Source organism: Arthrobacter sp. PsM3 (assembly GCF_030433895.1).
Classification (GTDB): domain Bacteria; phylum Actinomycetota; class Actinomycetes; order Actinomycetales; family Micrococcaceae; genus Arthrobacter.
This window is the reverse complement of record NZ_JARUXE010000021.1, coordinates 1-56,522: the sequence shown is the minus strand read 5'-3', so window position 1 is coordinate 56,522 and position 56,522 is coordinate 1. Positions and strand designations below refer to the sequence as shown.

General features: G+C 67.6%; 55 protein-coding genes and 1 pseudogene (1 of these 56 running past the window's edge). 41 read left to right on the top strand and 15 right to left on the bottom strand.

The annotated features are described in order from the left end of the window. The 6 genes from QCD75_RS12565 to QCD75_RS12540 all read left to right on the top strand — a co-directional run. Positions 1-151: the 3' end of an acetyl/propionyl/methylcrotonyl-CoA carboxylase subunit alpha gene (locus QCD75_RS12565; protein ID WP_301229055.1), read on the top strand. Its footprint begins 2,075 nt before the window's first position; the window shows 151 of its 2,226 coding nt (coding positions 2,076-2,226); its start codon lies beyond the left edge, outside the window; the stop codon is at positions 149-151. A gap of 93 nt (positions 152-244) precedes the next feature. After that, a complete protein-coding gene (locus tag QCD75_RS12560) occupies positions 245-1,408 on the top strand; it encodes an acyl-CoA dehydrogenase family protein (protein ID WP_226760642.1) in 1,164 nt (387 codons plus the stop codon). Between the two features lie 39 nt (positions 1,409-1,447). Further along, a complete protein-coding gene (locus QCD75_RS12555) occupies positions 1,448-2,272 on the top strand; it encodes a CoA transferase subunit A (RefSeq protein ID WP_301229052.1) in 825 nt (274 codons plus the stop codon). Between the two features lie 3 nt (positions 2,273-2,275). Next, entirely contained in the window at positions 2,276-3,037 is a 762-nt protein-coding gene (locus QCD75_RS12550) for a CoA transferase subunit B (protein WP_301229050.1), read from the top strand. Then, the gene (locus tag QCD75_RS12545; RefSeq protein ID WP_301229048.1) at positions 3,034-3,630 is read left to right on the top strand and encodes a MaoC family dehydratase; all 597 of its coding nucleotides are present in this window, start codon (positions 3,034-3,036) and stop codon (positions 3,628-3,630) included. The genes QCD75_RS12550 and QCD75_RS12545 overlap by 4 nt, the downstream gene beginning before the upstream one ends. After that, positions 3,627-4,460: an HpcH/HpaI aldolase/citrate lyase family protein gene (locus QCD75_RS12540; RefSeq protein WP_301229046.1), complete on the top strand. Its 834-nt coding sequence runs from the start codon at positions 3,627-3,629 to the stop codon at positions 4,458-4,460. Before QCD75_RS12545 ends, QCD75_RS12540 begins: the two co-directional genes overlap by 4 nt. A 298-nt stretch (positions 4,461-4,758) precedes the next feature. Here QCD75_RS12540 and QCD75_RS12535 read toward each other — a convergent pair whose 3' ends face one another. Together QCD75_RS12535 and QCD75_RS12530 are read right to left on the bottom strand one after the other, a co-directional pair. Beyond that, positions 4,759-5,481, bottom strand: a complete 723-nt coding sequence (locus QCD75_RS12535; protein WP_301229044.1) for a response regulator — start codon at positions 5,479-5,481, stop codon at positions 4,759-4,761. After that, positions 5,478-7,058, bottom strand: coding sequence for an ATP-binding protein (locus tag QCD75_RS12530; RefSeq protein WP_301229042.1), 1,581 nt, complete (start codon positions 7,056-7,058; stop codon positions 5,478-5,480). The genes QCD75_RS12535 and QCD75_RS12530 overlap by 4 nt, the downstream gene beginning before the upstream one ends. 173 nt (positions 7,059-7,231) lie before the next feature. On the opposite strand from QCD75_RS12530, the gene QCD75_RS12525 reads away from it, so the two are divergent. From QCD75_RS12525 to QCD75_RS12515, 3 genes are read left to right on the top strand one after another with little or no spacing between them, the layout of a single operon-like run. After that, entirely contained in the window at positions 7,232-8,263 is a 1,032-nt protein-coding gene (locus tag QCD75_RS12525; protein ID WP_301229040.1) for a Bug family tripartite tricarboxylate transporter substrate binding protein, read from the top strand. Positions 8,264-8,265: 2 nt separating this feature from the next. Continuing rightward, the gene (locus QCD75_RS12520) at positions 8,266-8,787 is read left to right on the top strand and encodes a tripartite tricarboxylate transporter TctB family protein (protein WP_301229038.1); all 522 of its coding nucleotides are present in this window, start codon (positions 8,266-8,268) and stop codon (positions 8,785-8,787) included. Next, entirely contained in the window at positions 8,780-10,312 is a 1,533-nt protein-coding gene (locus QCD75_RS12515) for a tripartite tricarboxylate transporter permease (protein WP_301229036.1), read from the top strand. The genes QCD75_RS12520 and QCD75_RS12515 overlap by 8 nt, the downstream gene beginning before the upstream one ends. A gap of 159 nt (positions 10,313-10,471) precedes the next feature. Here the strand turns inward: QCD75_RS12515 and QCD75_RS12510 are convergent, their stop codons facing one another. Beyond that, positions 10,472-11,971, bottom strand: coding sequence for a lipase maturation factor family protein (locus tag QCD75_RS12510; protein ID WP_301229109.1), 1,500 nt, complete (start codon positions 11,969-11,971; stop codon positions 10,472-10,474). Positions 11,972-12,178: 207 nt separating this feature from the next. Here QCD75_RS12510 and dxr point away from each other — a divergent pair, with 207 nt between their 5' ends. Beyond that, positions 12,179-13,363 (top strand): 1-deoxy-D-xylulose-5-phosphate reductoisomerase, encoded by a 1,185-nt coding sequence (dxr, locus tag QCD75_RS12505; RefSeq protein ID WP_301229034.1) that lies wholly within the window; start codon positions 12,179-12,181, stop codon positions 13,361-13,363. An 18-nt stretch (positions 13,364-13,381) separates the two neighbouring features. Beyond that, entirely contained in the window at positions 13,382-14,713 is a 1,332-nt protein-coding gene (locus tag QCD75_RS12500; protein ID WP_301229033.1) for a M50 family metallopeptidase, read from the top strand. On the opposite strand, the gene QCD75_RS12495 is transcribed toward QCD75_RS12500, so the two are convergent. After that, the gene (locus tag QCD75_RS12495; RefSeq protein ID WP_301229031.1) at positions 14,697-15,173 is read right to left on the bottom strand and encodes a hypothetical protein; all 477 of its coding nucleotides are present in this window, start codon (positions 15,171-15,173) and stop codon (positions 14,697-14,699) included. The two genes, QCD75_RS12500 and QCD75_RS12495, sit on opposite strands and share 17 nt — an antisense overlap. A 638-nt stretch (positions 15,174-15,811) precedes the next feature. On the opposite strand from QCD75_RS12495, the gene QCD75_RS12490 reads away from it, so the two are divergent. The 8 genes from QCD75_RS12490 (at position 15,812) to QCD75_RS12455 (ending at position 24,173) form a co-directional block, all read left to right on the top strand. After that, positions 15,812-16,714 carry a MarR family transcriptional regulator gene (locus QCD75_RS12490; protein ID WP_441005481.1) on the top strand — a complete coding sequence of 301 codons (903 nt, stop codon included), beginning with the start codon at positions 15,812-15,814 and terminating at the stop codon, positions 16,712-16,714. Next, positions 16,711-17,214 (top strand): hypothetical protein, encoded by a 504-nt coding sequence (locus tag QCD75_RS12485; protein WP_301229029.1) that lies wholly within the window; start codon positions 16,711-16,713, stop codon positions 17,212-17,214. Before QCD75_RS12490 ends, QCD75_RS12485 begins: the two co-directional genes overlap by 4 nt. A 58-nt stretch (positions 17,215-17,272) precedes the next feature. Continuing rightward, positions 17,273-17,566, top strand: coding sequence for a YciI family protein (locus QCD75_RS12480; RefSeq protein WP_301229027.1), 294 nt, complete (start codon positions 17,273-17,275; stop codon positions 17,564-17,566). Between the two features lie 39 nt (positions 17,567-17,605). Beyond that, entirely contained in the window at positions 17,606-18,772 is a 1,167-nt protein-coding gene (gene ispG, locus QCD75_RS12475; protein ID WP_301229025.1) for a flavodoxin-dependent (E)-4-hydroxy-3-methylbut-2-enyl-diphosphate synthase, read from the top strand. Next, complete coding sequence (locus QCD75_RS12470; RefSeq protein WP_301229107.1) at positions 18,735-19,634, top strand: GNAT family N-acetyltransferase; 900 nt, start codon at positions 18,735-18,737, stop codon at positions 19,632-19,634. Before ispG ends, QCD75_RS12470 begins: the two co-directional genes overlap by 38 nt. A gap of 380 nt (positions 19,635-20,014) precedes the next feature. Beyond that, positions 20,015-21,826 carry a proline--tRNA ligase gene (locus tag QCD75_RS12465; RefSeq protein ID WP_301229023.1) on the top strand — a complete coding sequence of 604 codons (1,812 nt, stop codon included), beginning with the start codon at positions 20,015-20,017 and terminating at the stop codon, positions 21,824-21,826. A gap of 18 nt (positions 21,827-21,844) precedes the next feature. Beyond that, entirely contained in the window at positions 21,845-22,639 is a 795-nt protein-coding gene (locus QCD75_RS12460; RefSeq protein ID WP_301229021.1) for a sulfite exporter TauE/SafE family protein, read from the top strand. A 79-nt stretch (positions 22,640-22,718) separates the two neighbouring features. Then, positions 22,719-24,173, top strand: coding sequence for a pyridoxal phosphate-dependent decarboxylase family protein (locus QCD75_RS12455; protein ID WP_301229019.1), 1,455 nt, complete (start codon positions 22,719-22,721; stop codon positions 24,171-24,173). A 43-nt stretch (positions 24,174-24,216) separates the two neighbouring features. On the opposite strand, the gene QCD75_RS12450 is transcribed toward QCD75_RS12455, so the two are convergent. From QCD75_RS12450 to QCD75_RS12440, 3 genes are all read right to left on the bottom strand, one after another. Then, a complete protein-coding gene (locus QCD75_RS12450; RefSeq protein ID WP_301229017.1) occupies positions 24,217-25,386 on the bottom strand; it encodes an aminoglycoside phosphotransferase family protein in 1,170 nt (389 codons plus the stop codon). A 23-nt stretch (positions 25,387-25,409) separates the two neighbouring features. Continuing rightward, positions 25,410-26,141 (bottom strand): VIT1/CCC1 transporter family protein, encoded by a 732-nt coding sequence (locus tag QCD75_RS12445; protein WP_226762326.1) that lies wholly within the window; start codon positions 26,139-26,141, stop codon positions 25,410-25,412. A 724-nt stretch (positions 26,142-26,865) separates the two neighbouring features. Next, entirely contained in the window at positions 26,866-28,047 is a 1,182-nt protein-coding gene (locus QCD75_RS12440) for a ferritin-like domain-containing protein (RefSeq protein ID WP_301229014.1), read from the bottom strand. Positions 28,048-28,153: 106 nt separating this feature from the next. Between QCD75_RS12440 and rimP the strand changes: the two genes are divergently transcribed. The 5 genes from rimP to rbfA all read left to right on the top strand — a co-directional run bounded on the left by rimP (position 28,154) and on the right by rbfA (position 34,255). Continuing rightward, on the top strand, positions 28,154-28,771 hold the full coding sequence (gene rimP / locus QCD75_RS12435; protein ID WP_301229012.1) for a ribosome maturation factor RimP: 618 nt from the start codon (positions 28,154-28,156) through the stop codon (positions 28,769-28,771). Then, positions 28,771-29,751 carry a transcription termination factor NusA gene (gene nusA / locus QCD75_RS12430; RefSeq protein WP_226762323.1) on the top strand — a complete coding sequence of 327 codons (981 nt, stop codon included), beginning with the start codon at positions 28,771-28,773 and terminating at the stop codon, positions 29,749-29,751. The genes rimP and nusA overlap by 1 nt, the downstream gene beginning before the upstream one ends. A 300-nt stretch (positions 29,752-30,051) precedes the next feature. Then, a complete protein-coding gene (locus tag QCD75_RS12425) occupies positions 30,052-30,393 on the top strand; it encodes a YlxR family protein (protein ID WP_301229010.1) in 342 nt (113 codons plus the stop codon). A gap of 152 nt (positions 30,394-30,545) precedes the next feature. Further along, positions 30,546-33,452, top strand: coding sequence for a translation initiation factor IF-2 (gene infB / locus QCD75_RS12420; protein WP_301229008.1), 2,907 nt, complete (start codon positions 30,546-30,548; stop codon positions 33,450-33,452). Between the two features lie 293 nt (positions 33,453-33,745). Further along, complete coding sequence (gene rbfA, locus QCD75_RS12415; RefSeq protein WP_301229006.1) at positions 33,746-34,255, top strand: 30S ribosome-binding factor RbfA; 510 nt, start codon at positions 33,746-33,748, stop codon at positions 34,253-34,255. Between the two features lie 81 nt (positions 34,256-34,336). Here the strand turns inward: rbfA and QCD75_RS12410 are convergent, their stop codons facing one another. Next, positions 34,337-35,500, bottom strand: coding sequence for a ScyD/ScyE family protein (locus QCD75_RS12410; protein ID WP_301229004.1), 1,164 nt, complete (start codon positions 35,498-35,500; stop codon positions 34,337-34,339). 189 nt (positions 35,501-35,689) lie between these two features. Between QCD75_RS12410 and QCD75_RS12405 the strand changes: the two genes are divergently transcribed. From QCD75_RS12405 to QCD75_RS12395, 3 genes are all read left to right on the top strand, one after another. Then, positions 35,690-36,175, top strand: a complete 486-nt coding sequence (locus QCD75_RS12405; protein ID WP_301229002.1) for a nucleoside deaminase — start codon at positions 35,690-35,692, stop codon at positions 36,173-36,175. 105 nt (positions 36,176-36,280) lie between these two features. Further along, entirely contained in the window at positions 36,281-36,718 is a 438-nt protein-coding gene (gene trxA, locus QCD75_RS12400) for a thioredoxin (RefSeq protein WP_301229000.1), read from the top strand. Positions 36,719-36,745: 27 nt separating this feature from the next. After that, positions 36,746-37,093 (top strand): CU044_2847 family protein, encoded by a 348-nt coding sequence (locus QCD75_RS12395; RefSeq protein WP_301228998.1) that lies wholly within the window; start codon positions 36,746-36,748, stop codon positions 37,091-37,093. A gap of 16 nt (positions 37,094-37,109) precedes the next feature. Here the strand turns inward: QCD75_RS12395 and QCD75_RS12390 are convergent, their stop codons facing one another. Continuing rightward, positions 37,110-37,319 carry a hypothetical protein gene (locus QCD75_RS12390; protein ID WP_226762315.1) on the bottom strand — a complete coding sequence of 70 codons (210 nt, stop codon included), beginning with the start codon at positions 37,317-37,319 and terminating at the stop codon, positions 37,110-37,112. 134 nt (positions 37,320-37,453) lie between these two features. Then, complete coding sequence (locus QCD75_RS12385) at positions 37,454-38,617, bottom strand: pyridoxal phosphate-dependent aminotransferase (RefSeq protein ID WP_301228995.1); 1,164 nt, start codon at positions 38,615-38,617, stop codon at positions 37,454-37,456. A 93-nt stretch (positions 38,618-38,710) separates the two neighbouring features. Here QCD75_RS12385 and truB point away from each other — a divergent pair, with 93 nt between their 5' ends. From truB to QCD75_RS12370, 3 genes are all read left to right on the top strand, one after another. Continuing rightward, positions 38,711-39,664: a tRNA pseudouridine(55) synthase TruB gene (gene truB / locus QCD75_RS12380; protein ID WP_301228993.1), complete on the top strand. Its 954-nt coding sequence runs from the start codon at positions 38,711-38,713 to the stop codon at positions 39,662-39,664. After that, positions 39,664-40,017 carry a hypothetical protein gene (locus tag QCD75_RS12375; protein WP_301228991.1) on the top strand — a complete coding sequence of 118 codons (354 nt, stop codon included), beginning with the start codon at positions 39,664-39,666 and terminating at the stop codon, positions 40,015-40,017. Before truB ends, QCD75_RS12375 begins: the two co-directional genes overlap by 1 nt. A 70-nt stretch (positions 40,018-40,087) precedes the next feature. After that, on the top strand, positions 40,088-40,504 hold the full coding sequence (locus QCD75_RS12370) for a hypothetical protein (RefSeq protein ID WP_301229105.1): 417 nt from the start codon (positions 40,088-40,090) through the stop codon (positions 40,502-40,504). Between the two features lie 5 nt (positions 40,505-40,509). Here the strand turns inward: QCD75_RS12370 and QCD75_RS12365 are convergent, their stop codons facing one another. Then, positions 40,510-41,136 (bottom strand): NUDIX domain-containing protein, encoded by a 627-nt coding sequence (locus QCD75_RS12365; protein ID WP_441005480.1) that lies wholly within the window; start codon positions 41,134-41,136, stop codon positions 40,510-40,512. 206 nt (positions 41,137-41,342) lie between these two features. On the opposite strand from QCD75_RS12365, the gene QCD75_RS12360 reads away from it, so the two are divergent. Then, a complete protein-coding gene (locus QCD75_RS12360) occupies positions 41,343-42,800 on the top strand; it encodes an FAD-dependent monooxygenase (protein ID WP_301228989.1) in 1,458 nt (485 codons plus the stop codon). A 65-nt stretch (positions 42,801-42,865) separates the two neighbouring features. On the opposite strand, the gene QCD75_RS12355 is transcribed toward QCD75_RS12360, so the two are convergent. Further along, on the bottom strand, positions 42,866-43,741 hold the full coding sequence (locus QCD75_RS12355; protein WP_301228987.1) for a helix-turn-helix transcriptional regulator: 876 nt from the start codon (positions 43,739-43,741) through the stop codon (positions 42,866-42,868). A 236-nt stretch (positions 43,742-43,977) separates the two neighbouring features. On the opposite strand from QCD75_RS12355, the gene QCD75_RS12350 reads away from it, so the two are divergent. The 4 genes and pseudogenes from QCD75_RS12350 to QCD75_RS12335 all read left to right on the top strand — a co-directional run bounded on the left by QCD75_RS12350 (position 43,978) and on the right by QCD75_RS12335 (position 47,739). Then, a complete protein-coding gene (locus QCD75_RS12350; protein WP_301228985.1) occupies positions 43,978-45,180 on the top strand; it encodes an MFS transporter in 1,203 nt (400 codons plus the stop codon). Between the two features lie 253 nt (positions 45,181-45,433). Further along, positions 45,434-45,778: a cyclophilin-like fold protein gene (locus QCD75_RS12345; protein WP_367400654.1), complete on the top strand. Its 345-nt coding sequence runs from the start codon at positions 45,434-45,436 to the stop codon at positions 45,776-45,778. Between the two features lie 279 nt (positions 45,779-46,057). Then, positions 46,058-47,430 (top strand): annotated as a pseudogene (locus QCD75_RS12340) (DUF222 domain-containing protein); the annotation flags it as partial. Continuing rightward, entirely contained in the window at positions 47,404-47,739 is a 336-nt protein-coding gene (locus tag QCD75_RS12335) for an HNH endonuclease signature motif containing protein (RefSeq protein ID WP_367400653.1), read from the top strand. The pseudogene QCD75_RS12340 and the gene QCD75_RS12335, both read left to right, overlap by 27 nt. A 101-nt stretch (positions 47,740-47,840) precedes the next feature. On the opposite strand, the gene QCD75_RS12330 is transcribed toward QCD75_RS12335, so the two are convergent. Beyond that, positions 47,841-48,296, bottom strand: a complete 456-nt coding sequence (locus QCD75_RS12330; RefSeq protein WP_301228979.1) for a hypothetical protein — start codon at positions 48,294-48,296, stop codon at positions 47,841-47,843. A 189-nt stretch (positions 48,297-48,485) separates the two neighbouring features. Here QCD75_RS12330 and QCD75_RS12325 point away from each other — a divergent pair, with 189 nt between their 5' ends. Beyond that, entirely contained in the window at positions 48,486-48,881 is a 396-nt protein-coding gene (locus tag QCD75_RS12325) for a hypothetical protein (protein WP_301228977.1), read from the top strand. A 33-nt stretch (positions 48,882-48,914) separates the two neighbouring features. On the opposite strand, the gene QCD75_RS12320 is transcribed toward QCD75_RS12325, so the two are convergent. Together QCD75_RS12320 and QCD75_RS12315 are read right to left on the bottom strand one after the other, a co-directional pair. Next, the gene (locus tag QCD75_RS12320) at positions 48,915-49,328 is read right to left on the bottom strand and encodes a hypothetical protein (protein ID WP_301228975.1); all 414 of its coding nucleotides are present in this window, start codon (positions 49,326-49,328) and stop codon (positions 48,915-48,917) included. A 129-nt stretch (positions 49,329-49,457) separates the two neighbouring features. Further along, positions 49,458-50,075: a DUF937 domain-containing protein gene (locus QCD75_RS12315; RefSeq protein ID WP_301228973.1), complete on the bottom strand. Its 618-nt coding sequence runs from the start codon at positions 50,073-50,075 to the stop codon at positions 49,458-49,460. A gap of 213 nt (positions 50,076-50,288) precedes the next feature. On the opposite strand from QCD75_RS12315, the gene QCD75_RS12310 reads away from it, so the two are divergent. The 5 genes from QCD75_RS12310 (at position 50,289) to QCD75_RS12290 (ending at position 56,476) form a co-directional block, all read left to right on the top strand. Continuing rightward, entirely contained in the window at positions 50,289-51,323 is a 1,035-nt protein-coding gene (locus QCD75_RS12310) for a bifunctional riboflavin kinase/FAD synthetase (RefSeq protein ID WP_301228971.1), read from the top strand. A 46-nt stretch (positions 51,324-51,369) separates the two neighbouring features. Further along, positions 51,370-52,224 carry a tryptophan 2,3-dioxygenase gene (kynA, locus tag QCD75_RS12305; RefSeq protein WP_301228969.1) on the top strand — a complete coding sequence of 285 codons (855 nt, stop codon included), beginning with the start codon at positions 51,370-51,372 and terminating at the stop codon, positions 52,222-52,224. A gap of 62 nt (positions 52,225-52,286) precedes the next feature. Next, positions 52,287-53,540 carry a kynureninase gene (kynU, locus tag QCD75_RS12300; protein WP_301229099.1) on the top strand — a complete coding sequence of 418 codons (1,254 nt, stop codon included), beginning with the start codon at positions 52,287-52,289 and terminating at the stop codon, positions 53,538-53,540. A 159-nt stretch (positions 53,541-53,699) separates the two neighbouring features. Beyond that, on the top strand, positions 53,700-53,969 hold the full coding sequence (gene rpsO / locus QCD75_RS12295) for a 30S ribosomal protein S15 (protein ID WP_226760651.1): 270 nt from the start codon (positions 53,700-53,702) through the stop codon (positions 53,967-53,969). A 248-nt stretch (positions 53,970-54,217) separates the two neighbouring features. Next, positions 54,218-56,476 carry a polyribonucleotide nucleotidyltransferase gene (locus QCD75_RS12290; protein WP_301228966.1) on the top strand — a complete coding sequence of 753 codons (2,259 nt, stop codon included), beginning with the start codon at positions 54,218-54,220 and terminating at the stop codon, positions 56,474-56,476. Positions 56,477-56,522 lie beyond the last annotated feature (46 nt).

The following is a 56,522-nucleotide window of genomic DNA, read 5'->3' as shown; positions in this document are numbered from 1 at the left end:
GGCGCCGCTATACGGGACCGTGCACATCAGCATCGCGTCCGGAGACCTCGTCAAGGCCGAACAGGTCGTTGCGACCATCCACCCGCCCGCGCCCTCGAAAGCCGAGGACACCATCGAAGAAGCCGTCATCGCCATGGGCGCGGCGGACTAGCCACCCCAGCTTCAGCACGACAGACCACAACCAGTTCTTAGACACAGCAGTACCGACAACAGCCCAGACAGCAGTACCGACAAAGGAGTCCCCATGCCAGATTTTGAACTCAGCGAGGATTACCAGGACCTCAGCGACACCGTCCGCGAATTCGCCGACCAGGTGGTGGCCCCCGTCTCCGCCAAGCACGACGAGGAGCACAGCTTCCCCTACGAGATCGTCTCGCAGATGGCGGACATGGGCCTCTTCGGCCTGCCTTTCCCGGAGGAATTCGGAGGCATGGGCGGCGACTACTTCGCCCTCGCCCTGGCGCTGGAACAGCTCGGCCGCGTGGACCAGTCCGTCGCGATCACCCTGGAAGCCGGCGTCTCCCTCGGCGCCATGCCGATCCACCGTTTCGGCACCGCTGCCCAGAAGGAGGAGTGGCTTCCGCTGCTGGCCTCCGGCAAGGCGCTCGCCGGCTTCGGCCTGACCGAGCCGGAAGCCGGCTCCGACGCCGGGGGCACCAAGACCACCGCGAAGCGCGGCGGCGGGGAATGGGTCATCAACGGCAACAAGGAATTCATCACCAACTCCGGCACGGACATCACCCGCCTGGTCACCGTCACCGCGGTGACCGGCCAGCAGGAACGCCCGGACGGCAGCATCAAGAAGGAAATCTCCACCATCCTGGTGCCCACCGACACCCCCGGCTTCAAAGCCGAAAAGGCCTACAACAAGGTCGGCTGGAACGCCTCGGACACCCACCCGCTGACGCTCAACAACGTCCACGTCCCCGAGGAAAACCTGCTCGGCACCGAGGGGCGCGGCTATGCCAACTTCCTCTCCATCCTCGATGAGGGCCGGATCGCGATCGCGGCCCTGGCCGTCGGCGCCGCCCAGGGCTGCGTGGACCAGTCGGTGAAATACGCCAAGGAACGCAGCGCATTCGGGCAGAACATCGGCAAGTACCAGGCCATCGCGTTCAAGATCGCCCGGATGGAAGCACGCGCCCACACCGCCCGTCTGGCCTACTACGATGCGGCCGCCAGGATGCTCGCCGGCAAGCCGTTCAAGACGCAGGCGGCCATCGCTAAGATGGTCGCAGGCGAGGCAGCCATGGACAACGCGCGGGACGCCACCCAGGTGTTCGGCGGCTATGGCTTCATCAACGAATTCACCGTGGCACGCCACTACCGCGACTCCAAGATCCTTGAAGTCGGCGAGGGCACCACGGAGGTCCAGCTGATGCTGATCGCCCGCGAACTGGGGCTCTGACCGGCCCGCTGGCCGCAACCGTCGAGAGAAGGATCAACGATGATTAACAAAGTTGTTGCCGGCGCCGCCGAAGCCGTCGCGGACATCCACGACGGCGCCTCCCTCGCCGTCGGCGGGTTCGGGCTCTGCGGCATTCCGGTGGCCCTGATCGATGCCCTGCACCAGAGCGGCGCCACAAACCTGGAGACCGTGAGCAACAACTGCGGAGTCGACGACTGGGGGCTCGGGATCCTGCTGAAGGACGGCCGGATCCGGCGCACCATCAGCTCCTACGTGGGGGAGAACAAGGAATTTGCGCGGCAGTACCTCGCCGGTGAACTCGAGGTGGTGCTCACCCCGCAAGGCACGCTGGCCGAGAAACTGCGCGCGGGCGGGGCCGGCATCCCCGCCTTCTACACCCCGGCCGGCGTCGGCACCCAGGTGTCCGACGGCGGCCTGCCGCAGAAGTACGACGCCGGCGGCAACGTCGCGATCGCCTCTGCGGCGAAGGAGGTGCGCAGCTTCAACGGCGCCGACTACGTCCTCGAGGAGTCGCTGACCCCCGACTTCGGGCTCGTGCACGCCTGGAAGGGCGACCGCCACGGCAACCTCGTCTTCCACGCCACCGCGATGAACTTCAACCCGCTCTGCGCCATGGCCGGGAAGATCACCATCGCCGAGGTCGAGGAACTCGTGGAGCCGGGGGAACTGGACCCCGAACACGTCCACATTCCCGGCATCTTCGTCCAGCGTGTGGTGCTCGCGCCCGGCGTCGAGAAACGGATCGAGAAGCGGACGGTGGCACTGGCCGCCGTGCCCGCCGCCGGCACTGCAGCCCCCGCCACAGCAACCTCCACCACTGCAACAGACCAGTCAGGAGCCTAGGACATGGAATCCAACAGCCTGCAGGGTGCCCCGCCCCGCCCCGAAGCGGTCCGCCACGAATACCGGCCGGCCGCCGTCGAGCACCCTGCCGGAGTGGAGAGCAAGGGCTGGACGCGGAACGAACTGGCCGCCCGGGTGGCGCAGGAACTGCGCAACGGACAGTACGTCAACCTCGGCATCGGAATGCCTACCCTGATCCCGAACTACATCCCCGCCGGCGTCGAGGTGGTGCTGCATTCCGAGAACGGCATCCTCGGCGTCGGGCCGTACCCGGGGGAGGACGACGTCGATCCGGACCTGATCAACGCCGGCAAGGAGACCGTGACGGTCAACAAGGGCGCAGCGTTCTTCGACTCCGCCACGTCCTTTGGCATGATCCGCGGCGGGCATGTGGATGTGGCTGTGCTCGGCGCCATGGAAGTGGCCCAGAACGGTGACCTGGCCAACTGGATGATCCCGGGCAAAATGGTCAAAGGCATGGGCGGCGCCATGGACCTGGTGTTCGGCGCGAAAAAGGTGATCGTGATGATGGAGCACGTGGACCGGAACGGCCGGCCCAAGATCGTGCAGCAGTGCACACTGCCCCTGACCGGCAAGGCGTGCGTGGACCGCATCATCACTGACCTCGCGGTCATCGACGTCGTGACCGACGACGGCACCTCCCGGCTGGTCCTGCGGGAGCTCGCCCCCAACGTGACGGTGGAGGACGTGGCCGCGGCCACCGGCGTCGAACTCTTCGAGGAAGACCAGGAACTGACAGTATGACGGCGAACCCCCAGCATGTGACCGAACCCCCTGTCGGCGGACCCCGCGTCATCGAACAGCGCGGAATGTACTTCGACGAGCTCGAGGAGGACGTGGTGTACGCGCACCGGCCCGGCCGGACCGTCACCGAGGCTGACAACGTCCTCTTCACCACCATGACCATGAACACCCAGGCGCTGCACCTTGATGCCGCCTGGAGTGCTGAGCAGCCGTTCGGCCAGCGCCTGGTGAACTCCATGTTCACCCTGGCCACCGTGGTGGGGCAGTCCGTTCCCCAGTTGACCCAGGGCACCATCATCGCGCAGCTGGGGCTCACGGAGGTGTCCTTCCCGCACCCGATGTACCACGGCGACACCTTGTACACGGAGACAGTCGTGACCGGGAAGCGGCTGTCCTCCTCCCGGCCCGGGCAGGGGATTGTGACCATGAAACACACCGGCCGAAACCAAAACGGCGAGGTGGTCGCCCTCGCCACCCGCAGCTGCCTGATGTGGACACGGGAAGCACACACCGCCGCGCAGCAGGAAAACTCTGCGCAGCGGTCAAGAACTGTCCGGCACGAACGGACGCAAAAGGACAGAATAGAGACATGAGCTTCCTGATGGGCCCTGCCCTGCTGTTTTGCCCCGCCGACCGCCCCGAGCGCTACCAGAAGGCGGCCGAGCGCTCCGACGCCGTGATCGTGGACCTCGAGGACGCCGTCGCGCCGGCGGACAAGCAACGCGCCCGCGGTGCGATCCTCGCCCAGCTCGGCGCCACCGGCGACGTCCCCGAACTCGACCCGAGCCGCACCATTGTCCGGATCAACCCGGCCGGCACGGAGGAGCACGAAAAGGACCTGCATTGCCTCAAGCACACCCCGTACCGGCACGTCATGCTGGCCAAGGCGGAAAGCGCCGCCCAGCTCCGGGAGCTTGAGGGCTACAGTGTGATCGCGCTTTGCGAAACGGCGTTGGGGATCGTGAACGCCGCCGAGATCGCGGCCGAACCCAACGTGGTCGGGCTGATGTGGGGCGCCGAGGACCTGCTGGCCTCCCTCGGCGGCACCTCCAGCAGGACCGACGACGGCGCCTACCGTGCGGTGGCGCTGCACGCGCGCTCCACGGTGCTGCTCGCGGCCGGAGCCTTCGGCAAGGAAGCCATCGACTCGGTCTACGTCAACATCCCGGACCTGGACGGGCTGGCCGCTGAGTCGCGCGACGCCGTCGCCTCAGGTTTTGGCTCCAAGGCCTGCATCCACCCGAACCAGGTGGCTGTGGTCCGTGGGGCGTATGCGCCTGCCGATTCGGACGTCGCCGCGGCCAGGGAGCTCCTGGCCGCCGCCGCTGCTGCCGGGTCGGGCGTCTTCCAGTACCAGGGCAAAATGATCGACGGGCCCATCCTCAAGCACGCCGAATCCACGCTGCGCCGCGCGGGGCACTAACCTCTGCAGGTCTGGAACACGTCGGTCCGTCACGAATGGCCGCTTTGGCGGGTCCCATAGCGGCCGTTGGCGTCAGATGGGTGCGCGGTAGCGGCCATTGGCGTCAGATGGGTGCTCCCTAACCTCGGATGGGGACGTCCTGAAGGGATGAACTGCGCCGATTCGTTACGAATGGCCGCTTTGGCGGGTCCCGTAGCGGCCGTTTGCGTCAGATGGGTGCCTCAAGGCGAGCGACCCTCCCGGCGCTCGCCCGCGACGAATGGGCATGCTCCGTGCGCCCCTGAAAAATTGGACATGCTCAACGCTTCCACAGATACCGGTTCTCCGGCCGGCCTGCGGCACCGTAGCGGGGCGTGAGCCTGGCGAAGCCGTGGATGACCAGATACTCGAGGTAGCGCCGGGCGCTGACCCGCGAGAGTCCGAGCTGAAGCGCCATTCCGGCCGCCGAGACGTCTTCAGGGCTTGACTTGAGCGCTTCGATGACGGCATCCAGCGTGGGCCGGGACAGCCCTTTCGGCAGCCTGGCCGGTGGCCCCGCCAGAGACCCAGCCGCGGGATCGGCAACTGCGGCCCGGCGGGACGGCGCCACGAGACGGTCAATGCTGTCCTGGTCCAGCGCTCCGGCCGCCCCGCCCGCGGCGAGTTCGCGGCGAAGCAACAGGTACTCGTCCAGCCGTTCGTTCAGGGCCTGGGACGTAAAGGGCTTGACCAGGTAATGCAGCACTCCGCCTGCCATCGCGCCGCGGACCGTGTCCAGCTCCCTCGACGCCGTGATGACCAGGACGTCAAGGGCCTGCTGGCGGCCGCGGAGCTTCCGGAGCACGTCCAGGCCGGACATGTCCGGAAGGTGGATGTCCAGCAGGACCAGTTCCGGCCGCAGCTCCGCCGCCAGATCGAGGCCCTGCTGCCCGGTGTGGGCCAGGCTGACGACGTCGAAGCCGCCGCGGGCCAGCAGGAACCCGTGGTGGATCCCGGCCACTGCCACGTCATCGTCAATGATGAGGGTGCGTATGGGGTTCATAGTTTTTGAAGTTCCGCCTCTTTTGTCTTCAGAACTACGGTGAAGCAGGCGCCGCCCAGCGCGGAGGGTGAGACTGACGCCCCGCCGCCCCGGCGGCGGGCCACGCGCTGGACCAGCGCCAGCCCGAAGCCGCGGCTATTGATCCCCTTGGCCTGCTTCGTGGTGACGCCGGGTTCGAACACGGCGGCCCGTTGCTGCTCAGGGACACCAGCCCCGTCGTCCTCGACCGTGATGGTGCGCTCGCCGTCGGGAGCCTCATCAAGCCGCACGGCGACGGTGCTGTCATAGCCGGCGGCGTCCACCGCGTTGTCGATCAGGTTCCCGAGGACGGTGATGACGTCTCCGGTGCCATCCGGGGTGCACGCTGAGTCCGGGCTCACCAGGATCTCCACGCCGCGCTCGGCACAGACCGTTGACTTGGCAATCAGCAGCGCCCGGACGTCGTGGTCGGTGATTCCAGCGGCCAGCGGGCGGTTCACAAAGGCGGCGTCAGTGTGGCTTCGGCCCAGGTACTCCACGGCCTTGCCCTGCTCACCCAGCTCCAAGAGACCTGAAATCACGTGCAGCTTGTTCGCGAATTCGTGGGCCTGGGCCCGCAGTGCCTGCGTCACGTCCAAGGCGCCGTCCCGGTCGCGGAGGATCGTGTGGAGCTCGGTACGGTCGCGAAGGATGAGGACCTTGCCCACCTCCCGGCCGTCCACCGTCGCGGCGTTGACCTTGCCCAGCAGGATCCGTTCCCCGGACAGCACCAGCTCCTCTGTGGCGGTACCGGCGGCGAGCATGCGTCGGATCCCGGGTTCCAGGCATTCGCTGGCAGGCTTTCCGGTGATCCCCTCGTCCACGCCCAGCAGCCGGCGGGCTTCGTCGTTGACGAGGGCCACCTTCCCCTCGGCGTCGACGGCGACGAGCCCCTCGCCGAGGCCGTGCAGCATCGCGTCGCGGGTCTCGAGCAGGGCCGCGATATCCTCCGGTTCCAGCTTGTAGATCCGCCGCCAGACGAGCTTCGAGATGTACATCGCCCCCAGTGATCCCAGTACTGCTGCCCCGAGGAGCCAGCCGAACAGCTGCGGCAAGTCCTCGTAGAGGTCCTGGGCCAGGGTGCTTTCCAGCACGCCCACGGAGGCCGAGCCGATCACGGTGCCGGCGCCGTCGAAGATGGGAACCTTGACCCGCCAGGATTCGCCCAGGGTCCCTGTCTGGGTTCCGACGTAAATTTCACCGGAAAGCGGCACCGAGGGATCGGTGGAGACTGGCCGGCCGATTTCCGCCGGGTTCGGGTGGGACTGGCGGACCCCGTGGCGGTCCGTCACCACGACGTAGGTGACATTGGAGGCCTGCCGGATGACTTCGGCGATGGGCTGGATGGTCTGGGCCGGTTGCGGTGTCCCGAAGGCATTGACCACCGACGGCAGCCGGGCCACGCTCTCGGCCACTCCGATCAGCCGTCCCTTGTAGGCCTCCCTGAGCTGCTGCTCCTGCATCCGGATGGTCACGGCCCCCACCGCCGTCAGCACAGCCAGCACAATGCCAAGCTGCAGCGCGACCAGCTGGAAGCGTAAGGGAATCCTGTGAACCATGTCACAAGTTTCCCATCCCGCCTGCCGCCCCGCGGCCCAAACCAGGGCCCGGGGCCGTGACCAATATGACCACTACTACCTCTACGGCCAAATTCTGGTCCCCGTGTCCGGCCGCTCCTAGTCTCTGGGAAGTGATTCCGATGACGTGCGTCACATTCATATAAGGAGCAACCATGACTTCCCCCTCCAACTTCACGCGACCCAGCTACACCCGCAGGGCTGCCCTCGCAGCCGGGGCGGCCGGCGTCGTTCTCGCCTTGTCGGCGTGTGCGGGCGGCGCAAGCGGCGCAGCGGCGGGCCAGAGCGCAGCTGCTGATCCGATCAAGAAGCTGAGCATTATTGTTCCGGCCAACCCGGGAGGCGGCTGGGACCAGACCGGCCGTGCGATGCAGCAGGACCTGCAAACCAACAAGTTCGTCACCTCGGCCCAGGTCAGTAACATCGGCGGCGGCGGCGGCACCAACGGACTGGCCAAGCTGGCCACCGAAAAGGACGCCAACACGCTCATGGTGATGGGTTACGTCATGGTGGGCGCTGTGGAAACCAATGCCGCCAAGACCCGGCTGGAGGACACCACCCCCATTGCGCGCCTGACCGAAGAGCCGCTGGTCCTGGTGGTCCCGGCGTCGTCCAAATACCAGACCGTCCAGGACCTCGTGGATGACATCAAGGCCAACGGCAAGGGCGTCGCGATCACCGGCGGTTCAGCAGGCGGTGCGGACCACATCCTGGCCGGCCAGATCCTGAAATCCCAGGGCGTCGAATCCGACAAACTGAACTACATCGGCTATTCCGGCGGCGGCGAATCGATCGCCGCACTGCTCGGCAACAAGGTCCAGGCCGGCATATCCGGTGTGGGCGAGTACGCCGAACAGGTCAAAGCCGGCAAGGTCCGGGCGCTCGCCGTCTCCGGCAAGTCCGAGGCTCCGGCGCTGCCCGGCGTCAAGCCGCTCAAGGACCAGGGAATCGACGTTGTGCTCACCAACTGGCGCGGCGTCGTGGCGCCGGGTTCCATCGACGACGCGCAGAAGGCGAAGCTGACCGACGTCGTCACCAAGCTGCACGACTCCGAGGCCTGGAAGGCCACCCTGGCCAAGAACAACTGGGACGACGCCTTCCTCTCCGGCGACGGCTTCAAGACCTTCCTGACCGAGGACATCGCCAAGGTCAAGACCACGCTCACTGAGATCGGCCTGGTCAAGTAACAATGTCCGTCCAAGTAAGCACGCCCGCCAAGCGGCCCACGGGGGAGATCCTCTTCGCCCTGGTGTTCGTGAGCGTGGGCGCGGCAGGCCTCCTGGCGGCGGGGTCCATCCCGATCCCGCCGTCGGAGACCGGCATCGGCCCGCGGGCCTTCCCCTACATCGTGTGCAGCATGCTGGTCCTCGTGGGCACCGGCATCGTCGCCCAGGTCTTCCGTGGCAAGGTGGGCCATGCCGAGGAAAGCGAGGACCTCGATGTCACGGCCAAGACCGACTGGCTTGCGCTGGCGAAACTCGTCGGCTTCGTGGTGCTGCACATCTTCCTGATCGAGCCGGCCGGCTGGCCCGTTGCCGCGGCTGTGCTTTTTAGCGGAGCCGCGTGGACCCTCGAGGCCAGGCCGCTCTGGAAGGCGGTCATCATTTCCGTGCTGCTGGCGCTCGTGCTGCAGTACGTCTTCGGCGGGCTGCTGGGCGTGTCCCTGCCCCCGGGTCCCCTGCTTGAGGGGGTGCCGTTCCTCCATGGATAGCTTCACGATGCTCCTCGAAGGCTTCTCGACGGCGCTGCAGCCGGTCTATCTGCTGTACGCCCTGGGCGGGGTTTTCGTCGGTACCGCCGTCGGTGTGCTGCCCGGCATCGGTCCGGCGATGACCGTCGCGCTGCTGATGCCGATCACCTATTCGCTGGATCCCGCGGCCGCCCTGATCGTGTTTGCCGGCATCTATTACGGCGGCATGTACGGCGGTTCCACCACCTCCATCCTGCTCAACACGCCGGGCGAGTCGTCCTCGATCGTCACCGCGCTCGAGGGCAACAAGATGGCCAAAGCGGGCCGGGGCGCGGCCGCACTCGCGACGGCGGCAATCGGCTCGTTCGTCGCCGGCACCATCGCGACGGTGCTGCTGACGTTCCTGGCTCCCGTCGTCGCGGAACTGGCCGTGGGACTGGGACCTGTGGACTACGTGGCCCTCATGGTGGTGGCGTTCCTCACCGTCGGGGCACTGCTGGGCGCCTCCGTGCTGCGCGGCCTCGCCTCGCTGGCACTGGGGCTGTTCATCGGCATGATCGGCATCGACGACAGCACCGCGCAACAGCGTTTCACCTTCGACAACCCCACACTGGTGGACGGCATCGACATGGTGCTCGTGGCCGTCGGCCTCTTCGCCCTCGGTGAGGCCCTGTACGTGGCGTCGAAGCTGCGGCACGGTCCGGTCGAAGTCATCCCGGTCAGCAAGGGCAAGAACGCCTGGCTGTCCAAGGAGGACTGGAAACGGTCCTGGAAGCCGTGGCTGCGGGGCACATTCATCGGATTCCCCATCGGCACGGTGCCGGCGGGCGGCGCGGACGTGTCCACGTTCCTGTCCTACGCCGCGGAGCGGAAACTGGCCAAGGGCCCGAACAAAGCACAGTTCGGCAAGGGCGCCATCGAGGGCGTGGCCGGTCCGGAGGCGGCGAACAACGCCGCGGCGGCCGGTGTCCTGGTCCCGCTGCTGACGCTCGGAATTCCGACGACGGCGACTGCGGCCATGATGCTCACCGCGTTCCAGCGCTACCAGATCCAGCCCGGGCCCCTGCTCTTCGAGAACCAGGGGGCGCTGGTGTGGACCCTGATCGCGTCGCTGTACGTGGGCAACCTGATGCTGCTGGTGCTCAATCTGCCCCTGGTCGGCCTGTGGGTGAAGATCCTGCAGATCCCGCGGCCGTACCTGTACTCAGGCATCCTCGTCTTCGCGGCGCTGGGCGCCTTCTCGGTGAACTTTGCCGCGGCCGACGTCGGCATCCTGCTGGTGGTCGGAATCCTGGGCTACTTCATGCGCCGCTACGGCTATCCCGTGGCGCCGATGGTCGTGGCGATGATCCTTGGGCCGATGTTCGAAGTGCAGCTGCGGCGCTCGCTGCAGCTGTCGCAGAACGATCCCACGGCACTGTTCTCCTCGCCGTTCGCGGTGGTTGTGTACGCCTCAATGGCACTGATCTTCGTGGGCTCCTGGTGGCTTCGCCGCCGCCAGAGCGCGCTGGAGGCCGCGCCCGTGAAGGAGGAGCTGTCCGTCTAGGCCGGACGCCGGACGCGAATGGCCGGAAGGAAAACTCCATTCCGGCCATTCGCGTCAGAGGGGTGCCGGCGCGGCGCCGGGCGGGTTCCTGGGCCAGGGGTGCCGGCGCGGCGCCCGGCGGGTTCCGGGGCCAGGTGCGACGCCGCCGGGCCTGCAGTCTCAGCCCCCAGGCGGCAGGGACAGGGGTGGAATGGACTCGTTCAGCAGCATCCGGATCCAGCGCTGGCCGGTGGCACGGAATTCCTCCCGGGTGGCGAAACGGTACAGGTAGCTGCTGGCCCGCACCCAGCGGGGCCGGGCGCCGTCGAACGGATCATGCCGCAACAGGCGCAGGGTGGTGCGGTCGGCCTCCAGCAGCTTGGCCAGGAAGGCGTAAAACCACTGCTCGTGCACGGTGCGCAGCGGCAGGAACCACATCAGCCAGTCCAGGCGCAGGTGGTAGGGCGCCCACTGGCGCGGAATCCGGCGGACCTCACCGGGCTTGCCGCGGAAGCCGTATTCCCGCCAGTCCGCAGTATCGTCGGGCTCCGCGGCGAGGGTGCCTTCCACCACGATTTCGATCCGCTGCTTGGTGACCGTGCCAAACGCGCCGTAGGTGTTCCCCAGCTGCCAGCGGTTGAAGGCGGCGTTCATCAGCTGGTAGTGGGAGAGCAGGTTCTCGATTGGCCGGTAGCTGAGCACCACCAGCAGCACCGTGGCTAGCAGGACCACCACGAGCCACGCGACCGGCGCCTGGCTCCCGGTTGCCGCACCAGCCGCTGCTCCTGCGGCACCCGCGGCCGCCGCGGGAGCCGCGGCGTGCCAGTCGAGCGGGATCGCCGGGATGAGCGCATGCGCCACCGGATCGCTCACTGCGGCGAAGGCGAGCAGGATGGCCATCCAGTTGAGCCAGGCGAAGTTCCCGCTCGCCACCAGCCACAGCTGCGTGAAGATGATGATTCCCGCGGCCACACTGGCCAGCGGCTGCGGGGCGAAAAGGAAGAACGGCACCACCAGCTGCGCGAAATGGTTGCCCAGCACCTCCATCCGGTGCCACAGCTTGGGCAGCAAATGCGCCTGCCGGCTGAGCGGCCCGGGCATCGGTTGGGTCTCGTGGTGGTAGTACAGGGCTGTCAGGTCACGCCACTCCCGGCCGCCGCGGATCTTGATCATGCCGGCGCCGAACTCCAGGCGGAACACCAGCCACGCCAGCAGGATCAGGATGGTCCGCGGCGGGGGAGTCTGGTCGGAGCCGAGGAAGGCCACAATGAAGCCAGCCTCCAGCAGCAGCATCTCCCAGCCGAAGCCGTAGAACGTCTGCCCCACGTTGACGATCGACATGTACAGCAGCCACAGCGCCAGGAACGCCAGCAGGGGAACCCACGGCGGGCCCAGCTGCGGCAGACCGACAACGATGGTCGCCGAAATCCCCAACCCGCCCCAGCAGACGGCCCGCAGCAGCCGGTCAGAGTAGTGCCAGCTGAACAGGGTGGGCCTGCGCATGCGGCTGGAACGCGCCAGGAAATCCGGCACCGGCAACAGCCCGCGCTCGCCGAGGAGGGCCGGAAACTGGTTCAGCGAGGACAGGAACGCCACGAAGTAGACCGTGGCGACGCCGCGCTGCAGCACCTGCCGGGCGAACTCGTACTCCGGCGCGTCAAACCAGGCCGTCCACTCCACGATCCCCACGTTACGCCCGCGGTTCGTGGCGTCAATGCGTGGCCCCATCCGTAGCCGGTCCGGCGTCCGTCCGGGGCGGCTTTGAGGCGGCAACAATGGCTTTCCGGCCATCCCAAGGCGTGTCCGGGCGCAATGTGCCCCCGGATGGCCGGGACGGGCAGCGTGCGGGGAACCCGAGCACCGAACAGGGTGCGGGATACTTGAAGCATGCAGCCGCGCAAGATCGTCCTCCTCGGGTCCACCGGTTCCATCGGCACACAGGCGATTGACGTCGTCGACGGCGCCCCGCATCTCTTCGAGGTCGTGGCGCTCAGCGCCGGCGGCGGCAACCTCGAACTCCTCGCCCGGCAGGCCGTCCACACCCGGGCCCGGGCCATCGGCGCCGCGACCGGCGACGCGAAAACCCTTCAGGCGCTGATCGACGACGCCGCCGGGGCGGCCGGCGTCACCGGCTACCGTCCCGAAATCATCACCGGGCCCGAGGCCTCCACCCGGATCGCGGAGATCGAGGCCGATGTGGTCCTCAACGGCATCACCGGCTCCATCGGGCTCGCACCCACCCTGGCCGCGCTCAAATCCGGCGCCACCCTGGCCCTGGCCAACAAGGAATCCCTGATTGTCGGCGGCGCCCTGGTCAAGGCTGCGGCCCGGGAAGGCCAGATCGTCCCGGTCGACTCCGAACACTCCGCCATCGCCCAGTGCCTGCGCTCCGGCACCGCGGCCGAGGTGGACCGGCTGATCCTCACGGCGTCCGGCGGCCCCTTCCGCGGCATGACCCGGGACGAGCTGCACCATGTGTCCCCGCAGGACGCCCTGGCCCACCCCACCTGGGACATGGGCCTCATGGTCACCACCAACTCCGCCAGCCTGGTCAACAAGGGCCTGGAAGTGATCGAGGCGCACCTGCTCTTCGACATCCCGCTGGAGAAGATCGACGTCGTGGTCCACCCGCAGTCCGTGGTCCACTCGATGGTCCAGTTCATCGACGGCTCCACGATCGCCCAGGCCTCACCGCCGGACATGCGCCTGCCCATCGCCCTGGGCCTCGGCTGGCCGGACCGCGTCGCGAAGGCGTCCCAGCCGTGCGACTGGACCCAGGCCACCAGCTGGACGTTCGAGCCGCTGGACACGGCGGCGTTCCCCGCCGTCGGGCTGGCGAAGGATGCCGCCCGACAGGGGAGCACCTACCCGGCTGTGTTCAATGCCGCAAACGAGGAGGCCGTAATGGCGTTCCATGCCGGCCGGATCCGGTTTACCGACATCGTCGATACCATCGAAGCAGTCCTCAGCGAACACACAGGATCCTCCGGGCTGACAGTGGAGTCCGTGCTGGATGCTGAACAATGGGCACGCGCCCGCACCCACGAACGTTTAGCCGTCAAAAGCGTCTAGGAAGCAGCAGATCGAAGCATGAGCCCCGTCGTCCTCTTTATCCTCGGTGTCGTCTTTGTGGCGATCGGCATCGCCGTGTCCATTGCCCTCCATGAGGTGGGCCACCTGCTGCCGGCCAAGCTCTTCAAGGTCCGCGTCACCAAGTACATGATCGGCTTCGGGCCCACGGTATGGTCCCGCAAGAAGGGCGAGACCGAATACGGCTTCAAGGCCATCCCGCTGGGCGGCTTCGTCTCCATGATCGGCATGTACCCGCCGAACAAGGAGGACGGCACGGTGCGTCCCTCCAGCACCGGCATGTTCCAGTCCCTCGCCTCGGACGCCCGCTCCCTGGCCCACGAGGAAGTCGGCCCCGAGGACGGGAACCGCGTCTTCTACAAGCTGCCGGTCTGGAAGAAGATCATCATTATGCTCGGCGGCCCGGCCATGAACATGCTCATCGGGCTCGGACTGACGGCCGTGCTGCTGATGGGCTTCGGCATTGCCGCCCAGACCACCACCATCGCCGACGTCTCCAAATGCCAGGTCAAGGCCGGCGAAACGGTGAACCCGGACTCGGCCGACTGCAAGCTGACCCCGGCCGCCGCCGCGGGCCTGCTGCCCAACGACGTCATCACCTCCTTCGACGGCAAAGCCGTGACCAGCTGGGACGAACTCACCGCCTGGATCCGCGCGTCCGCGGGCCGGCAGGTCAGCATCACGGTGGAGCGCGACGGCGCCCCGGTCACCACCACCGTCACACCGGTCCTTTCCTCACGTCCCGTGGTCGGCGACGACGGCCGGCAGGCCAAGAGCGCCGACGGAACCCTCCAGTACCAGGACGTCGGCTTCCTGGGCATCGGCGCGCAGACTGCGCTCGTGCAGCAGCCGGCGTCGACGGTTCTGCCGATGGCGGGCGAGAACATCAAGCAGATCGCCGGCGTCGTCCTGAACCTCCCGGCGCGCGTGGCAGGGGTCGCGAAGGCGGCCTTCAGCGAAGAGCCCCGCGACCCCAACGGACCCATCAGCGTGGTCGGGGTGGGGCGGGTGGCCGGCGAGGTCGCCGCGATGGAGCAGGTTCCGATGCAGTCCCGGGTGGCCACCCTGGTGGGGCTGCTGGCCGGACTCAACTTCGCCCTGGCCGTCTTCAACCTCATCCCGCTGCTGCCGCTCGACGGCGGCCATGTGGCCGGAGCGCTCTACGAAGGTGCCCGCCGCCGGATCGCCAAGCTCTTCGGCCGCCCGGACCCCGGCGCGTTCGACATCGCCAAGCTGCTCCCGGTCACCTACGTGGTGGCGGTGCTGCTGATGGGTATGGGCGCCCTGCTGATCTACGCGGACATCGTCAAGCCGGTCAACCTCTTCGGCTGACCCGGCCGGCCCGGCGGCCTTCTGGCCTGCGGAAGTGTCCCGTGAGGTTCAGGAAGGTATTGACAGAAAATAGGACGAGGAAGACGGCCCACGTGGATCGCTGGAGGTCCCAGAGCGGCCACCACAGGAACATCTGTGCCCAGAAGTACAGGATGACGTAGGGGATCAGCACTCCAGGTTTGGGGGGTGAACGCCATTCCACCCGGCGCCAGAGATCCAGATAGCTGCCAAAGAGCGCCCAGACGCCGAGCAGGAGCGGACCCACAAACAGCCGCCAGGACTGACCTCCGGCGAGGAACCAGAGGCCGAGGGGGAGTCCCAGCCCTGCGACGGCGTAGGCCAGCCAGCCGGAGCGATCCGCGAGCCGGGGACGCCAGCGCCGGGCAGCGAAGAATGCGGCGAGCACGGCCTGGGAACCGAGGCCGAAGGTCATGAACGCTGCTTCCGCTGGTGTCGTCACCCTGTCACCTCCCTGGCGTCCTGGCTGATGTGCCCCAGACTGGACCGGCGCGGTGGGCCTGTCAACCGCGACGTGATTCCCGGATCGACGCGGGGATGAGCTGGCTGTCTGGGCTGGCGTCTCGGGACTGCATTGCCTGCAGCGGGCTTCACCCTGCGGTCAGGGGGCACTTTGGCGCGGTCCGGCGTCGAAATGGACAACGGCGTCCGGCTTTTTGTGTCAAAGTGCCCCCGGGCGGCGCCAGGTGCGCTCCCAGCGCGGGCGGCTGGTTAGCCACCGCGGTCCGGCCTTCCGGGCTGGCTTTGCGCTTCAACCCCGCCGTGCCCTGCGCTCAGGGGGCACTTTGGCGCGGTCCGGCGTCGAAATGGAAGACGGCGCCCGGCTTTTGGTCGCAAAGTGCCCCCGGACGGCGCCAGATGCCCTGCCAGCTAAGTGCGCCCAGAGCCGCCAAGCCGCCAAGCCAGCCAGCCAGCCAGCCAGCCAGCCAGCCAGCGGTGACTCCGGTCCAGCCCGGTGCGGCCCCATCGGGTCGATTAACCGGATTGGACTGTTTGTCTCTTATCAGCCTATTTCGACTTATTTTGAGTAATCAGTTGAAAATGATTGATTCTCAAAGATCAGCCCTTTAGTGTGGGTCTATGTACGTGATGACCATCGACCAGCGCGGCAGCAGCGCCGACGTCGACCGTGTTCCCGGCCTCCTGTCGGAGCTGGCCGGGCTGTCGACCGCCGGGCGCTTCGAACGTTCCGTGGGCGATGAAGTCCAGGGCGTCGTGGAGCGCCCGGACGAAGTTGTGGAGATTGGCCTGCATGCCCTGCGCAGTGGCCGCTGGTACGTGGGCATCGGAGTGGGGGCGGTGGACCTGCCGCTGCCGGCCAGCCCGCGGGAAGGATCCGGGCCGGCGTTCGTGGCGGCCCGCGCGGCTGTCGACAAGGCCAAGGCAGGGTCCGCCCATGTGCCCATCGCCATCGTCTCCGGAGGCCTGCGCCGGGGGGAGGCCGCGCCCTCTCCCGCGGGATCTGCCGGCGCCCGGGCCTGCGCCAACGCCGAGGCGGTGCTGCGGCTGATCGGACGGCTGGTCCAGGACCGGACGGAATCCCAGTGGAAGGTCGTGGATGTGCTGCGCTCGGTGCAGCACGGGCACACCGGCACCCACGGCACGCAAAAAGTCGCCGCCCAAAAACTGGGAATCACCGAACAGTCGGTGAGCCGTGCGCTGCTGCGCTCCGGCTGGCAGGAAGAATGGGCCGCGAGACCGGCGGCCGAAATGCTGCTGGACTTCGCCCACCGGACGATCACCGGCAGTCACGACGCCGGCAGTCACGAGGCCGGCAACCACGACGCCGGCAGTCACGAGGCCGGCAACCACGACGCCGGCAGTCACGACGCCGGCAGTCACGAGGCCGGCAGTCACGACGCCGGCAGTCACGAGGCCGGCAATCACGACGCCGGCGGGCAGTCAAAAGACCGCGCCCAGGATACGGGCCGGCCCCAGCACCCGGATACCCGCATCCCGGACAGCACGGAAGGAGACCGGTGAACGCTCTCTGGATCACCCTGGCACTGCTCATTGCCGGCTTCGTCGGCTGGCCCGTGACGGCCCTGGTCTTCCGGCTCGCCCGGACCATCGACGACCGGCAGGACGCCGTCGCCGCCGACCCGGCCATTGACCCAGCGGCGGATGTCACCGTCGATCCCGCGGCCACGGCTGACCCCGCCCCCGCAGCCGGAACGGACACCGACACCCCGGCCGGCGCCGCCAACACCCCCGCGGGCGCCGCGACCACCCCAGTCAGCAACGTCCGGATCCTGCGCGGCGGCGCGATCATCGGGGTGCTCGAGCGACTGGCGGTCTGCCTCGCGATCCTCGCCGGCCAACCCGTCGCCATCGCCTACGTGGTCGCGATCAAGGGCCTTGGCCGCTTTGCGGAACTCAAGGAGACGCCGGTCGCCGCGGAGCGTTTCATCATCGGCACGCTCACCTCGCTGCTGTGGGCGGCCGGCGTCGCCGCCCTCGCCAAGGTGCTCGTCCTCGGCTGAAGCCACCCGCCACGGCGCCCGGATGGGTAGCTGGCCACCGGGGCGATAGTGTATCTCTATGACTGTTTTTGCTGTTGAGTACGTATACGACGCCGAATCCTCCGATGCCCGCAACGCCAGCCGCCCCGCGCACCGCGAATGGACCGCAGGACTTGCCCAGGAGGGAACGCTGCTCGCCAGCGGCCCCTACGGTGACGGCGCCGGTGCCCTGCTCATTTTCAAGGCCGCCGACGAGCAGGCGCTGAACGAGGTCCTCAAGCAGGACCCCTTCGCCGCGGCCGGTGCCATCTCCGGCACCCGCACGACGGCCTGGGCCCCCCTGACCGGTCTCCTGGCCGGCCACGCGGCCTAACCGTCCCCCGCCAGACCAACTTAGAAACAAGGAGTCCATGTGACCTCGGTCAGCCTGGGAATGCCGTCAGCACCGCCCCCCGTCCTCGCGCCCCGCCGGAAGACCCGCCAGATCAAGGTCGGCTCGGTCGGCGTCGGCTCCGATTTCCCGATCAGCGTGCAGTCGATGACCACGACCCCCACCACGGACATCAACGCCACCCTCCAGCAGATCGCCGAGCTCACGGCTTCCGGCTGTGACATTGTGCGCGTCGCCTGCCCGTCCGCGGACGACGCCGAAGCGCTGCCCATCATCGCCCGGAAGTCCCAGATCCCCGTGATCGCGGACATCCACTTCCAGCCGAAGTACGTTTTCGCCGCGATCGAGGCCGGCTGCGCCGCAGTCCGGGTGAACCCCGGCAACATCCGCAAATTCGATGACCAGGTCAAGGAAATCGCCCGCGCGGCGAAGGACCACGGCACCTCGATCCGGATCGGCATCAACGCCGGATCGCTGGAGCCCGGAATCCTGAAGAAATACGGGAAGGCCACCCCGGAGGCCCTCGTGGAATCCGCCGTGTGGGAAGCCTCGCTGTTCGAGGAACACGGCTTCCACGACTTCAAAATCTCGGTCAAGCACAATGACCCGGTCATCATGGTTGCCGCCTACGAGATGCTCGCGGAGCAGGGCGACTGGCCCCTGCACCTCGGCGTCACCGAGGCCGGCCCGGCGTTCCAGGGCACCATCAAGTCGGCCACGGCCTTCGGTGCCCTGCTGTCCCGCGGCATCGGCGACACCATCCGGGTTTCCCTCTCCGCCCCGCCGGTGGAGGAAATCAAGGTCGGCAACCAGATCCTGCAGTCACTCAACCTGCGCCCGCGCAAGCTCGAGATCGTCTCCTGCCCGTCCTGCGGCCGCGCCCAGGTGGACGTGTACACGCTGGCCGAGCAGGTCACGGCCGGCCTGGAAGGCATGGAGATCCCGTTGCGTGTGGCCGTCATGGGTTGCGTCGTCAACGGACCGGGCGAGGCCCGCGAAGCGGACCTCGGAGTCGCCTCGGGCAACGGCAAGGGCCAGATCTTTGTGCGGGGCGAAGTCATCAAGACTGTCCCCGAGAACCAGATTGTTGAGACACTGATCGAAGAAGCCATGCGTATTGCCGAAGAGATGGGGGAGGCCGATGGCGAAGATGCTGTCAAGGGTAGCCCCGTGGTTAGCGTCTCGTAAGGACGGCGCCGCTCCTGTCGCCGCTCCCGGCGTCGCTGTCCGGACCCTGGGGGGGTCGGACACCGCCCAGCTGGTCGATCTGGCGGGGCAGGACGCCGTCGCCAATGTCTTCATCCTGTCCCATCTGGCAACGTCCGGTTCGGCGGCTCCCACCACCGGCGGCGCCAGCATCCTCGGCGTGTTCGACGGCGGCACGCTCCTGGGGGCCTGCTGGGCCGGCGCAAACCTGGTGCCGGTTCAGCTGGCCCCGGAGCTTGCCGGCGCGGTCGCAGCGTCCGCGCACCGCTCCGGGCGCCGGTACGCCTCGATCTTCGGCCCGGCCGACACGGTCCTGGCCCTGTACGCCGGGCTCGAACAGTTCGGCCAGACGGCCCATGAGATCCGGGCAGACCAGCCGCTGATGACGATTGCCGGGCCGCCCGACGTGCCCCCGAACCAGCAGTTGGGCTTCGGCCAGCTCGCGGACTTCGACCGGATCCTGCCCGCGTGCGCGGCGATGTTCGAAGAGGAAGTGGGCTATTCGCCGTTCCTCGGCGGCCGGGAGTACTACAGCCGCCGGGTCAAGGGCCTGATCCGGGAAGGGCACTCCATGGTCCATCTGGGCCCCGCGGGCGAGGTGGTCTTCAAGGCCGAGCTCGGTGCGGTCACCCCGGAGGTGACGCAGGTCCAGGGGGTGTGGATGAACCCGGAGTACCGCGGGAAGGGCCTCAGCGCCGGATACATGGCCGCCGTCGTCGATCTCGCCCAGACACTCGCCCCGGTCACGAGCCTCTACGTCAACAGTTTCAACACGCGGGCCCGTGCCACCTACGAGCGGGTCGGCTTCCGGCAGGTAGGGACTTTCGCCACTGTTCTTTTTTAACTCCAGCATCCTTCTGCCCCAGCAGTTAACAGGCATAACGGAAAGATATCTGGATGCGAACTCTTGTTTTAGTGTTCTGGGTCACATAGGTTCGAGCTAGCCGTGTCGCATGGGCACGTGTTTTCCCGGGAGCAGCAGCCGGGGATGCAGACGCCCTTGAGGGCAACACAACGGAACTCACGGCCAGTATTTTGGCGGTGCTGGGGCCGCTGAGCCACGCCATGACAGGATGACCAGCCGGAGACGGCCAGGGGCTTCCGTCAGTTATGGCGTGGCTCTTCCGCGTCCGGGCTGACGGTAGATTAGTACCTAGACGCGTGTGCCGGTTTCTCCGGTTTTATAGTTTTGCCCGCACTTTCCCAGAAACGGATAGATAACCAGTGGTCCTTCGACTCTCCAAGCTGTTCCTGCGCACCCTGCGTGAAGACCCCGCCGACGCCGAAGTGGCCAGCCACCGGCTCCTTGTCCGCGCCGGATATATCCGCCGGGCCGCCCCGGGCATCTACACCTGGCTTCCGCTGGGGCTGAGCGTGCTCCGCAAGGTGGAGACGGTCATCCGCGAAGAGATGGCGGCCATCGGCGCCCAGGAAGTGCACTTCCCGGCCCTGCTGCCCAAGGAGCCCTACGAGGTCACCAACCGCTGGACCGAATACGGCGAGGGCATCTTCCGGCTCAAGGACCGCAAGGGCAACGACTACCTGCTGGCGCCCACCCACGAGGAAATGTTCACCCTGCTGGTCAAGGACCTGTACTCCTCGTACAAGGACCTGCCGCTGAGCATCTACCAGATCCAGAACAAGTACCGCGACGAGGCACGTCCCCGGGCAGGCCTGCTGCGCGGGCGCGAATTCATCATGAAGGACTCCTACTCCTTCGACGTCGACGACGCCGGCCTGGACGCCAGCTACGCGGCGCACCGCGGCGCCTACCTGAAGATCTTCGAGCGCCTCGGCCTCGAGGTCATTCCGGTCGCAGCCACGGCCGGCGCCATGGGCGGCTCCAAGAGCGAGGAATTCCTGCACCCCACCGAGATCGGCGAGGACACCTTCGTCCGTTCCGCCGGCGGCTACGCGGCCAACGTCGAGGCCGTCACCACGGTGGTCCCGGCGGACATCGACTTCAGCAACGCCCCCGCCGCTGAAGTCCGGGACACCCCGGACACCCCCACCATCGACACGCTCGTGGACGCCGCCAATGTCCTGGTGCCCCGTGCCGATTCCGACGGCGGCCCCTGGACTGCCGCTGACACCCTCAAGAACGTCGTCCTCGCCGTCACCCTGCCGACCGGCGAACGCCAGATCGTCGTTATCGGCGTTCCGGGGGACCGCGGCGTCGACCTCAAGCGCGTGGAAGCGAACATCGGGTCCTTCCTGCCGATCGCCGGCGAAATCATCCTCGAGGCCGCCAACGAGGAAGACCTCAAGAAGCAGCCCCTCATCGTCAAGGGCTACCTCGGCCCCGGCCTGTCCCTGGTCGCCCCGCTGCTGGGCACCGAGGGCGCCGCCAAGCTCCTCTACCTCGTGGATCCGCGCGTCGTCAGCGGCTCCGCCTGGGTCACCGGCGCCAACGAGGCCGGCAAGCACGTCTTCGGCCTGGTCGCCGGCCGCGACTTCGGCTGGGACGGCGTCATCGAATGCACCGAGGTGCGCGCCGGCGACGAGGCTCCCGACGGCTCCGGCCCGCTGGAAACCGCCCGTGGCATTGAAATGGGCCACATCTTCCAGCTGGGACGCAAGTACGCCGAGGCCCTCGAACTGAAGGTCCTGGACCAGAACGGCAAGCAGGTCGTCGTCACGATGGGCTCCTACGGCGTCGGTGTCACCCGCGCCGTCGCGGCCCTGGCCGAGTCCAACCATGACGACAAAGGCCTCATCTGGCCACGCGCCGTCGCCCCGGCCGATGTCCACGTGGTGGCCGTCGGCCGCGGCGAGGAAATCTTCGCCGCCGCGGAGAAGCTGTCCCTTGAGCTGGAGGCCGCCGGCCTCGACGTGATCTACGACGACCGCCCGAAGGTATCCCCGGGCGTGAAGTTCGGCGACGCCGAACTCGTCGGCGTGCCGACCATCCTCGCCGTCGGGCGCGGGCTGGTGGACGGGGTCGTCGAGATCAAGGACCGCCGCAGCGGCAACGCCGAAAACATCGCCGTTGAGAAGGCTGTCGATTATGTGGTCGACGCCGTCCGCAACAGCTGACGCCGCGCAGTCCTGGTAGTGGTCTCCGGACTCGAGTCGATCCAGCTCGGCACCGTCATCCTGATCGTCGTGGCGGGTCTGGCGGCCGGCTGGGTCGACGCCGTCGTCGGCGGCGGCGGGCTGATCCAGCTGCCGGCGATGCTGCTGGTGCCGGGCATCAGCCCGGTGCAGGCGCTGGCCACCAACAAGATGGGGTCAATCTTCGGCACGACGACCAGTGCCGTTACGTACTACCGCCGGGTGCGGCCCGATCTGCGCACCGCGCTGCCCATGGCGGTGATCGCGATGGCGGGCAGCTACGGCGGTGCGGTGCTCGCGGCGAACCTCCCGGCGAGCGTGTTCAAACCGATCATCGTGGCCGCGCTGGTCGCCGTCGCGCTGTTTACCGCCTTCCGGCCCAGCGTGGGCGAGCTGACCAAGCTGCGCCACGAGGGGCACCGGCACTATGTGGTGGCGTGCCTGATCGGCGGGGTGATCGGCTTCTATGACGGCCTGATCGGCCCCGGCACCGGGTCCTTCCTCATCATCGCGCTCGTCTCGGCGATGGGTTATGCCTTCCTCGAAGCGAGCGCCAAGGCGAAAATCGTGAACATGGCCACCAACGCGGGCGCCTTGTTGTTCTTTGTGCCGCACGGCGCCGTGCTGTGGGGGCTCGGACTGGTCCTGGGCCTGGCAAACATGGCCGGCGGGTACATCGGCGCCCGCACGGCCGTCAAGCAGGGAAACAAGTTCATCCGCGTCGTCTTCCTCGCCGTGGTTGGGGCGCTGATCGTCAAGCTGGGCTCGGACATCTGGCAGGACAGCTTCGCGTAGCAGCCGCGGCCGCCGGGTCACCCGGCGCATCCGCCTGGAGGGACTCCCCGGACGCAAGCCGCGGGCGTAGCATGCAGCTATGTCAGCTCCTGAAGAACGCTACAGCGATGCACTGGCGGCCGCGGCCCGGCACGCACGCCAGTGGCTTGAGAGCCAGGAAACGCGGCACGTGGGCCCGCGGGTTACCGCAGCGGACCTCGCCGCCGACTTCGGCGGCCCGCTGCCCCGAACTGGCATGCCGGCGGCGGAAGTCATTGACTACCTGGCCACCAAGGCCGAACCCGGGCTGATGGCCATGCCCTCCGGACGGTTCTTCGGCTGGGTCATCGGCGGCACCCTCCCGGCCGCGCTGGCCGCGGACTGGCTGGTCAGCGCCTGGGACCAGAACGCCGGACTGCGCTTCGCCACTCCGGCGACGGCGGCCATCGAGGAGGCCGCCGGCGCGTGGCTGCTGCAGCTGCTGGGGCTTCCCGCGGAGTCCGACGTCGGCTTCGCCACCGGTGCGACGATGGCGAACTTCACCGGACTGGCCGCGGCACGGTGGCGCCTGCTGTCGGACGCCGGCTGGGACCTCGACGCCGACGGCCTCGCCGGTGCGCCGAAGATCCACTGCTTTGTGGGCCGCGAACGCCACGACACGATCGACCTCGGCCTGCGGTATCTGGGCCTGGGCAGGCCCACGGTCGTCCCGGCGGACCGGCAGGGCCGCATCGACCCGGCGGAGCTGGACTGCGCCCTGGACCGGGCCACTACCTCGGGTAGTGCGTCGGGCGGTCCACCGGGGGGTGGTGCCGGCGGGTCCGGTCCGGCCCCGCTGCTGGTCTGCCTGCAGGCGGGGAACCTGCATTCCGGTGGCTTTGATCCCTTTCTGGCGGCAATCGCCGTCGCCAAAGCGCACGGCGCCTGGGTCCATGTGGATGGCGCGTTCGGATTGTGGGCCGCCGCTGTCCCCGAGCTCTCCGCCCTGACCGCCGGGCTGCAGGGCGCCGATTCCTGGGGCACCGATGCGCACAAGACGCTCAACGTCCCCTACGACTGCGGCATCGCGGTGGTCCGTGACGCCCAGGCGCTGCGCTCCGCCATGGGGGTGCAGACGAGCTACCTGATCCACGACGCCGACGGCGCGGCAGACCCCTTTGAAAAGGTTCCCGAACTGTCCCGCCGGGCCCGCGGGGTGCCGGTGTGGGCTGCGCTGAAATCACTGGGCCGGGAGGGGGTCGTCGCCCAGGTCCGCGGGCTGGTGCGCCGGGCCGGGGAACTGGCGGAGAAACTGTCCGTGCTGGACGGCGTCGAGGTGCTCAACGACGTCGACTACACCCAGGTCTCGCTGGCCTTCGGCGACGACGCCACCACCCGCGCGGTGACTGCGCGGATCATCGCTGACGGCCGGGTCTGGATGTCCGGTTCGCGCTGGCAGGACCGCGACATCCTCCGGATCTCCGTCAGCAACTGGAGCACCGACGACGCCGACGTGGCGGCCGCCGTCGCCGCCGTCCGGGACGCCGTGGCGGCGGTCCGCGGGCGCCCGAGCTAGGCCGCCGGTCCCGTTGGCTGGCGGCGGTCCGCGGGCGCCCGAGCTAGCTGAAAGCCTGCCCCTGCGCCGGCAACGCGTGCGGCGCAGGAAGATCCGGCAGGGTCCGGCCGGCGAGCGTGCTGGCCACCCAGAGCGACCGGGCGAGGTCGCCTTCATGGCGAGGCCGTGAGGCATAGTCGAGGGCGTTCTCCACCTCGCGGGCCAGGCTCCACTGCCGGGCGACCTCGGCGTCGAGGCCGGCGGCGAGGCTGAAGTCGCGGCAACGCTCCCGCAGGCCCCGTTCCGGGTCGGACCGGGACAGCTCGGGGATCCGGTTCCACAGCAGGGGTGCCACCGCGAATTCCGCCTCGCCGATCATGGGCTGCGGATCGATAGCGGCCCAGCCATCGGCCGGTCCACGGCCGCCGGCGTCAGGTTCGTCGCGGCGGAACCGGGCCAGAATGTTCAGGTAGTGCAGATCGGTGTGGACCAGCACATCCCGACCGGAGCGGCGGCCCACGGCCCCACGGGTCTGGCAGACCTCCAGCGCGGCTTCCAACAGCCAGCGCGGGAAGGGCCGGCCCAGTTGTTCCCAGCTCTCCGGCAGCTCATCACTCCACTGTTCGGCCCGGGCCGCCACATGGCTGAATTCGTGCCATTCCGGCCGACCGTCCGGGACCAGGCCCAGCCGGCGAACCAGCGCGCCCCACACTGGAACCGCCACATCCATAGGTTCGTCCTGGAGAGAGCGGGCGGCGTCCAGGCGCTCCAGCAGGAGCGCGTTGGCAGCGGCGTCACTGGCCAGCATCCGGACTGCGCCGTGCCCGCTCCAGAGGGCCAGGGCGTGAGGTTCCATCAGGGCTTCATCGTGCGGATAGGCGAGTTTCAGGACGGCAGTTTCCCTGGCGGCCGCGCCGGCGTCCTCCCTGCCGGCCGGGGTGGCGGTCTGCCCGGGGTCCTGCCCGGCGTCATCGGTCGGGCTGTTGTCGGCGCTGGTGCGGGTGCTGGTACTAGCGCTGCGGCTGCCGTTGGAGCGATGGCGCACCGGGACTACGATGGCCCCGTGGCCGCTCCCCGGCAGCGCGCCGGGAGCGAGGTCGAGCTCGAGCTGCCACTGGTCCATGCAGTGCTGGATCAGCCGGGGGAGCGACGCCAGCCAGTCGCGGCCGGCCTTGCTGACCCCGTAGCGGCGGCTGAGGTCGGGCGGGATCGGGACGTCTGCGGGCTGGCTCATCGGATCCAGCGTAGTTGCGGTGATCAGGCAGTGATGCCGCTGGCACCGAGCCAGCTGCCGATCAGGAAGGTCGCGATCAGCGCAGCAGCGCCGCCGATCACCACCCGGACAGCCGCCTTCCACTTCGAACCGCCACCGATCCAGGCGCCGATGGCACCGGTCAGTGCCAGGGCCACGAGTACCGCCACGAAGGTCAGCGGAACACGGATGTTCTCCGGCGGGAGCAGGATGGCAAGCATCGGGAGGATCGCACCGACCAGGAACGCCGCGGCGGAGGCGAAGGCGGCGTGCCACGGGCTGACGATGTCTGTCTCGTCAATGTGCAGTTCCGCGGACAAATGGGCGGCGAGGGCGTCATGGGCGGTGAGTTCCAGGGCCACGGTGCGCGCGGTATCGGAGCTCAGGCCCTTGCCCTGGTAGATGGCAGCGAGTTCCTCAAGTTCCTCCTCGGGCTGTTCTGCCAGTTCCCGGCGTTCCTTCTCGATCAGCGCCTGCTGGCTGTCTTTCTGGCTGCTCACGGAGACGTATTCGCCCAGGGCCATCGAGATGGCGCCACCCACGACGCCCGCGGCGCCGGCGATGAGGATGGGGCCGGAGTCCGTCGTGACGCCGGCGACGCCAACCACAATCGCGGCGACGGAGACGATGCCGTCGTTGGCGCCCAGCACGCCTGCGCGCAGCCAATTAAGGCGGTGCGCGATGTCGTTGTGGTGGGGCTCATTCGCATGCTGTGTGGGGGCTGCTTGACTGTCCATGCCTACAGCAAAGCACCGGCGCCGCCGCCCCACCAGTATTACGAGCCTAAGTAAGCCGCGGCTTCCCCTCCCGCAGGCCTCGCCATTCCTGGGCCAGGACCTCGTCGGGGTGGCGCAGCGGGGGCACTTTGGTGCGGACACGCCGGATTTAGAGCAGGATTCGAGGCCTAGCGATCCCAAAGCCGCCCCGCTCTGCTGCCACCCGGTTGTCGCCTCCCACTCCGCCCTGCCACCAACCTCCTTGCCGACCAACTTCCTGGGTGCCCGGCGTCCTTGCCGCCACAGCTCCTTGGTGCCCGGTGTCCTCGCCGCCACAGCTCCTGGGTGCCCGGCGTCCTTGCCGCTCCGGTTTCTAGGCCAGGACCTCGTGGGGGCGGCGCAGTGGGGGCACTTTGGCACGGACACGCCGGCCTCTGGGCCGGGTTCGTGGCCTACGGGCCTCAAAGCCGCCCCGCTCTGTTGCCACCCGGTTGTCGAAACCTCCACCCCGCCCCCACGTCCTCGCCGCTCCGGTTTCTCGGCCAGGATCTCGTGGGGCGGCGCAGTGGGGGCACTTTGGCGCGGACAAGCTGGGTTAAGAGCAGGATTCGAGGCTCAGCGATCCCAAAGCCGCCCCGGAGGGACGAAGGAGCCGAGGAAGGCGCCCCGGACGACGGACGGCCGCGGGCAGGAATAGAGGAAGGAGTAAAAGGCAGCCGAAGGGATGGAGGGAGCGCTGGAGGGTCTAGGGAAGCTCGGGGAAGGTGTCCGGGTCTGCCGCCAGGCCCGGAAGCGCCCCGGCGTCGGCACCCCAGATTGCGGTCCGGCGGGCGGCGCCGACCAGGCCGGAGATCGCCCACTGACGGGTCTCACCGTCGCTCAGCGCCACCAAGTCGCCGTAAACAGGCAGTGCCGAAGCCTCCAGCCCGCCGAGTCCGGCCGAGGGTGAGGCCAGGAAGCCAGGCGCCATTGTGTATCCGGCTTCCCGCGGCGGAATCGGTGCGCAGTTCATCCTGCTCAGCGCCTCGGCTCCGGTGGCGAGGGCCTCATGCCGGGCGAGCTGCTCCGACGCCGGCGCGGCCGCTTCGCCGCTTAGCCGGGTCAGCGCCACCTGGTAGCCGTATACGGTTTCCAGTTCGGTCTCCACGGTCGCCGCCAGGGCTGCGGGGAGGGAAGCAGGGACAGGGTCATTGCCGGCTGAAGCACCAACGGGGGAGGGCGATGCCGACGCGCTCGGGCACACTCCGGACGGCTGGGGTGCGGACGGCTGGGGTGCGGCCGGGTCGGGCACGTCGGGAGCGGGAGCCCCTGCCGCAGCTGCGAGCGCGGAGGCCTGAAGCAACTGGGCGGTTCCGACGGCGGCAAGCAGCCGGGCCATCCCGCCGTCGGCCACGGCAGCATCGGCGAGCCGCTGCGAGGCGCTGGCCGCCAGCTCTTGAGCCAGCGCGGCCGCGGAAGCGGGAACGGCCGCAGAGGAGGCGGGCCCGGAGGCGGGAACGGCCGCAGAGGAGGCGGGCCCGGAGGCGGGAGCGGCCGCGGACCCGGACGCCGAAGCCGCGGAGGCGGCAGCCGCAGGGGCAGTCGAAGTGGTGTCGTTGCCGGTCCGCGGGGAAGCGCCAGGTTCCGCCAGGCCGGGGACCAGGAGCGCCTGCGCCTGGCTTGTCAGCAAACTCACAGTGCGCGCCACGGCAGGCTGCCCGTCGGCGGAGGGGGACTGGCTGAGTTGCTCGCCGGCAGCCCTCAGTCGCATGGTCTCGGCCAGCGCGGCGGACCTCGCCTGTTCGGAAAACGGCGGTTCGGCGGGCTCCTCGGGGGTTTGGGGACTCAGAGCCACGCCGAGGCTGACGACCACAAGGCCGAGGCAGGCCAGGAGCGAGATGCGGGGAAGGAGTTCCCGCCGCCGCTTTTCCCTGCTGTCGTCTTTCACAACAGACCATGTTGTCATGCCGGCCGGGAACTGAAGTGCACCACGGCGCCCGGAAAATCGCTAGGCTAGTACACACAACATCATCTAGCGGGAGGCGGCCGGCATCATGACCAACGCAGAAGCCACGACTTCGACAGACCGGACCGGGACGGGTAAGGCTGACGCCGCACCCGCTCACAACTTTGAGGCCGAGCGGCTGCATGCCCTCCTGGAGCCCGAAGTCCTGGCAAACCGGCTGTACCTGGAGGACGTTTCCATTCACGTCGCGGGAGCAAACCGGGTGGTCCACGTGGTGGTGGACCTGCCGCAGGAGGAGACGGGCGGCGTTGGTCTCGACGTCATCTCGGAGATCTCCAAGACCCTCTCCGACATCCTGGACAACGATCCCAGCACCGACGCACGCCCCTACGAGCTTGAGGTTTCCTCGCCCGGCGTCGGCCGTCCCCTCACCGAAGAGCGGCACTGGCACCGCGCCCGCGGCCGGATGGTCAAGGTTAATGTCCTGCAGGGCGAGAACGTCACCGGCCGGGTCCAGTCCGTCGACGACGACGGCGTCACCCTAATCCCGGAGATCACCGTCAAGAAGGGTATGAAGCCCAAGCAGGGCGAGCCCATCAAGCTTCCTTTCGACAAGATCCGTAGTGGAAAAGTCGAGATAGAGTTCAGCCACCTCGAAGAGGCCGGCCTGGAGAACGCACACAATGGACCTTCTGAGGAGGCCTAATGGATATTGACATGAGCGCACTGAGACTCCTGGAGCGTGAGCGTGAAATCCCGCTGGATCTCCTGATTCCGACGATCGAGCAGGCACTGCTGGTGGCCTACCACAAGACGCCGGGAGCCTTCGAGAAGGCCCGCGCTGAACTGGACCGCAAGAGCGGGCACGTGACCATCTGGGCCACCGAGATCGACGACGACGGCGCCCCCATCGGCGAATTCGAAGACACCCCCGCGGGCTTTGGCCGGATCGCGGCCAGCACGGCACGGCAGATCATCCTGCAGCGACTGCGCGATGTTGAGGACGACAACGTCCTCGGCGAGTTCAAGGGCCGCGAGGGCGAGCTCGTGGCCGGAACCATCCAGCAGGGCAACAACCCGCACATGATCCAGGTCAACCTGGGCACGGTCGAGGCACTGCTGCCGCCGCCCGAGCAGGTGCCGGGGGAGAAGTACACCCACGGCAACCGGCTCCGCGCCTTCGTGATCGACGTGCACCGCGGCACCAAGGGGCCCTCCATCACGCTGTCCCGGTCGCACCCGGGTCTCGTGCGGAAGCTCTTCGAAATGGAAGTTCCGGAAATCGCGGACCGCTCCGTGGAAATCGTCGCCCTGGCCCGCGAAGCCGGGCACCGTACCAAGATGGCCGTCAAGGCCAACACCCCCGGCATCAACGCCAAAGGTGCCTGCATCGGTGAGATGGGCTCGCGCGTCCGTGCGGTCATGAACGAACTGAACGACGAAAAGATCGACATTGTTGATTACAGCGACGATCCGGCAACGTTCATCGCAAGCGCACTGTCCCCGTCACGGGTGAATTCGGTCACCATCACGGACGAGGCAACCCGATCGGCCCGCGTTGTGGTGCCGGACTACCAGCTCTCCCTCGCGATCGGCAAGGAAGGCCAGAACGCCCGCCTTGCGGCCAAGCTCACCGGCTGGCGGATCGACATTGTCTCGGACGCCGCGGTCAGCCGCGACAAATAGGCTCCCGACGCCACGGGCCCTGGACTCCAGGGCCCTCGACTTCAGGGGTCTGAGCGAGAGGGGCCCCAAACCAAAGGGCACCGGTTCGGGCCCGCCTCTCATTGCCCGTGTCCCCGCAAGTTCGGGGCCCGGGCGTTTGAGGGGCTAGAATAGACATGACCGCGCCTAACGGCCGGTATCCGCGTGTCCCCATCGCGTCCGGGTTTGAGTCCGGCGAAGGTGTTGATCACAACCCCTTTGCCAGGCGGGCTCCGGAAACCCGGGGACGGCAGATATGTACTGGCAGGAAGATACTCGTAAGTGGCACACGTGCAACACCTCGAGAATCAGCCGCAGCGTACCTGCATCGGATGCCGGAAAAAGGGCCCGCGGTCGCAGCTTCTCCGGCTCGTCGCCGACGGCAGCGGTTCAACCGCCGTCGTACTGGATGAACGACGCCGGATGGCTGGCCGGGGTGCATGGCTGCACCCCAGCGAAAAGTGCCTGGCACTGGCGGTCAAACGTCGGGCGTTCGGACGCGCCCTCGACGGCGCTACCGTAACAGCCGACGTCGAACGCCGGATCATGGCAGGCACGCAAGCCGTGGACACCCCGGTGGCCGCAGCAACAACCGTCCAACCTGAAAGCGGGTCAGAAAACTGATGGAAACCCGATGAGTTCCCAGCGATGAGTGCGCAACGATGACATATTTGTTGCGCTCTGCAATGGACCTTTCAGCTGCACTCGCGGCGGAGGTCCGCAGTAAGAAGTAGACGGTTCGTGCCTGGCTCGGTGCGGACCGAGACAGGAGAAATGTGGCCAAGGTCCGCGTACATGAGCTTGCTAAAGAGCTCGGTATTACTTCCAAAGATGCAGTAACCAAACTGCAGGAACTGGGCGAATTCGTTCGCTCTGCCTCTTCCACCATTGAGGCCCCCGTTGTGAGGAAACTCCGCAACGCGTTCCCCGACGCAGCAGCAGCTTCGAAGTCCGAAGCGCCCGCGTCAGCACCCAAGGCACCCGCCAGCCCCTCGGCAACCCGTCCGGCGCCCGCGCCGGCTCCGGCTGCACCCACAGCGCCGGCGGCTGCAGCAACCAAGATTGAAGCTCCGGCTCCGGCAGCAGCTGCTCCGGCACCCAGTGCCGCTCCGGCCGCCCAGGCTCCGGCTGCACCGGCAGCCCCCGCCGCCCAGGCTCCGGCCGCGCCGTCCACGGGCGCCAAGCCCGGCGCACGCCCGGCACCCAAGGCAGAAGCCCCGGCTGCTCCGGCACGCCAGGGTGGCTCGGCACCCCGCCCGGGCGGTCCCCGTCCCGGCAACAACCCGTTCGCTACGTCCCAGGGCATGCCCCGGGGCCGCGGCGGCGACAACGATCGTCCCTCACGTCCGGGCAACAACCCGTTCGCTCCTTCCCAGGGCATGCCGCGTCCGGGCGGAAGCCGCACCGAGGGCGAACGCCCCGGCGGCCCGCGTCCCGCAGCAGGCGCTGGTGGTCCCCGTCCGGGTGCTCCCCGCACCGGCGGCGCTCCGGGTGCACGCCCGGGTGCTCCGCGTCCGGCCGGCGCAGCAGGCGCTGGCCGTCCGGCAGGGGCCGGCGGAAACCGTCCGACTCCCGGCATGATGCCTAACCGCACCGAACGTCCCGCACCCGCTGGTGCAGGCCGTCCCGGCGGCGGAGCCCGCGGCCCCGGCCGTCCGGGCGGCGCTCCAGGTACCGGTGCTCCCGGTGCCGGTGGCGGCGCTCCGGCCGGCGGTGGCTTCGGCAAGGGTGGCCGCGGTCGCGGTGGCACCCAGGGTGCTTTCGGTAAGGGCGGCGCAGGCCGCGGCAAGCAGCGCAAGTCGAAGCGTGCCAAGCGCCAGGAACTCGAGCAGATGAGTGCTCCGTCGCTGGGTGGCGTGAGTGTGCCCCGCGGCGACGGCAACACCGTAGTCCGGCTTCGCCGTGGCTCGTCCATCACGGACTTTGCCGACAAGATCGAGGCGAACCCCGCAGCACTGGTGACCGTCCTCTTCCACCTCGGCGAAATGGCTACCGCCACGCAGTCGCTGGATGAGGAGACCTTCGCCCTGCTGGGCGAGGAGCTTGGCTACAAGCTCCAGGTCGTGTCCCCGGAGGATGAGGAGCGCGAGCTGCTCTCCGGCTTCGACATCGACTTCGATGCCGAGCTGGAAGCCGAAGGCGACGAGGAACTCGAGGCACGTCCCCCGGTTGTCACCGTCATGGGTCACGTTGACCACGGTAAGACCCGCCTGCTCGATGCCATCCGCAAGTCCGACGTTATGGCGGGCGAGCACGGCGGCATCACGCAGCACATCGGTGCTTACCAGGTCACCCACGCCCACGAAGGCACCGATCGCAAGATCACCTTCATCGATACTCCGGGCCACGAGGCGTTCACCGCCATGCGTGCCCGTGGTGCGAAGGTCACCGACATCGCCATCCTCGTGGTAGCAGCGGACGACGGCGTTATGCCGCAGACCGTTGAAGCCCTCAACCACGCACAGGCGGCCAATGTGCCGATCGTCGTGGCCGTGAACAAGATCGATAAGGAAGGCGCCAACCCGGAAAAGGTCCGCGGCCAGCTGACCGAGTACGGACTGGTTCCGGAAGAGTACGGTGGCGACACCATGTTCGTGGAGGTCTCTGCCCGCCAGAACCTGAACATCGACGAGCTGCTCGAGGCCGTTCTGCTCACCGCAGACGCAGCCCTGGACATGCGCGCCAACCCGAACAAGGACGCCCGCGGTATCGCGATTGAAGCCAACCTGGACAAGGGCCGCGGTGCTGTTGCCACCGTCCTGGTTCAGTCCGGCACCCTGCACGTCGGCGACACCATCGTGGCAGGCACGGCCCACGGCCGCGTCCGTGCGATGTTCGACGACGACGGCAGCGCCCTGACCGAGGCTGGCCCGTCCCGCCCCGTGCAGGTACTGGGTCTGTCCAACGTCCCGCGCGCCGGTGACACCTTCTTCGTGACCGCTGACGAGCGCACTGCCCGCCAGATCGCCGAGAAGCGTGAAGCTGCGGACCGTAACGCCGCCCTGGCCAAGCGCCGCAAGCGCATCAGCCTGGAAGACTTCGACCAGGCCGTCGCCGATGGCAAGATCGACACCCTCAACCTCATCCTCAAGGGTGACGTGTCCGGTGCCGTGGAAGCCCTCGAAGACGCGCTGCTCAAGATCGACGTCGGCGAAGGTGTCCAGCTCCGCGTTATCCACCGCGGTGTCGGTGCGATCACGCAGAACGACGTCAACCTGGCTACGGTCGACAGCGCCGTCATCATCGGCTTCAACGTCAAGCCCGCCGAGCGTGTTGCCGAACTGGCAGACCGCGAAGGCGTGGACATGCGCTTCTACTCCGTCATCTACGCAGCAATTGATGACATTGAGGCAGCCCTCAAGGGCATGCTCAAGCCGGAGTACGAAGAGGTCCAGCTTGGCACCGCCGAGGTCCGCGAAGTGTTCCGTTCCTCCAAGTTCGGCAACATTGCAGGCTCGATCGTTCGCTCGGGTGTTATCCGACGCAACGCGAAGGCCCGTGTCAGCCGCGACGGCAAGGTCATTGGTGACAACCTCACCGTTGAGACGCTCAAGCGCTTCAAGGACGACGCCACCGAGGTCCGCACGGACTTCGAGTGTGGTATCGGTCTTGGCTCGTTCAACGACATCAACGAAGGTGACATCATCGAGACCTTCGAGATGCGCGAAAAGCCGCGCGTCTAAGTCGGTTTAGCGTTACAAGGTGCGGGGCCGTTGGATTTTTCCGGCGGCCCCCACTTTTCCGCCGTAGAGGGGGCCCCGCCCCTGCGCTGGGTGGCCAACGTCTTACGACGTCGGCCACCCAGCTCCGGCAGGCCTCATGCCACTCCCGGGCCCCCTCCACGGCTCCAAAGGGCCGCCGGAAGAATCCAACGGGAGTCCGTCGTAGACTCGCCTTAGGCGCGTGGAATGAAAACCCAACAGGTGTATGCCAGCCGCTAACGCGCCGTCGTACATCCAAATTTTTAGGAGTGGAAATGGCTGATCCCGCACGGGCTGCCAAGTTGGCGCAGCGGATTAAGGTTGTTGTTGCCGAGGCGCTGGGCCGGAGGGTCAAGGATCCCCGGCTTGAGGGCGTCACCGTTACCGATGCGCGTGTGACCAATGATCTTCAGCATGCCACGATCTACTACACGGTCTTCGGTGACCAGCTGGTCCAGGCCGAGGCCGCCAAAGGGCTTGAGAAGGCCAAGGGCGTGCTGCGTCAGGAAGTCGGGCGGAACATCACCGTCCGGCTGACCCCCACGCTGGAGTTCGTGGCCGACCAGATTCCGGTCAACGCCTCCAACCTGGAGGAACTGCTCCGGGCCGCGAAGAAGCGCGACGCCGAAGTGGCCGCACTCGCTGCCAGCGCCAAGCACGCCGGCGACGCGGATCCCTACAAGAGTGACATTCCGCAGGACGTGGAGCTCGACGAGGACGACTTCGATGAAGAGGACCTTGACCTCAACACCGAGGACGACGTCGACGAGGACAGCAACAAGTAGTCCAGCAACACACGACTGCAAGGACATGGCCGGCCCCCGCCAGGGGACCGGCCATGTCCGTCTGCGACCGGGGCCGTACGGTCAGCTGTGCGTGGCAGTGTCGTGCCGCCCGTCCGTGAGCCCCACGTACATGACCTGGCCGTCCGGCGGACCCTCCGGACCGGGCAGGGCGTTGACCGTGGCGTAGAGGGTGTCCCCGCGGAGGTCCACGTCGGCGGCGAAACTGGCGGCGAGCACCACCGTCTGTTCACCCGAATCCGGATCGATCCTGAGGACGCCTTCGCCGAACAGCGAGGCAACATACAGGTCGCCATGGTCGTCCAGGGCCAGCCCTGTGGGTGACATGATGTCATCCGCCACCAGCCTCACCTCCCCGTCGTCAGGGGCCACCTTGAAGACTGCCCCGCGGGGGCCGAGCGCCGGATCTTCCGGGCCGCCCGGGAGCGAGGTGACGTACAGCCAGCCGTCAGGCCCGACGGCGACATCGGTCGGGACAGCCTCGAAGTCGTAGGTCGTTCCCACGACGCAGGCCGGCAGGCCATTGGACGCGGCGGCCTCCGGGGTGACCTTGTAGGGCCGCGGCGGCAGCACAGCGACGGTCTCGGTCTTGCCGCTTCGGGCATCAACAGACACCACGCTGTTGGCCCCGGCATCGGCGACGTAGAAGGTGTGTTCCGTGACGGCAATGCCGTACGGGTGCGAATCAACTTCACCCGTGTAGCCGGCGGGCATATTTGGCGGCAGCTGGGCTTCGCAGCCGTCGGGCAGGTCACGGTAGCCGTACCGGGTCTTGCCGTCGGCGTTGTCTTCCGTTTCCAGGGCGGCGAAGTCGCCAAGAGTCCGCTGGTTCCCCTGATCGTCGATGATGCGGATGTGGCCGGCGAGTTCTGCCGGGTCAGGTCCGGCGCCCTGGCTCTCCAGCAAGTACGTCGTCCCACCCTGCTGGGCGTTGCCCGCGACGCTCCAGTCCGGGGTTTCGTAGAGGACGACCTGGTTCCCGTCGGAATCGACCCGGGTCAGCCGGCCGGCGAAGGACTCGCTCACCGTGACCGAGCCGTGACGGCCGGCGCCGACATGCAGCGGACCGACTAGCCTGCCGGTGAGCACCACGGGTGCCTTGTCTCCGGCGTCCCCGCCCGAGGCACCGCCCGGGACCGCGCCGGGGGCCCCGCCGGCAGCCGTCCCGGCCGAGAGGAACACGGCTGCGGTGGCGGCCATGGCTAGCAACGACAAACTCTTTCTCATGGTTGGCTCCCGTGACGAGTGATGAGGTATCCAGACCGTTGAGACCATTGAGACCATCGCAGGGGCGGTAAGGAAAATGCACGGCAGGCCCCTATTGCGGATATTAGGCCTTCGAGATTGCAATGTCGATGCCCTCGCGGCAAGCACGGAACTTCCCCGGCCGGCGGCCCTGCTGGCTATGATCGGACCATGGCCACCGCACCCTCGACTCCCGAAATCAACCGCTTCCTGGACCAGGCCACCCGGCTCGCCGCCGCAAATGTGGCCGCGGGCGGCGGGCCGTTCGGGGCGCTCGTCGTGACTCCCGATGGGCGGACCTATGAGGGGGTCAACCAGGTCACGCGGGACAACGACCCCACGGCCCACGCCGAAGTGGTCGCCATCCGCACCGCCGCGGCCGCGTCCGCTAATTTCGATCTCAGCGGTGCCGTGCTCTATGCCAGCTGCGAACCATGCCCGCTGTGCCTCGCTGCCGCCCTGTGGGCCCGCGTGGACCGGGTCTACTTCGCCGCGGACCGTCACGCGGCCGCAGCCGCCGGCTTCGACGACGCCCTGTTTTATGAGTACTTCGACGGGACCCGGCCGGAACTGATGCCGGTGCGCCAGACTGCCGTCCCGGCGTCGGACCTACCCTTCCAGGCCTGGCGAAGCAACCCGGACCGCATTGAATACTGAAGCCAGCGTCCAAGTGCGGGCCGGGGGTCTTTGGACTCTAGGCCGGCGCCGCGCGGGGGCGTCACATGGAACCATGACTGCGGGCACTCGGGAAGGCGGCGGACCGTGCGCTCCAACCTGATCACCTGCCCCCACTGCGGGAAGACCAACCGGATTCCGACGGCGGCCTCCGGCCACCCGCGCTGCGGCAACTGCCGCAAGGACCTGCCCTGGATTGTCGACGCCGGGGATACGGACTTCGCCGAAATCGCCGAACGGTCGTCCACTCCGGCCCTGATCGACTTCTGGGCAGCCTGGTGTGGGCCCTGCCGCATGGTCAGCCCGGTACTGGACAAGCTGGCCCAGGAGCGCGCCGGCCGGGTCAAACTCGTCAAGGTCGACGTCGACAAGTCGCCGTCGCTCTCACGGCGCTTCGACATCCAGGCCATTCCGACCATGCTGTTGATCCGGGACGGCAAGGTGGTGGCCCGGCAGGCAGGCGCTCCGCCCGCCGCGGCCCTGCGCCAATGGCTCGACGCCGCACTGGCGGCCGGCCAGCCCTGACCATCCCACCGGCGAGATGAGGAAGCAATGACCGAGATACTTCGCTACGAAGTGGGTTCCGGGACTGTGCTGGTCGAGGTCGCGGACAGCAGCTTCGGCGTCGAACGTCCCGCACGGAATGAGCAGGGGATCACGGACGCCGGACGGCGGCTGGAGGATGCCCTCGCAGCCATCCGGCCTGCGGCCAACGCGGCGGCGGAGGTCCTGAAGGAAATCGGCGCGGAGCACCTGGAACTTCAGTTCGGCGTGAAGCTGGCCGGGGACGCCGGGGCCATCATCGCGCAGAACTGCTCCGAGGCCCACTTCGTCGTCAAGCTGTCCTTCGCCCACGCGCCCACGCCGCAACTGCCTCCGGAGGACGAGATCATGCTGTGAGGCACCCTGGGTCCCGTCAGCGGCGCCTGCTCCGCGCGCCCCTCGCCCCTAGGCCACCCAGGAACGGCGATCCCACGCCCAGCAGGAAACCAAAGTCATACCAGTTGCCCGCGCGTGCCGAGTTGTAGAACGGAAACTCACTCCACTGCCCGAAGACGTGGACGATCAACACAATCCACGCCGTGAGCCCGTTCCAGATGCCCCACAATAAATCCTGCCACCACATGTCTGCCTCCCTGACCGAACCCCTCACCACCAGTCCCGGAACGCCACGCCCCGGGGCCGCACGCGGAATGCACGCGATGCGCTCAGGTTAGGTGTTGCCGTGCCGGGGCGGTAGGGGACAGGGACCCGGAATGCTCAGCTGACAGCTGGCCGGGCCGGAAGCCGGCTGAGGCCTTCCTCGAGCTCAGCCTGGCTGCTGCAGAGGGCAATCCGGATCCAGCCCTCGCCGATCGAGCCGAACGCGGTGCCCGGGGCAAAGGCCACCCCCGAATCGGCCAGGAAGCGCCGGACCCAGGAGCGGACGTCCCCGCCACTGACGTGGGACACATCGGCCCAAAGGTAGAAGGCCCCTTGTGCCGTGAGGTACGGAATGCCCCTGGATGACAGGACCGCCGAGGCGGCATCCCGGTTGGCCCGGTAGTGCGCGTGGGCGTGGCTGACGTAGTCCTGCGGGCCCGTCAGCGCAGCCAGCGCCGCGTACTGCGAGGGCGAGGCGACGCAGGAGACAATCGCCTCCATCACGTTGTTCATCCTCTGCTCCAGGCCAGGCGGGCAGATCAGCGCCCCGATCCGCAGCCCGGTCAGGCCATAGGTCTTGGAGAGCGTGAGCGAGGTGAACACGCGGGCTTCGCCCGGGACATCGCTGTCAAAGCGGGCGGGGCTCACATGGGCAACATCGTAGGTGAACGCCTCGTAGCACTCGTCGGAGATGATCCAGAGATCGTGGCGCCGGGCGAGCTCCACGAGGCTTCGGGTGAGCTCCTCGCCCAGCACGGCGCCCAGCGGGTTGGACGGCGAATTCAGGATCAGCACCTTGGTCCGCGGTGTGATGAGCTCCTCGATGTCCTGGATCCGGGGCTGGAAGTCATGCTCCGGATACAGCGGGTAGCGCACGGGGACCGCGTGCAGCAGGCTGGACGTCATCGCGAAGGTGGGGTAACCGGGATTGGGAATCAGGATTTCGTCGCCGGGGGAGAGCAGCAGGCTCATCGCGAAGTGCAGGCCCTGCTGGGCGCCGTCGACCACGTAAACGCGGTCCGCTGCCACCGGCGTCGCGTTGTGTTCCCGGAACCTGGCCGCGAAGGCCTCACGCAGGGCCGGGATGCCCGCGTTGGGGGTGTAGTTCGTTTCGTCGCGGTCCAGGCAGGCCATCCCCGCCTCGAGGATATGGCGGGGGACGGGGAAACCCGGTTCGCCGATGCTCAGCACGATCGCACCGGGAGTTCCCCAGGCGGCTTCGGTGATTTCGCGGATCTGGTTGATGGGGACATCTTTGACGTGGGCGGCAAGCTCGGGCATGTCTGCCATCCTAACCGGCGCAGCTCCCGGTGCCGGGGCCCCGGCGCAGCCCGCGGCGCCGGGGGATGCCCTCCCGCAGATATACTGGGGAGCGTGCTTTCTGGACTGGTAATAGTGGACAAGCCGCAAGGCTGGACCAGCCACGATGTGGTTGGACGGATGCGGCGGCTCGCCGGTACCCGAAAGGTCGGCCATGCCGGGACGCTGGACCCCATGGCCACGGGCGTCCTGGTGGTCGGCATCAACAAGGCCACCCGGCTGCTGACATACATCGTGGGCACCTCCAAGACCTACACGGCCACCATCCGCCTGGGTGAATCGACGGTCACCGACGACGCCGAAGGCGAGGTCACCGCCACACACAGCGCCGCCGCGGTTACCGAAGCAGCGGTCCGGTCCGGCGTCGAGGCCCTGACCGGTGAAATCGAACAGGTCCCCAGCAGCGTCAGCGCCATCAAGGTCAACGGGGAACGCGCCTACGCTCGGGTCCGGTCCGGCGAGGAGGTCACGCTGGCCGCCCGCCCGGTCACCATCCACCGTTTCGAGGTCCACGGGATCCGTCCGGTGCGCGACGGCGAGGCGCTCGACGTCGACGTCACGGTCGAATGCTCCTCCGGCACCTACATCCGGGCCCTCGCCCGCGACCTCGGCACTGCGCTCGGCGTCGGCGGCCACCTGACGGCGCTCCGCCGCACCCAGGTGGGCCCCTACACGCTGGACCAGGCCCACACCCTTGAAGAGCTCGCCGAAGAGCTGGACGTGCTGGAAATGTCCCAGGCCGCCCGGGCCCTCATGTCCAACCGTGAACTCAGCGACGAGGAAACCACCGAGATTTCGTTCGGCCGCAGAATCGCCGCAGGTGTGGCCGCCGGGACTCCCGGCGCGGCCACGCCGGAGCAGCCGGCCGCGGCCTTCGCCCCCGACGGGACCCTCGTGGCCCTGCTCGCTGACAAGGGAAGCTACGCCAAGCCGGTGCTGGTCTTCGCGCCGGACAATGAGAAGCACCCGCCAAAGCAGCCGACGGCTGAACAGCAGGCCGGGCAGTAGTGGACGCGTACTTCTACATCATCCTGGTGGTCGGCCTGGTCTCAAGCCTTATCTGCCTGACAGCCGGCATCCTCAAGAAGGCCCCGAACGACACGACCATCCTCTCGGTCGCCGCCGTCGAACTGTCCCTGCTGGTGTACCTGGCCGGTTCGATCATCCGGGTCGCGGGCGGGGAACACATCGCCGGGGAGCCGTGGGAATTCTGGGGCTACCTGTTGACCGCCCTGCTGCTGCCGGTCGGCGCTGTGTACTGGGCGATCCTGGAACGCACCCGCTGGAGCAACTTCGTGCTGGCCGCCGTCGGCGTCACCGCCCTGGTGATGGCGGCCCGAATGAATCAGATTTGGTACTGACGTGGAAGAGGCAAAGAACGTGACAGCGAAACCTTCGCACGAGGACACTGGAACTACGCCAGGCCCAGGAGTGGCCCCGGCGGCGAAAGATACTCGCAACACCGGCCCCGGCCGGCTCCTGATCGCGGTCTACGCTGTCTTTGCCATTTCGGCGACGGCCCGGGCGGGATACCAGATCCTGACCAAGTTCTCCGAAGCCCCCTTGGCCTACCTGCTGTCGGCGTTCGCCGCCGTCGTCTACCTGGTGGCGACAGTGTCCCTCGCGAAGCCCGGCCGGACCTGGTTCAAGGTGTCCGTTGTGGCGGTGCTCGTGGAACTGGTGGGCGTGCTGGTGGTCGGGGCGCTTAGTGTGTTCGACTCGGTCAACTTCCCGCATGAGACGGTGTGGTCCCTGTTTGGCCGCGGGTATGCTTTCATCCCGCTGCTGTTGCCGATCCTGGGCCTCATCTGGCTGTACCGCCGCCGTCCCGCGCCGAAGCAGGCCTGAGCTTCCTACCTCTGGGTGCCGGGTCCGGCATCGGCGCCGCTGTCCGTTCCGGCGTCGAGCCCCACAAGCCTGCGCCGGAGGACCGGCCAGGCCGCTCCGAATCCGGGATGTAGCTCTTTGTCGCCGACGAGTTCGACCGGCACCCACTGCAGTTCCAGGCTTTCCGGGTCGCTAATCTCCGGTTCGAACGCTTCCACCACCTCGACGACGACGGTGGTGTACGTCCAGTAGCCAACGTCGAACACCGAGGTGAACAGTACCCGGATGTTCTCCGGTGGGACGGCAGCTTCTTCCTTGGCCTCGCGCAAAGCCCCGTGGACCGCTTCTTCGCCCTGGTGGAGGGCTCCGCCCGGCAGGCCCCAGGTGCCGCCCTGGTCGCTCCAGAGGGCGCGGTGCTGGAGCAGGACGCCCTTGGCCGGGTCGTGAACCAGCAGCCCGGCCGAGCCGAAGCGCCCCCAGAACCGTCCACGGTCGCCGTTCACCCAGGCGTCCCCGGGATCGCGGGGGCCGAGAGGGCGTCGCAGTTCGAACGGGAGCTCGGTGGAGTGTGCAGCTGCGGGAGGTGCTTCTTCGGTGGGCCGTGCGTTGTGGGGGAGTGCCGGGCTGGAGGTCGGGGCAACAGGGCTGTCCATGCCCCCAGTTTCCCATGGCAATGCCCGTGCCGGCCGGAGTATGACATTCGCAGGGCCAGACGGGACCCGAAACCTGAGTGTGTCCCGCCACTTCCAATTTATCGCGCGCATGGGGGCTTGCGGCAAGGCCCCCGCCATGGCTCAAACTGGCTCGGACGTGCCCGGAACCGGTGCACGGAAAGGGCGTGGAGGGGCAGGGGGTTGTGATGGTTGATGTGATCGTTGCCGGAGGCGGTCCGACTGGGATGATGCTGGCCGCTGAGCTGACGCTGGCGGGGGTGGATGCGGCGATTGTGGAGCGACGCCCGACGCCGGAGCTGGTGGGCTCGCGTGCGGGCGGGTTCCACTCGCGGACGATCGAAATCTTTGATCAGCGCGGGATTGCCGGCCGGTTCCTCGCCGAGGGCAAGCCCGTCCAGGCGGCGTTCTTCGGGAACACGACGCTGGACGTGAGCGACTTTCCTACCCGGCACCCTTACACGCTCGGCCTGTGGCAGAACCGTATTGAGCAAATTCTGGCTGGCTGGATCGAGGAGCTGGGTGTGCCGGTCCATCGGGGGCTCGAGGTGGCCGGCTTCGCCCAGGACGGCAGCGGGGTCGACGTGCATCTCGCCGACGGCGGCCCGTTGCGCGCGCTGTACCTGGTCGGCGCCGACGGCGGGCGAAGTGCTGTCCGCAAGGCAGCCGGCATCGGGTTCCCCGGCTGGGATGCGACGAGGAGCAGCCTGATCGCCGAAGTGGAGGTGACCGAGGAGACGCCAGCGGGCATCCGCATCGACGAGGTGGGGATCCACGGGCTGCATCTGATGGAGGACGGGCGAACCACGCGGGTGGTCGTGACCGAGAAGCAACTTGGACCGGCGACTGAGCCCACCCTGGCTGACCTCCGCGAGGCGCTGACCCGGATCTACAATACCGATTTTGGGGTCCACAGTCCGACATGGATCTCGCGGTTCACCGACACCACGCGGCAGGCCTCGGCTTACCGCAGCGGCCGCGTGCTGCTGGCCGGGGACGCCGCGCACATCCATGCTCCTTCGGGCGGGCAGGGGATCGGGCTCGGCATCCAGGACGCCGTGAACCTCGGCTGGAAGCTCGCCCAGGTGGTCAAGGGCATTGCCCCGGACAGCCTGCTGGACACCTATCACGCCGAGCGGCACCCGGCCGGGGCCCGCGCGCTGAAGCACACGATGGCGCAGTCACTCATGCAGCGGGCCGACCCGCGCGTCGGCGCGTTGGCCGACACGGTGGCCGAACTGCTGACGATCGATGAGGCCCGGAAGCGGCTGGGCGGGCTCATTTCGGGCCTGGACGTCCGCTACGACCTCGGTGAGGGGCACCCGTTGCTCGGGCGCCGCATGCCCGATCTCGACGTCGTCACAGCCAACGGCCCGCTGCGCGTGTTCACCCTCCTGCACGGTGCCCGTGCGGTACTGCTCAACCTCGGCGCGCCGGGCACCATCGACCCGGGTTCGTGGGCGGATCGGGTGCAGTTGGTGAACGCCACCTACGACGGCGGGTGGGAGCTTCCGGTGATTGGTTCAGTCAGCGCTCCTGCCGCCGTGTTGATCCGGCCCGACGGGCATGTGGCGTGGACGGGAGACGGAACCCAGCCGCGGCCGGAGGATGCGCTGGCCAGATGGTTCGGGCCCGCGCGGCATTAGACCGTCGTCGTCGAGGACGATAGGACGCGACGCCGGCCGCGACGCGCGGATCCCGTTGATATTCCTTAACGGGGCGCGGCCGCTATGGATCCAGTAGCTGCCCAGCTGGCGAGCAGCCGCAGTCGCCCAGCGCTGGGCGAGCCGGGTTCGGCGGTGTAGATCATGAGGACGAACCCTGGGTCGGCAGTGATGATGAGTTCTTCGTAGGCGAGAGTGAGTTCGCCGACGACGGGGTGGTTGAATCGTTTTGTGCCGGACCCGTGGGTCCGGACATCGTGCGCGCCCCACAGCTGCCGGAATACCTCGCTGCGCGTGGACAGCTCACCGACGAGGTCATGGAGCCCTTTGTCATTGGGGTCACGGCCGGCTTCGGCCCGCATGATCGCGACGCACATCTGAGCGAAGAGCTCCCAGTCAGGATAAAAATCGCGGGATGCAGGGTCGAGGAACTGGAACCGGGCCAGGTTGGGAGTGCGGCCGCCGGCGCCGATGAGCGGCGAATAGAAGGCCCGGCCAAGCTCATTCGTGGCAAGGAGGTCCTGGTGTTGATCGCGCACGAAGGCAACGCCCTCGGTGATGGTGCTGAGCACCCAGTGGAGACTGGGTCGACTCATGACGTTTTTCACGGATCGCCGGCGGGGGCGCCCGGAGAGCGGAATACCGTCGGCCGCACGGGCAAGGTCGAAGAGGTGGGTCCGTTCCGTGTCATCGAGGAGAAGGGCACGGGCGATGGCATCGAGCACGGATGAGGAGGCTCCGCCGATAGCACCACGTTCGAGCTTGGCGTAGTACTCGACGCTGACGTCTGCGAGTGCCGCAACTTCCGTGCGGCGAAGCCCGGCAACGCGTCTGTTCGGCCCGGCGGGAAGGCCGGCCTGTTCGGGGGTGACCTTCGCGCGGCGCGACACCAGGAACTCCCGTACCTCGGCTTTGTTGTCCATGCCACGAGAATACGTCCTTGAGAACTTCGTTGGGGTGCCGTGCTGGTACACCCCTTGATAGAGACTCCTCCCCGGGATAGTTCGCGTGTTGACTGGGTAAGGACTTGACAGCGGTATGACCCTGACGAGGATATCGACGCCCTGACCACACCCGCCTCGACAAGGTTTCGCATGTGCGCCGGACCGTTCCCGACCAGTAAGTAGCCCGCGCGGCCCAGTTGCGGGCAAGGAGAATAATGAACACGACCACCCTTCCGGCGCCAGTACCGGTAGCTATTGAGAAAGCGAAACGGCTGCCGCTCGCCACTCTGGCCGCTCTGGCGGTCATCGGCTTCGTCCTCGTCGCGATGGAGACCATGCCGGCCGGCCTGCTGCCCGTTATCGCCACCGGGATGGGGACCAGCGAGGGCACCGTCGGGCTGTTCGTCAGCGCCTACGCCCTCGGCACGGTGCTTATCACGATCCCCGCCATCACCCTTACCCGGGGCATGCGCCGCAAGCCGCTGCTCCTCGGCGCGATCCTTGGCCTCATCCTGGCCAACAGCACCACCGCCCTCTCGAGCGATGTGACCCTGTCGCTGGTGTCGCGTTTTGTCGCCGGCGCGTTCTCGGGAATCATCTGGGGGATGCTGGCCGCCTACGGCCGGAAGATCAGCCCACCCTCGCATGCAGGGCTGTCCTTGTCGATCGTCTCTGTCGGGGCACCCGTCGGATTCGCTCTCGGCACACCCCTGGGGTCCTGGCTCGGAACGACATTCGACTGGCGGTGGGCTTTCGCCGGACTCACCGCGGTGGCCGTAGCCGCCGGTGTGTTCATCGCCGCGATCGCGCCGGACGCCGAAGGGCAGCCCGGAGCCTCCCGGCTTCCCCTGGCCCGGGTCTTCCGCATCCCCGGCATCGCCGTGATCCTGGCCGTCATCTTCACCTGGATGCTAGCCCACAACACCATCTACACCTACATTGCACCGTACCTGCGGGCCACCAGCAGCAGCCTCAGCGTCGACGTCGAACTCTTCATCTTCGGGATCGCCTCGATCGCCGGAATCGTCATCACCGGCGCGCTCCTGGACCGCCACCCCCGCCCGTTGCTGCACGGAAGCGCCGCCCTGTTCATCGCGGCCGCGGTGGTACTCCTGGCGGGCCACACATCGTCCCCGGCGATCATCGCCGCGACCGTGCTGTGGGGGATCACGTTCGGCGGGGTGGCCGCCCAGCTCCAATCGGCCCTCACCACCACCGGGGGCGCGGACTCCGACGTCGCGAACTCGTTCCTGCCGGTGGCGTTCAACCTCGCCATCTTCACCGCCGGCATCCTCGGCGCCGCCCTGCTGACGAATTTCAGCGGCCTGGTACTTGCGGTCGTGATGATCGTCGCCGGCCTGGCCGCGCTCATGCTGACCCTCTGCGGACGCCGCACCGCGTTCCCCGCCCGCCTCTAGCGGCGGCGGCCGTCCCCGGCAGACTTTGCCCGCCCACAATCCCCGGAAACGATCCCCATGAACACCCGCATGCGTTTCACTGACAAAGTGGCCTGGTGCATGAAACACCAGATCCGGCTCAGGATCTCAGCCTTCGCCGTCGGGCACACGCTCGTCGTCGACGGCGGACAGCCGGTCGGCGAATGAGCAACCGTTTCGCAGCCAATAAAGCCCTGCGACTGCCACCCGGACACCAACGTCAGCGACCACGCCGATTGTCATCGAGCTCGACGGTCGCGAGATAGCAGGAGAACTCGACAATAGCCCCACGTCAGCGTCGCTACTGGCCCAGCTTCCCCTCATGCTGTCGTTCCGGGACCATGGCGGCCAGGAAAAGATCTCCGAACTTCCGGCCCCACTGGACCTCGACGGCGCACCAAAGGGAAGTGACGCCGCGCCGCCGACGATCGGGTACTACGCCCCCGAGCGAAGCCTCGTCCTTTACTACCATCAGGTCGGACGCTTCGCCGGGATCGTGCCCATCGGCACCTACCAAAACAGCGACGCTGTTAGAAACCAGATCGACGGATTCACCGTCACCATCCGTAAAGCCGGCTGACCCCGCACAGCTGGCCTGATTCTTCCCACCGCCCGGCCACCACTCATCTGGAGATAGCAACAAAAGCCACCTACAAGTTCCGCCCCGGCGACGTCCGCATCGTTGACGCCCCCCGACCCTGTCCTCAAAGGTGACGACACGCAAATAAGCGGCCGGCGCCGCGGAGGATTAAGGTGACGTGGGAAAGTTCGATGAGCCGACCCTGTGGAGGCCGGACAGCCGACGGACGACAGTGCCCCCGGCCCCGAAAATGTCGCAGCCTCGTGGTGGAATTTGTCTATGGAAGCCAGCGACGATTTCCTCCCGGTCCAGGCCACCCGGCCTCGCGCCGGAATCCTCACTGGAATTCCCCGGCTGACGCCCGCACCACACGGGCCGGAAGACGCGGACCGGGCTCTGGATGCGGCGCTTGCAGTGCTGCGCTCTTCAAACGGGACGGCATCAACCGATTCAACGCTGTACGGAGTGACCGAAGCCTCGGACTTCGCCGGCCGCGTGGAGGAGTTGTCCCGCATGGTCGACTACCTGCAGCTGGTGGCTGCGGCGGCGGTCGACCGGACCCGAAGCGATGCGGCAGCTGGAGCGAAGACTGCAGCCGCGAAGTTTGGGTCCAATGCCCCTGCCGGCTGGTTGACCGGCTGGAACGTTGAGTCGAGCGCGCCGGCCGGTCTCCCGTCGGATTGCACTGGGAAGGAGCCGGGAGCCGCGGAACTTTCGCCGGGATGGGTTGATGACGGGTACCGGAACACCGCGGAGTTCCTGCGGGCGCGGCTGAGGATCAGCGCCGCGGAAGCCCGACGCCGGCTGGCCCTGGCCGCAGAAATTCTGCCGTCCACAGGCATGGCGGGCCAGCCACTGCCGGCCGCAAAAGAAAAACTCGCGGCCGCCGTCGCCTCCGGGGACGTCGCGTCGCGGGCAGCGACTATCATCAGCATTTCCCTGGACCGGGTCCGGCATGCGTGTCCACCTGGGGCAGCAGCCCGGATGGAGCAGGCCCTCACCCTGACTGCGGTCGAGAACGACCAGGATTTCCTGACCAGGATTGCCAGGCGCTGGACGGATGCCTTGGACCAGGACGGCGAGGAACCCAGCGAGCAGGAATTGCGCCAGCGCCAGGGGGCTTTCATCCGGCAGGCACGCCGTGGACTGCATCACGTGGAAATCTTCGCCACGACAGACCAGTTCGAACACTTGGTCACCGTCATGAGCATTGCCACGAACCCGCGGACCGGCGCTGCAACACCGCCCGACGCCGGTACGGAGGGTACCGGTAATACCGGGTCCGATGCCGCCGTCGACGGCATTGCGGATGCCGCCGACGGCGACGCGGAGGACACCGCTGCGGCAGCGCGGCTGGACCAGCGCACCCGGCCGCAGCGGCTCCTCGACGGCCTCGTCGGAGCGTGCAAAGCGGCCCTCGCTGCCGGAACCTCCCCGCCGCAGGAGGGCTGCGCCCGCAGGTGATGGTCACCATAGACTATCGTGACCTGCTGGAACGGCTCGGCGGCGCCGACGCGGGGACACCCGGTCCGAAGTCCAATGCAGGGACTCTGATGTTTACCGGCCCCGTCACCGCCTCGACCGTGCGCAAGATCGCGTGCGACGCCGACATCATCCCCATCCTGCTGGGAAGCCAGGGCCGTATCCTCGACATCGGCCGCACCTCGCGGGTTTTCCCGCCGCATATCCGCAAAGCCATCACGGCGCGGGACCGGGGCTGTGCCTTTCCCCAGTGCACCATTCCGGCGCCCTGGTGCGAGGCCCACCACATCAACTACTGGTCACGTGGCGGGAGCACCGGAACCGGCAATGGAGCTTTGCTTTGCCCCCATCACCACGGCTTGATCCACAAGGAGCAGTGGACCGTCCAGCTCAGGGGCGGCGTTCCCTGGTTTACGCCGCCACCGCATCTCGATCCGCGCCGGGTGCCGCGACGAAACCGCTACTTCCGGCTCGAATGAGCCCGACACTGGCATCTTGAGCGAGGCTGGGCCGCCGGGATCCATCGATCCTCGGATAAGCGGTCCTGTTCGCGAGGGGGAGTCCGCGCGCTCAACCCGGACTAGCGGAACTGCGCAAAGACGCGCAACGGTTCCCGGCGGAAATCGGAGCCCTCGGTGTCCTGCAGGTAACAGATGGTCGCGTCGTCGGAGATCGCGCGGGCCAAGCCAACCAACCCGCCGTCGGCACTCCGGGCGGTGACGACGAACGAGGAACCGCGGAGGGCGGCGGCGAGTACCTCGGGTTCCCGGGTATAGGCGGTCCGGCCCACTGACTCGTAGAGCGCCAGCACCTCGGCGTCGGAATCTGGAGGGCCCGCGAGGACGGTGAACTCTGGCATGGGAACAGTGCCGCACGTGGCCTTGTGCCCGGCCACGGACGGGCCACCGGGCTGCCCGAGTTCTCCGCGGACGACGACATTGGCTGGCTTCCCGGATGGCAGCAGCGCACCGTCGGGGATCAACGGGACATCGCGGCCGGGATTGCTGCCCCGGCTCTTCGTCCAGGACTCGATCATCCGGTGGCATTTCCGCTCGTTCGCACGGAAGCGCGCGGTGATGCGCAGCCTCCAGACCGACCCGGGACGCCGGCCACAATCCTGTTCCGCCGTCCCCGGGAGCTAAGCGCCTGGCTCGCGCAGCTGCCCCCACGTCCTCGCGGGCCGAAAGCCTCTGAATCGACGGCGGACCGCGGCTACGCTGGAGGCATGGCTGGACTCGAGGCTCCTCGGGAGCTGCGGAAGGCTGAACGCGCTTCCCTGCTGCGCGCCGTGAAGGCATTCCACACCTTTGCCTGGTTCACGATTGAGGCCTGCATGGTCTACGTGCTGTATGCCGGTGCTCGCGGCCGCACCGACCGGCGGGTGGGACTGGCCGCCGGCGTCGTGACCGCTGAAACCCTGGTCTTTGCCGCCAACGGCTTTCACTGCCCGCTCACCGCCGTGGCCAAGGACCTGGGTGACGAGACAGGCTCCGTCACCGATATCTACCTGCCGCGATGGTTCGCGAAGAACCTCCCCGGCATCCACGTTCCCCTGATCCTGGCCGCCGTCCTGCTGCACTGGCGGAACCACCGTGCAGCAGGACGGCAAACGGGCGGTTGAGCAGCGGCATTGTGCCGGGCGGAGGAGGCGGCGCTAGCGCAGTGGGTTGCCGTTGAGGTCGACGCGGAAGTTTTCGATCATCGTGTTGGTCGCCGTGTCGATGATGACCACGGACTCTGCCGGCCAGGACGGGTCGGGAACCACCGTGTAGGGCACATCCGCGAGCCTGGTGGGCCGCCCGGCGTCGTTGATCTTGCGGCTGAAGGCGTCGACCACCGTGTTCGTCCTCGTATTGATGGCCACCGTTTCCTGGGGGAGTCCCGCGGTGCTGCCGCTGGCCGGTGTGGCGTTCCACCAGCCGTCGTAGCCGCCCGCCGCCGGTTCCGACGACGCCGGTGCGGACGCCGCTGACGATGCTGCTGTGTCCGTCGCCGGTATTCCGGGGTTCCCGGCTGCTTCCGCTGCGCCGCCGCAGGCGCTCAACGACGTCCCCGCAGCGAGAATCAAACAAACGGTGGCAAGGCGTGGCGCTTTGGCCGCGAAGTCCAAGATGATGTCCCCCAACATTGTCTCCGGCCGGCGGTCTCCGGCGCGGTTGGGATGACCCTACCAGCACCGATACTCCATGGCCCGGGCCTACTGTTTGCCGAACAGACCGCCCAGGATTCCGCCCAGTCCGCCGGTGACGCCCATCCCACCGCCGGCACCCGCGCCGCCGGCAGCACCGCCAAGGAACCCGCCCAGAATTCCGCCGAGGTCAATGCCGCCGGCCTGTCCGGACCCGCCCGCGCCGCCTGCGCTGCCGGCCCCGGAGGACTGTCCGCGCCCCCCGAGGACCTTGTTGGCAAGGTAGGACATGACAATCGGGGCCAGGATCGGCAGCAGCTTCTTGACCAGGTCCCCACCCACGCCACCGAGTTGCGGGGTCCCGGCCAGCTGGCTGGCCACCTGGTCCTGCTGCCCGCCGAAGACGTGGCTCACGATCTTCTCACCATCCGCGGTGTCCACCTGCGAGACATCGACGCCGCCCTCCATCAGCCCGTCCCGGTGCTGGCTGAGCGCAGACTCCAGCGCCGCCGCGCCGCCGGAAGCCTGCGCGTTGTTGTGCATGCCGGCCGGCAGCGTGGGTACGGCGGCCTCCACCGCAGCCTGCGCCGTCTGCCGGTCGGTGCCGAGCATTCCGGTAATCTGGTCTACCGGGATCTGGCTCAGTCTGTCTCGGAGCTCGGTCGTGTGGTGCTCCTTCAGCCGCACTCAGTGCAGCCCTCGCTGGAAACGGCGCCCGCACAGACACCGCCGGGCTGTTGCCCTTGCATCGTAGTCCGGGCCCCCGGAACGGGAAAGGACACCGCCCGGGGCAGGGCAGCGCCGTCGGAAGCCCGCGGCGTTTGCGGGTAATCTAGGAGAGTTCCGGAGCCGGCAGGTGTCTCCGGAGGAGCACATGGCAGGAAGCAAAAGGCGAGGTTGATGGTCCATATCTGGAACGATCCGTCCGAAGTCCCGGCGGACTTTGGTCCCTCCGTCGTTACCTTCGGCAATTTCGACGGTGTGCACCGCGGCCATCAGCAGGTGCTCTCGCAGCTCATCCGCGTCGCCCGCCTGAACCACGCCCGGGCCGTCGCCATCACCTTCGACCCGCATCCCGCGCAGGTCCACCGGCCCGAATCCGCCCCTGAGCTGATCATGGGCTTGGAAGACAAGTTGGTGGCGCTCGGTGAGCTGGGCCTCGACGCCGTGCTCGTGATGAAGTACTCCCTTGAGCTTGCCAGCCTCACCCCCGAAGAATTCGTCGCCGACGTCCTGGTCGGCAGCCTGAAGGCGAGCCACGTGGTGATCGGCCACGACGCCAGGTTCGGCCGGAACAACTCCGGAGACCTGGAGACCATGGAGGAACTCGGCAGGAAGCTCGGCTTCGAGGTGCTGGTCATCAGCGAGTTCGGCTCGGAGGGCTTTCCGCTGCACGGCGAAGTACACAGTGATGTGGACGATGACGGCGACGGCGGCATGCACGACGGCGACGACGGCAAGGACCGCCGCTGCTCCTCCACCTGGGTGCGCGAGGCACTGCGGGAGGGCGACGTCGCCACCGCGGCGGCCGTCCTGGGAAGGTCGCACCGGATGCGTGGTGAGGTGGTCCACGGCGCCGCGCGTGGCCGCGACCTCGGCTTCCCGACCGCCAACCTCGCCTCCGACGCGAGCGGCTACATCCCCGCGGACGGCATCTACGCCGGCTGGCTCGTGGACCAGGCCGGCACGCGCTGGCCCGCCGCCATTTCCGTCGGCTCCAACCCCACCTTCGACGGCGTCAGCCGGCAGGTCGAGGCGCACGTGATCGACCGGCCGGACGAGGCCGTCGAGGACTTCGATCTGTACGGCCAGACAGTAGTGGTCGAATTTGTCGCCCGGCTCCGGGGAATGGTGGCGTACCGTGGCCCTGAAGCGTTGGTGGAGCAGATGCGCCTGGACGTGGTCCAGGCCCACAACATTCTGTACGCGCGCTGACCGCTGCGCCGAACCGGTGCGCCATTGCGCAAGGAAGGCAAGAGACGTGACGATAGAGAAAAATACCAGGGAGCTGGACAAGGATATTGTCCGGGACTTCAGCTCAAAGATGAGCTACGCGTCCTACCTGCAGCTGCCGACGCTCCTGAGCGCCCAGCAGCCGGTCAGCGCCCCGGAGCACCACGACGAGATGCTGTTCATCATCCAGCACCAGACCACCGAACTGTGGCTCAAACTGGTCCTGCACGAGCTCCGCAGCGCCGCCGCGTGGCTGCGCTCCGATGATCTCGGCTCGGCGTTGAAGGCGATCGCCCGGGTCAAGCACATCCAGAAAACCCTGACTGAGCAGTGGTCCGTGCTGGCCACGCTCACGCCGACCGAGTACTCGCAGTTCCGCGGCTTCCTGGGCAACTCCTCCGGATTCCAGTCCAGCCAGTACCGCGCGGTCGAGTTCCTGCTCGGCAACAAAAACCGCAAGATGCTGCCGGTGTTCGAATCCGATCCCGAGGCGCACGCGATGCTGCTGGAGATTCTCGAGTCCCCGAGCATCTACGACGACTTCCTTGCCTACCTCAAGCGGCAGGGTTTCGACGTTCCCGCCTCGCTGCTGGAGCGGGATGTCACCCGGGCGCATGAGTTCTGCGCCGAGCTCGTCCCGGTCTTCAAGTACATCTACGAGAACGCGGCGGACAACTGGGGCGCCTACGAGGCCTGCGAGGAACTCGTGGACCTGGAGGACAACTTCCAGCTCTGGCGCTTCCGGCACCTGCGCACGGTGCAGCGCACTATCGGCATGAAGTCCGGCACCGGCGGCTCCAGCGGCGCGGCCTTCCTGCAGAAGGCGCTGGAACTGACGTTCTTCCCGGAGCTGTTCGCCGTCCGGACGGAGATCGGCCAGTGAGCGCCCTTCAGCCGGAAACGGCGGGGCCTGCGGCACAGGCTACCGCCGGCAAGGACACAGCGCTGTTGCAGCGTGCCCGCGACCTGGACGCCGCCGACCCGCTGGCCGCCTACCGCGGCCACTTCATCGGAACAGACACGGACCTGTCCTACCTGGACGGCAACTCCCTGGGCCGCCCGCTCAAGCGCACGGTCACGGACATCAGCAGCTTCATCCAGGACAGCTGGGGCGGCCGGCTGATCCGCGGCTGGGACGAGGAGTGGCTGGAACTCCCGCAGTCCATTGGTGACCAGCTCGGCCGCGCCGTGCTCGGCGCCGGTCCGGGGCAGACCATCATCGCCGACTCCACCACGGTGGTCCTGTACAAGTTGATCCGGGCTGCGCTGGCCGCGGTCACCGACCCGGCACGCACCGAAATCGTGCTGGACACGGACAATTTCCCCACCGACCGCTACCTCGTCGAGGGCATCGCCCGCGAAGAAGGACTGACGCTGCGCTGGATCGAAGCCGATCCCTCGTCCGGCGTGACCGTCGAGCAGGTGCGCGCCGCCACCGGCCCGGCCACCGCCGTCGTGGTCCTGAGCCAGATCGCCTACCGCTCCGGGTTCCTCGCGGACCTGCCGGGCATCACCGCTGCCGTGCACGACGCCGGCGCGCTGGTGGTGTGGGACCTGTGCCATTCCGCCGGTTCGGTGGAGATCGCGCTGGACGCCGCCGGCGTCGACTTCGCCGCCGGCTGCACCTACAAGTACCTCAACGGGGGACCGGGCTCGCCAGCCTTCGCCTACGTCAACGCCCGGCACCTGCCGGGACTGCAGCAGCCGATCTGGGGCTGGATGGGACGCAAGGACGCTTTCGAAATGGGGCCCGGCTATGAGGCCGCCGCCGGAATCCGCGGCTTCCTCAGCGGCACCCCGGCGATCTTCGGGATGCTCGCCATGCGCGGCACCCTGGACCTGCTCGAGGAGGTGGGCATGGCCGCCGTCCGGGAGAAGTCCCGGCTGCTGACCGGGTTCGCCATCGAACTCCACGATGCCTGGCTCGCCCCGGCGGGGGTTGAACTCTCGACGCCGCGGGACCCGGAGCTGCGCGGCAGCCACATTACGGTGGACCACCCGGCGTTCCGGGAGATGACCGCGGCGCTCTGGGAGCAGGACGTCATTCCGGATTTCCGGGCGCCGCAGGGCATCCGGATCGGGCTGTCCCCGCTGAGCACTTCCTTCACCGAGCTCTACCGCGGCGTGGCCGCCATCCGCGAACGGCTGGCGGGGGACCCCTCCGGACAGCCCCGGGACCAGCCGTTTCGACAAGATTAGCGGCGTGCCGGTAAACTAAACGTTGGATCCGGCTGCAGTCCGTGGCGGCTGGTTCTTGTTGTGTACGGGAAACTCCCTCTTCGGAGGCGGGATACCGGCGCGGCACCCCCGGCAGTGAGTTACTGATTCGGGCCTCACGGCACATCTCTAGGAGTTATCGTGGCACTTGAAGCCGCTGTAAAGCAGTCCATCATCAAGGATTTCGCAACGTCCGAGGGTGACACCGGTTCGCCGGAGGTCCAGGTTGCAGTCCTGACTCAGCGGATCAAGGATCTCACTGAGCACATGAAGGTGCACAAGCACGATTACCACACCCAGCGCGGTCTGCTGGCCATGGTCGGTCGTCGCAAGCGCATGCTGACCTACCTCAAGAACACTGACATCACCCGCTACCGTGCGCTCATCGAGCGTCTCGGCCTGCGCCGCTAGTCAGCTTTAGGGGGCGGCCCCTTCCGCGACGGAAAGGGCCGCCCTTCTTCAAACAAAACTCAACAGGAGGATCAACCGCATCACGCATTCGCGGTCTTCGGTAGTGATCTCCGGGAACGGCTTCAAGGGATGAAGCCCAGGCCCGTGGGTCTCGATCGATGACCGGGTGCAGTGCAGTCCAGCAGACAGATGCTGGGCTGGGTTGATGCGGCTGGACTCCGTGAACCATGAAACGGAGGTGACTCTCTATGGAGGGTCCCGAAATCCAGTTCTCAGAAGCAGTCATTGACAATGGCCGTTTCGGCAAGCGTGTAATCCGCTTTGAAACCGGCCGCCTTGCCAAGCAGGCAGCCGGCGCAGCGATGGTCTACCTCGACGAAGAGACCGCACTGCTGTCCGCCACCACCGCCGGAAAGCACCCGCGTGAAGGATTCGACTTCTTCCCGCTGACCGTCGACGTCGAAGAGCGTATGTACGCCGCCGGCCGCATCCCGGGCTCGTTCTTCCGCCGTGAAGGCCGTCCCTCCACGGAAGCCATCCTGGCCTGCCGCCTGATGGACCGCCCGCTGCGCCCCGCCTTCGTCAAGGGCCTGCGCAACGAGGTCCAGATCGTTGTGACCGTACTGTCCATCAACCCGGACGAGCTCTACGACGTCGTAGCGATCAACGCTTCCTCGATGTCCACCCAGCTTTCCGGCCTGCCCTTCTCCGGCCCGATCGGCGGCGTCCGCGTCGCCCTCATCGCCGACGAGCACGGCTCGCAGTGGGTTGCGTTCCCGAAGCACTCCCAGCTTGAGAACGCCGTCTTCAACATGGTCGTTGCCGGCCGCGTCAAGGGCGACGACGTCGCCATCATGATGGTTGAAGCCGAAGCCACCGACAACTCCTGGAACCTCATCAAGGAACAGGGCGCCACCGCCCCGACCGAAGAGGTCGTTTCGGAGGGCCTCGAGGCCGCCAAGCCGTTCATCAAGGCCCTCTGCGACGCCCAGTCGGACCTGGCGGCCCGCGCCGCCAAGCCGACCGTCGAGTTCCCGGTCTTCCTGGACTACCAGGACGACGTCTACGCCGCTGTGGAGTCCGCTGCCGCCGAGAAGCTGGCCGCTGTCTTCCAGATCGCCGACAAGCAGGAACGCGACACCGCATCGGATGCGCTCAAGGACGAGGTCACCTCTTCCCTGGCCGGCCAGTTCGAAGGCCGCGAGAAGGAGCTGTCCGCAGCCTTTCGCTCCGTCACCAAACACGTTGTGCGCCAGCGCATCCTCACGGACCAGATCCGCATCGACGGCCGTGGCCTGACGGACATCCGCCAGCTCACCGCCGAGGTTGAAGTTCTGCCCCGCGTCCACGGCTCTGCCATCTTCGAACGCGGCGAGACCCAGATCATGGGTGTCACCACGCTGAACATGCTCAAGATGGAACAGCAGATCGACTCGCTGTCTCCCGTGACGCGCAAGCGCTACATGCACAACTACAACTTCCCGCCGTACTCCACCGGCGAGACAGGCCGCGTTGGTTCCCCGAAGCGCCGCGAAATCGGCCACGGTGCCCTCGCTGAGCGCGCCATCATGCCGGTGCTGCCGTCCCGCGAGGAATTCCCCTACGCCATCCGCCAGGTGTCTGAGGCTCTCAGCTCCAACGGTTCGACGTCGATGGGTTCCGTCTGCGCCTCCACGCTGTCCCTGCTCAACGCAGGTGTGCCGCTGAAGGCCGCTGTTGCCGGTATCGCCATGGGCCTGGTCTCCGACCAGGTTGACGGCCAGACCCGCTACGCCGCCCTGACCGATATCCTCGGCGCCGAAGATGCCTTCGGTGACATGGACTTTAAGGTCGCCGGTACCGCTGAGTTCGTCACGGCCATCCAGCTGGACACGAAGCTCGACGGCATCCCGGCCTCCGTCCTGGCAGCCGCCCTGAAGCAGGCCCGCGAAGCCCGCCTGCACATCCTGGACGTCCTCAACTCCGCGATCGACACCCCGGACGAGCTCTCCGAGTTCGCGCCGCGCGTCATCGCGGTCAAGATCCCGGTAGACAAGATCGGCGAGGTCATCGGCCCGAAGGGCAAGATGATCAACCAGATCCAGGAAGACACCGGAGCCGACATCTCGATCGAGGACGACGGAACGGTCTACATCGGCGCCACGAACGGCCCGTCTGCCGACGCAGCACGGTCCGCGATCAACGCCATCGCCAACCCGCAGATCCCGGAAATCGGCGAGCGCTACCTGGGCACGGTCGTCAAGACCACCACCTTCGGCGCCTTCGTTTCCCTGACTCCGGGCAAGGACGGTCTGCTGCACATCTCCGAGCTGCGGAAGATCGCCGGCGGCAAGCGCGTGGACAACGTCGATGACGTCGTCTCCGTCGGCCAGAAGATCCAGGTGGAAATCACCAAGATCGATGACCGCGGCAAGCTCTCCCTGTCTCCCGTTGTGGCTGACGAAGCAGGGACTGGGAACTCAGAGAACCCCGACAACGCCGAGGCCTCCCTGGAGTCCGCAGAGTAGTCTTTGCTGTTCCAAGCAGCGGGGCCGGTGGATCATCCACCGGCCC

Excerpts from the sequence above, each read along its gene's own strand:
- QCD75_RS12560 (WP_226760642.1), top strand. The coding sequence starts at position 245 with ATGCCAGATTTTGAACTCAGCGAGGATTACCAGGACCTCAGCGACACC.
- QCD75_RS12555 (WP_301229052.1), top strand. The coding sequence starts at position 1,448 with ATGATTAACAAAGTTGTTGCCGGCGCCGCCGAAGCCGTCGCGGACATC.
- QCD75_RS12550 (WP_301229050.1), top strand. The coding sequence starts at position 2,276 with ATGGAATCCAACAGCCTGCAGGGTGCCCCGCCCCGCCCCGAAGCGGTC.
- QCD75_RS12545 (WP_301229048.1), top strand. The coding sequence starts at position 3,034 with ATGACGGCGAACCCCCAGCATGTGACCGAACCCCCTGTCGGCGGACCC.
- QCD75_RS12540 (WP_301229046.1), top strand. The coding sequence starts at position 3,627 with ATGAGCTTCCTGATGGGCCCTGCCCTGCTGTTTTGCCCCGCCGACCGC.
- QCD75_RS12535 (WP_301229044.1), bottom strand. The coding sequence starts at position 5,481 with ATGAACCCCATACGCACCCTCATCATTGACGATGACGTGGCAGTGGCC.
- QCD75_RS12530 (WP_301229042.1), bottom strand. The coding sequence starts at position 7,058 with ATGGTTCACAGGATTCCCTTACGCTTCCAGCTGGTCGCGCTGCAGCTT.
- QCD75_RS12525 (WP_301229040.1), top strand. The coding sequence starts at position 7,232 with ATGACTTCCCCCTCCAACTTCACGCGACCCAGCTACACCCGCAGGGCT.
- QCD75_RS12520 (WP_301229038.1), top strand. The coding sequence starts at position 8,266 with ATGTCCGTCCAAGTAAGCACGCCCGCCAAGCGGCCCACGGGGGAGATC.
- QCD75_RS12515 (WP_301229036.1), top strand. The coding sequence starts at position 8,780 with ATGGATAGCTTCACGATGCTCCTCGAAGGCTTCTCGACGGCGCTGCAG.
- dxr (WP_301229034.1), top strand. The coding sequence starts at position 12,179 with ATGCAGCCGCGCAAGATCGTCCTCCTCGGGTCCACCGGTTCCATCGGC.
- QCD75_RS12500 (WP_301229033.1), top strand. The coding sequence starts at position 13,382 with ATGAGCCCCGTCGTCCTCTTTATCCTCGGTGTCGTCTTTGTGGCGATC.
- QCD75_RS12490 (WP_441005481.1), top strand. The coding sequence starts at position 15,812 with ATGTACGTGATGACCATCGACCAGCGCGGCAGCAGCGCCGACGTCGAC.
- QCD75_RS12480 (WP_301229027.1), top strand. The coding sequence starts at position 17,273 with ATGACTGTTTTTGCTGTTGAGTACGTATACGACGCCGAATCCTCCGAT.
- QCD75_RS12470 (WP_301229107.1), top strand. The coding sequence starts at position 18,735 with ATGCTGTCAAGGGTAGCCCCGTGGTTAGCGTCTCGTAAGGACGGCGCC.
- QCD75_RS12455 (WP_301229019.1), top strand. The coding sequence starts at position 22,719 with ATGTCAGCTCCTGAAGAACGCTACAGCGATGCACTGGCGGCCGCGGCC.
- QCD75_RS12450 (WP_301229017.1), bottom strand. The coding sequence starts at position 25,386 with ATGAGCCAGCCCGCAGACGTCCCGATCCCGCCCGACCTCAGCCGCCGC.
- QCD75_RS12445 (WP_226762326.1), bottom strand. The coding sequence starts at position 26,141 with ATGGACAGTCAAGCAGCCCCCACACAGCATGCGAATGAGCCCCACCAC.
- rimP (WP_301229012.1), top strand. The coding sequence starts at position 28,154 with ATGACCAACGCAGAAGCCACGACTTCGACAGACCGGACCGGGACGGGT.
- nusA (WP_226762323.1), top strand. The coding sequence starts at position 28,771 with ATGGATATTGACATGAGCGCACTGAGACTCCTGGAGCGTGAGCGTGAA.
- rbfA (WP_301229006.1), top strand. The coding sequence starts at position 33,746 with ATGGCTGATCCCGCACGGGCTGCCAAGTTGGCGCAGCGGATTAAGGTT.
- QCD75_RS12410 (WP_301229004.1), bottom strand. The coding sequence starts at position 35,500 with ATGAGAAAGAGTTTGTCGTTGCTAGCCATGGCCGCCACCGCAGCCGTG.
- QCD75_RS12405 (WP_301229002.1), top strand. The coding sequence starts at position 35,690 with ATGGCCACCGCACCCTCGACTCCCGAAATCAACCGCTTCCTGGACCAG.
- QCD75_RS12395 (WP_301228998.1), top strand. The coding sequence starts at position 36,746 with ATGACCGAGATACTTCGCTACGAAGTGGGTTCCGGGACTGTGCTGGTC.
- QCD75_RS12390 (WP_226762315.1), bottom strand. The coding sequence starts at position 37,319 with ATGTGGTGGCAGGATTTATTGTGGGGCATCTGGAACGGGCTCACGGCG.
- QCD75_RS12385 (WP_301228995.1), bottom strand. The coding sequence starts at position 38,617 with ATGCCCGAGCTTGCCGCCCACGTCAAAGATGTCCCCATCAACCAGATC.
- QCD75_RS12365 (WP_441005480.1), bottom strand. The coding sequence starts at position 41,136 with ATGGACAGCCCTGTTGCCCCGACCTCCAGCCCGGCACTCCCCCACAAC.
- QCD75_RS12360 (WP_301228989.1), top strand. The coding sequence starts at position 41,343 with ATGGTTGATGTGATCGTTGCCGGAGGCGGTCCGACTGGGATGATGCTG.
- QCD75_RS12355 (WP_301228987.1), bottom strand. The coding sequence starts at position 43,741 with ATGGACAACAAAGCCGAGGTACGGGAGTTCCTGGTGTCGCGCCGCGCG.
- QCD75_RS12350 (WP_301228985.1), top strand. The coding sequence starts at position 43,978 with ATGAACACGACCACCCTTCCGGCGCCAGTACCGGTAGCTATTGAGAAA.
- QCD75_RS12330 (WP_301228979.1), bottom strand. The coding sequence starts at position 48,296 with ATGATCGAGTCCTGGACGAAGAGCCGGGGCAGCAATCCCGGCCGCGAT.
- QCD75_RS12325 (WP_301228977.1), top strand. The coding sequence starts at position 48,486 with ATGGCTGGACTCGAGGCTCCTCGGGAGCTGCGGAAGGCTGAACGCGCT.
- QCD75_RS12310 (WP_301228971.1), top strand. The coding sequence starts at position 50,289 with ATGGTCCATATCTGGAACGATCCGTCCGAAGTCCCGGCGGACTTTGGT.
- QCD75_RS12290 (WP_301228966.1), top strand. The coding sequence starts at position 54,218 with ATGGAGGGTCCCGAAATCCAGTTCTCAGAAGCAGTCATTGACAATGGC.